Here is a 40459-nt window from a genome sequence, read left to right as displayed (position 1 = left end):
ACCTTCAATCACTCGGCTACGACACGCCGGTCACCAAATCGGTCCCCGACTCGTACACCACCTTGGCGGACGCAACCCGCCAGACCCCAACCGGGAACACGGACTCATTCCACTGTTCCCGATCAGGCAAAATATGGCCAACCGTCCTAATAGGAAACAGCCGTACGCCGTCCAGCCCAGACCCCGGATAAGCAGTGAAAGCGTGCCAACTGTCCACTGGCAGTCAACCCTTTGGGCAGGTAGCAGCAGCGTGCTGCAAGGCCGGAACGGACGGGCCATCGACAGGGAGTCCGTAGCCGCGCATCACCGCAATAAATTGCATGGCGTACTGACAATGAAACGCTGCGTTAGGCGGCATCCACAGTGCCGGCTGCTTGTCACCCTTATCTTGATTCGCCTGGCCCTGCACCGCAAGCAAATTGGCCGGGTCGTTCGCGAACCGAGTCCGCATTTCAGGAGTCCAATTCCATGCCCCTTGGTCCCAGCTATACGACAACGGCACTATATGGTCGATTTGAACTGCCTCGCCGGTATGCGCGCCGCGTGTGAACGCGATCACGTCATTGGTATACGGATCATGCAATGTCCCGGTGGCCACCGCGTCCGGACACCGCTTCACCGACACAAATGTTTTGTCCACGAGGTCACGGTTGAGGATGTCGTCGCGGGTGTCGCATCCGTTGTGCCCCATCGGGGCGTCGTTCTCGTCGTCCCACGCATCGCCGAACGCCGAGCGAAGGTAGTCGTAGCGGTGCTGACGCAGGGGCACGACGGCGACGCCGGCGAGCACATCGGTGCCGGGCAGCACGGTCGGAACGTCTGCGCGCGCGGCGTATTCGGCGGAATGCCGGGCGGTCGAGGACCCGACCGTCTGATAGGCCACCAGCAATGCCAGCGCCGCCGCCGCAGCCAGCCACAGCAGTACCTTCCGGTTCAACGGCGCCGCCCTCCCCCAAGCGGGTGGTACCCCCGCCTCATCGCTGCGCTCTGCATCGTCGCCGGCGGTCAAGACTTGTCCAGGTATTCGATGCGGTCGGTGTCGGTGAATCGCGCGGCCAGCAGCGACAATCCGGGGTTGGAGCGGTCGTCGGCGTAGGCCCGGACGCAGAAGTCGCGGGCGGCCTCGATGAACTCCAGATGGTCCGCCAACGACAGCAGGCGCAGCGTGATCGCCTTGCCGGATTGGTTGCGGCCCAACACATCTCCTTCCCGGCGTTCCTTGAGGTCGAGATCGGCCAGGGCGAAGCCGTCCAGCGTCTCGGCCACCGCGCGCAGCCGCCGCCCGGCCGGCGAGTCCGGCGCGGACCAGCTGGCGAACAGGCACAGACTCGGATGCCGGCCCCGGCCGATCCGGCCGCGCAGCTGATGCAACTGGCTGATCCCGAACCGGTCGGCGTCCATCACCAGCATCACGGTGGCGTTGGGTACGTCGACGCCCACCTCGATGACGGTGGTGCACACCAGCACATCGATCTCACCGGCCCGAAAGGCCGCCATGGCGGCGTCCTTCTCCTCGGCGGACAGCCGCCCGTGCATCAGACCCAGCCGCAGGTTCGCCAGCTCCCCGGAGCGCAGCCGGGCGTAAAGACCTTCGGCGGTCTCCGGCGCCTTGGCGTTCTGCTCATCACCCGGGTCGTCGCTCTCGTCGATGCGCGGCGCCACCACGTAGGCCTGGCGGCCCGAGGCGACCTCCTCGGTGATCCGCTGCCAGGCCCGGGCAAGCCATGCGGGCTTGTCCTTGACGAAGATGACATTGCTGGTGATCGGTTGGCGGCCGCGCGGAAGTTCGCGCAGCGTCGAGGTTTCCAGGTCCCCGTACACGGTAAGCGCGACGGTGCGCGGTATGGGCGTGGCCGTCATCACCAGTAGGTGTGGTGTCACACCGGGACGGGCCTTGGCGCGCAACTGATCTCGCTGCTCGACACCGAAGCGGTGTTGTTCGTCGACCACCACCATGCCCAGGTTGTCGAATTCGACCGCGTCCTGCAGCAGGGCGTGGGTGCCCACGACGATGCCTACCTGCCCACCGGCGATCTCGGCGCGGATCTGCTTTTTCTGCGCGGCGGTCATCGAACCGCTCAGCAGCGCCAGCCGGGTGCCGTTGTCGGCACCACCCAACTGGCCCGCCATCGCCAACGGGCCGAGTACGTCGCGAATCGATCGAAGGTGCTGGGCGGCAAGCACTTCCGTCGGCGCCAACAGCGCGCACTGATATCCGGCGTCGACCATCTGCAGCATCGCCAGCACCGAGACGATCGTCTTGCCCGAACCCACCTCACCCTGCAGCAGCCGATTCAACGGCCGGCTCGCCGCGAGCCCGTCGGACAACACGCCGAGCACTTCGCGCTGCCCGGCGGTCAACTCAAAGGGCAAGCGCCCCAAGAGTTCTGCGGCCAAACCGTCCGGGCGCGGCGGCGCCGACGGCCCCGACTCCGACAGCTCGCCGTGGCGGCGGTCCACCAGCGCCCACTGCAGACCGACGGCTTCGTCGAAGGTCAGGCGCTCGCGGGCCCGCTGCCGTCGCGGCTCGCTCTCGGCGAGGTGGATGTCGCGCAGCGCCTGGTCCTCGGAGACCAGGCCGAATTTCGCCCGCAGCTGCTCGGGTAGCGGATCCGGCACCGGATCGAGCACGTCGAGCACTTGCCGCACCGAGCCGAAGATGGTCCAGCTCTGCAGCCGGGCGCTGGCGGCATAGATCGGGAAGAAGTGGCGTTGGTAGGCGTCCGCGATGTCTTCACCGGTGGTCTTCGCGGCGTTGGCGATGCTCTTCAGGGACACGGTGCCGCGGTTGCGCCCGTCCGGCGTGTCGAGGAGCAGAAACGCGGGATGGGTGAGCTGCATGACGTTCCTGAAGAACCCGACCTCGCCGGACAGCATCACCTTGGTGCCCTTGGTCAGGTCCTTTTTGATGAAGTTCGCGTTGAAGAACGTCGCGGTCACCTTGTTTCGCCCGGCACCCAGGGTGATGCGGTGACACAGCTTCTTCCGGTTTTTCTTCATCGGAAAGGTCTCGGTGTCGACGATCGTGTCGACGATCGTGATGTGTTCACCGGCCGGCGGCCGTTCGTCGTCGGCGTCCCAGCGGCTCGCACCCTCGGTGTAGCTACGCGGGTAGTGGCGCAACAGGTCGTCGACGGTACGGATGCCGAACACCTCATCGAACAGCTCCGCAACCTTGCCACCCACGACGAAGTCCAGCCGGTCGGACAGCGACACCATCGCTACTCGACCCCGATCAGCAGCGCGTCGCCGTGATGGCCGGTGCGATAGGTGACCAGTTCCGTCCCGGGGTGGTGGTCGTGCACGTGGTCTTCCAGGATGTCGCCGACCGCGCCGGCATCGGCATCCGAGCCGTCGGAGTCGATACCGGCGCCCAGCAGCACCGTCACCAGGTCGCCGCCGGAGGCCAGCAGCAGATCGAGCAGGCCGATCGCCGCCCCCACCGCATCGGCGGCCACGATCAGCACCTCGTCCCCCGCGATGCCCAGGCCGTCGCCGGGCCGGCAGCGTCCCGCCCAGGTGAGCGCGCTCTCGGTCGCGATGCGCACCGAGCCGTGCCGCGCGGCACCGGCGGCGCGGGCCATGGTGTAGCCGTCGTCCACGGCCTGCCGGTCGGTTTCGTGCACGGCCAGCGCCGCCAGCCCCTGCACCATCGACCCGGTCGGGATCGGCACCACATCGATCCCCCAGCCGATGGCCGCGGTGCAGCCGGCCACCAACTCCTCGGCCGCCACGTAGCCGTTGGGCAACACCATCACCTGCGCGGCGCCGGTGTCGACGATGGCCCGCATCAGTTGGTGTGCGCTGATATTCGTGACGGGATCGTGCCCGGGATCGCGTTGCAGCACGTTGGCGCCCTCTCCGGCGAACAGCTCGGCGGCGCCGTCCCCGTCGACCACCGCCAGCACGGCGCGCTCGCGCGTCCAGCCGCCCGCGGGCAGGCCCGGTGCGCCCGAGCTCAACGCCGAGATGACGATGCGGCTGAGCCGCCCCGCCGCCAGGCCCGCTTCCACGGCGGCGCCGGCGTCGTCGGTGTGCACGTGGACCGAGTACGTGTGCTGCGCCGACGACGGCGCCGACGCGATGCCCACCGAATCGCCCAACTCCCCCAACCGATCCCGTAGCCGGTCCGCCGCCGCGGGGTGGCAGCCGTCCAACCGGTACATCACCTCGAAGTGGGGCGCCGGGCGCTGCGCGGGGGCCTCCGGTTGCCGCGCCCGCGGCGACAGCTCGTACACCGCGCGGGCCGGGGCCTGCCCGGTGATGGTGCACCGCAGCGCGTCCAGCAGGACCAGCAAACCACGCCCGCCGGCGTCCACGGCGCCGGCGTCGGCGAGCACGTCGAGTTGTTCGGGCGTCTTCTCCAGCGCGACCACCGCCGCGTCGCCGGCCGCGATGACCGCCGCTGCCAGGCCGTCCCCGGCCCGGGCGCACTGCGCGACGGCGTTGGCGGCCGCACGCAGTACCGAGACGATGGTCCCGGAGATCTCCTCACCACCCATCGAGCTGATCACCAGCTCCACACCGCGCTGCAGCGCCGCACCGAGGATGGCGGCGTCGATGTGGGGCAGCTCGCCCCCGGCATCGGCGGCCGCGCTCGCGGTGACGTCGGCGACGCCCCGCAGGATCTGCGACAGGATCACGCCGGAATTGCCGCGGGCGCCATTCAGCGCGCCGGCCGACAGCGCCGCCGCGGCGCGGGCCACGCAGCCCGATCCGCCCTCGGCGCCCGCGTTGGCCTCGGCCAGGGCAGAACGCATGGTGAACAGCATGTTGGCGCCGGTGTCGGAGTCGGCGACGGGAAAGACGTTGAGGCGGTTGATCTCGTCGATGTGCGTGATCAGGTCGCTGACGGCGGTGTGCGCCCAGTCGCGCAGGGTGATCGCGTCCAGCAGACCATCTTGCGACGTATCAGCAGTGCCCAGTGTGACCCACCTCCTCCGCACCAATTCCCCGGTGGGCGCCAGCGTAGCCCGGCGACGGCGCCGTTGCGCTCAGTTGCTCTGCGCCGTTGAGGAAAGCGAACAGCAGGCGAGGCTAATAGCCCTGCCGGATACCGGAATTGGCCTGCCCCACCAGCGTGCGCTCATTGCTGCCATCGCGACTGACGCCGTAGCGGCTCATCTGATAGTTGATCGACGCGCACGCGGCGGCCACGGGATCCCACGCCGAGTTCGACGTCCCGGGCTGGTGAAAGGCCGCGAAGGTATCCGGCATCACCTGCCACGGGCCCCGCGTGGCGTGCAGCGGGCCACCATCGAGCTGGGAAGGCCCGTACGCGTTGCTGTCAGACAGGTTGATGGCACCCGAATGAAACTGCGACTCGTGATCGGCGATGGTCATCATCCCCTCGATCCAGCGACCACGGGCCGACGCGTCGGTGACCCCGATCCGGGTCAGCGCCTCCTCGAGATAGCCGCGGATCGCCTCGGGTCCGTCGGGCCACACCCCCCGACCGTCGAAAGCGACCTGCCGCAGCGGGATGCCGCCGCGCACGGCGGCGGCCTCGTGTACCGCCGGTCGGGGGTCACCGGGCTGCCACCACCAGGTCGCACCGTCCGCAGTTGACCCCGACACGCTCGGACCCGGCCCGCCCTGGCCGATGTCGAACTGCCCGCCCACGGCGGTCGGACAGTTGAGCGACGTACTACCCATGGCGACGCTGCCCAGCGCCGCCACCACCAGGTAGGCCGCGGCCACCCGGCGCAACCTCAAGATCAACCGTCGTACGCCCACCGGAGAGCCCCGCCGGCTTTCGACGCGGGCTGGACCGGCGGTGTTTTCGGCGCGCGCAACCACCCCGCGCACTCCCCTCAAACCTGCCGATATTTGCTTCCCAGCCTCATCCGCAGCTCCGCGCGGGCCGGCACCGCCGGGAAGAAGACTTCAGCCAAATCAGCGCGCCGTCCGCGCCTGACACACGACCGCACCGACCATCGGCGGCGCTGCCATCCTAACGACCGGACGCCCCGGTGACCTCGCCGAAAGCCGGTACTGTGATCGACTGCATGACGACGGTGCGGGAGGGTTCCAGCGCACAACCACCCGGGGGCGACCGCACGTAACCGCAGGGTCAGCCGGTTCTGACCGTTTTGGTGGTTCCCACGACAGTCGGTATCCTCAGGTGTGCCCGGTTGAGCCCGGGCTGTCCCGGCCGGTTTGCCGGACCCCCGAGATTTGAGGAGCTTGAACAATGGCCGCTGTGTGCGACATCTGCGGGAAAGGCCCCGGCTTCGGTAAGTCGGTGTCGCACTCCCACCGCCGCACCAGCCGCCGGTGGAACCCCAACGTTCAGACCGTGCACGTCGTCACCCGCCCGGGCGGCAACAAGCAGCGGCTGAACGTTTGCACGTCCTGCATCAAAGCCGGCAAGGTCGTCCGGGGCTAGCGGCGATCGCGAAGCCGGGCGAGCGGGGTCGCCGCCATTGGGGCTAGCGGTCGTTCACATGACGACGTGGCCGGCGTCCACCGGTATCGCCACACCGGTGACGTAACGCGATCGCGGGCCGGCGAGCCAGAGCACCGCTTCGGTGACGTCCTGCGCCTCGACCAGCGGCACGTCGGGTAGCAGCGTCTGCGACAGGGCCGGGTTGGGGTTCTCCAGCATTCGGTTCACCACGAAATCGTTGAGGATCATCGGCGTCGCGACGCCGCTCGGGTGGATCGAATTGACCCGAATCTTGTGGGGCGCATAGGCATTCGCCGCCGAGCGCATCAACCCCACCACACCGTGTTTGGACGCGGCGTAGGCGAACATCGCCGCGCTGCCGTCGCCGCCGCGACCGGTGAGGCCCTGCGACGAGCTGACCAGCACCACCGACCCGCCCCGGCCCTTGCGCACGATCGATGGCACCGTCGCCAGCAGCGTGTGCCACACACCCTTGAGGTTGGTGTCGACGATCGTGTTGAACACCGGTTCGGACTCCGGTTCGGTGACCCCGATGGCCACCACCCCGGCGTTGGCGACGACGACGTCGATGTCGCCGAGTGTGTTCACGCCGGCCCGCACCCCGGCCCGCAGCCCCTGGAAGTCGCGGACGTCGGCGGCCACCGGAACCGCCTTGCGGCCGGTCGCCTCGACCAGGTGCACGGTCTCGGCAAGATCCGATTCGGTCCCCAGGGCGTAGGGAATCGCGTCGAGGTCGGCGCAGATGTCGACGGCGATGATGTTGGCGCCCTGCTCCGCCAGCGCCACCGCGTGGCTGCGGCCCTGGCCGCGCGCGGCGCCGGTGACAACGGCCACCATGTTGTCGAATTCGCCCATGACTACACCTCCAGTGTCGTGCCGGTCTCGCGTTCGGCGAAGGCCACCAGCCGCGCGGCCGTGTCGTAGTCGCAGGCCAGCGGGGTGCGGCCGATCAGCACCGGGCCGCCACGCAGCCCGAACCTGCCGCTGACCCCGACGTAGCTGCCCGGCGGAATCGGCTCGCTGATGCAGTACAGCGTGGGCGCCGCACCCTCGTCGATGTCGTTGGCCAACCGGTCGGCCACCACCTTGACCCCCTGGTGGGCCAGCTTCATCAACGGCGAGTTCCCGAGGTTTGACAGATTCGAGGCCACCCAGCCCGGGTGGGTGAGCTGCGTGACGATCGGCGATCCGGCCGCGCGCAGCCTGCGGTCCAGCTCCAGACCCCACAGCATGACCGCGAGCTTCGACTGCGCGTAGGCGCCCAGCCTCGTCCACTTGTGCCGGCGTAGGTGCGGGTCGTCGAGCCGCAGCGTCGCCGACCGGTGCGCATCGGAGCCGACGCAGATGATCTGCGAACGCACCCTGGGCAGCAACAGATTGGTCAGGGCGAACGGTCCGAGCAGGTTGGTGCCCAGGGTCATCTCGAAGCCGTCGACCGTCTCGGTGCGCCGGTCGGTCAGGGTGCCGGCGTTGTTGATCAGGATGTCCACCGGGCCGTCGATCAGGTCCGCGAAGGCGCGCACCGACGACAGATCGGCGAGGTCAAGCTTGACCACGGCGGTCGACCCACCCATCTCGGCCGCGCGTTGCTCGCCGAGCGCGGTGTTGCGCACCGCCAGGATCACGTGGGCGCCGGCTTTGGCGAGCGCACGCGAGGTGCCGAGCCCGACGCCGTTGGTCGCCCCGGTGACGATCACGCGTTTGCCCGTGAGATTGCCGAGCCTGCTCGGCGTCCACGGTAGGGTCACGGCGATCAAGAGTAGTAGTCGGTTCTATGTAAGTTGGACCGGTTCTGCCAACATTGTTCGCGGAACAGTGCGCGAGACTTTCGAGGCGGTTCGATATGACTGGCAGCGCCACCGAGATCACCAACCTCATCTACACCTATGCGCAGCTTCTCGACGGCGGCGACCTGGACGGGGTGGCCCGGCTGTTCGAGCACGGCCGCATCTGCGGGGTGGAGGACGGGCCGCCGGAGACGGTGTTCGCGGGCTCGGCGCGGGTGCGGGAGATGTACGAGATGGCCACGCACATCTACGACGACGGCACCCCGAAGACCAAACACAACACGACCAACGTGCAGCTCTATATCGACGAGGCGGCCGGCACCGCGCGGAGCACGTCCTACTACTGCGTCACGCAGGCCACCGATGACCTGCCGCTGCAGGTCATCGTCACCGGGCACTACCACGACACCTTTCACCGGGTGAACGGTGCCTGGTGTTTTGACAGCCGCACCATGTTCGTCGACCAGGTCGGCGACGTGAGCCGGCATCTGAAATTCTGACCCGCATGGCACCCCGCAGCGCCTTCGACCCGGCCGCCGTGATGGCCGACGCGCAACGCAACGAAGAGCTAAATGACTGCGCCCCGGGCGATTTCGACGGCGCGCTGTGCCGTGACGTGCTGAAGGCCATGCGCGACAAGCTTTGGTCGGCGTCGATCGGAGAGTGGCATGCCGTTACGAAGGACGTGAATTTCGCGGGCTCGTGATGCCCGTCGGTCCCGCACGATCAGCACCGTCTTGCCGGCGCGCCTGCCGTCGTCGCGGCTTTGGAACGCCTCCCGACCCGCGTCGAGCGGGAACGTCTGGGCGATCGAGACGTGCAATCGATCGCCATCGACCAGCGCGGCGAGCTCGTCGAGCCGCGCCCGATTCGGCGTGACGACGAAAAGGTTGCGGTGACGCCGAATTCCGCGGCACAGCCCTCCGGAGGCGGTGCCGACAGGGTGACCAGCCGGCCACCGCGGCGCAGCACGCCGAACGACCGCTCCAATGTCGGCCCGCCAACCGTATCGATGACGACGTCGTACCCGGCACCGGTTTCGTCGAACGCCTCGGTGCGCACGTCGATGACCCGCTGCGCGCCGCATCCGCGCAGCAGGTTGGCCGTGTCGCTGCGCACGGTGGCGGTCACCCGCGCGCCCAGCATCGCGGCCAGCTGAACCGCCACCAACACTTCCCCCGCGGCCAGCACCGGGCGCGGGGCCCGTTCGAGCACCAACTGCTCCGGGCCGCCCCGCCGGTGCGCCCGCAACGCCATCATCTCGGTCACGGCAGGCGCCAATCGATCGCATCGGCACCCATCCCGGTCAGCAGTTCGTTGGCACGGCTGAACGGGCGCGAACCGAAGAACCCGCGCGACGCCGACAGCGGGGACGGATGCGGCGACTCGATGGCCACGCAATTCCCTTGGGCGAGAATTGGTTTGAGGGTCGACGCGTCACGGCCCCACAGGATCGCCACCAGGGGACGCGACCGCTCGGTCAACGCCCGGATGGCGCATTCGGTCACCACCTCCCAGCCCTTGCCGCGGTGCGACGCCGGATTGCTGGGGCGCACCGTGAGCACCCTGTTCAGCAGGAGCACGCCGCGCTGCGCCCAGGGCGTCAGATCACCGCACGCTGGCGGCGGATGGCCCAGGTCGGCGGTGTACTCCTGAAAGATGTTGGCCAGACTGCGCGGCAGCGGCCGCACCTCGGGCGCCACCGAAAAGCTCAGGCCCACAGCGTGTCCGGGCGTCGGGTAGGGGTCCTGGCCGACGATCAACACCCTGACGTCGTCAAAGGGATAGGTGAAGGCACGCAACACATTCGGCCCCGCCGGCAGATACCTGCGCCCGGCCGCGATCTCGGCCCGCAGGAACTGCCCCATCTCGGCCACCTGCTCGGCCACCGGCTGCAGCGCACTCGCCCAGCCCGGCTCGACCAGTTCCCCCAACGGACGCGCGGTCGTCATCGGCTCTTCGCGATCGCGTAAACGGTCACCGCGTCACCCTAATACGACCGCCAGCCGGCGTAGCCGGTCCACTCCTGATCGTCGACGAGCACCCGCGCCGGCCCGTCGAGAACCCGACCGACGATGCGCCAGCCGACCGGCGCGGGACCGGCAAAACACGCCGCCAGGGCGTGATCCTCACCGCCGCCCAGCACCCAGTGCCACGGATCGGCGTCGACGGCGGCCCCGGCCGCGGCGAGCGCATCGCGGTCGGCGGCCAACGCCGCCATCGACAAATCCATGCCCACCCCGGACGCCTCGGCGACATGACGCAGGTCGGCGATCAGGCCGTCGGAGATGTCGATCATCGCCTGCGCACCGCCGGCCGCCGCCACCGCTCCCTGGCCGTAAGGCGGCTCCGGCACCACATGCCGGCGCCGCAGCTCGTCGAACTCCGTAATCCCCTTGCGCCACAATGAAAATCCCGCGGCAGAGCGGCCCAAGTCCCCGGCGATGGCGATCAGCGCACCGGGTTGCGCGCCAGATCGCCGCACCGGCGGACGCCCGTCCAGCCCGCCCAGCACCGTTACCGAGATGACCCACTGCGGGCTGTGCACCAGGTCACCGCCGGCGATGCCAGCGCCGAACCGTTGCGCCTCGTCCCACATCCCGTCGACCAGCGCTTCCACCTGCGCCGCCGGCGTATCCCCGGGCGCACCGAAGGCGACGACGAACGCCGTCGGCCGCCCGCCCATCGCCTCGATGTCCGCGGCGTTCTGGGCGATCGCCTTGCGGCCGATGTCGTGCGGCGTCGACCAGTCCAGCCGGAAGTGCCGATCCTGCACCAGCATGTCGGTCGACACCAGGACGCCCCCATCTCCGGACGACACCAGCGCGGCGTCGTCGCCCGGGCCGAGCACGACCGCGGCGGGCTGCTGCCGGCGCCGCGCCAGCCGATCGATCACGGCGAATTCACCGAGTTGCCGCAATGAGGGTGACTCGCCCGGTCCGTCTTGCACGCCATTCACGATAGGGCCCGCGTGCCCGACGGTCCGGGGGTTATCTGGAACCCAAGAATAAATTGGACTGCGGCTCAACGAAGGCGATAGTGGTGAGCAGAAAAGGAGGTGCGCGGCGGTGGCAACCGAAACGGACGCCGATGGCGGCCCGCCGCGTGCGCTGATCATCGCCGCGATCCTGCTGGCCGTAGCGACGATCGGGGTGATCCTGGCCATCGCGGCGACCCGCCAGGCGCCCCCGCGTGCGGTTGCCGTGCCCGCGGTACCGGCGCCGCAGGCAAGCGGGTCGGGCTGCCGCGCGCTGATGGGTGCGCTGCCGCAGCGGCTCGGCGATTACCATCGCGCGCCCCTCGAGCAGCCGGCCCCCCAGGGCGCCGCCGCGTGGCGCGCCGGGCCGGACAGCGACCCGGTGGTGCTGCGCTGCGGGCTGGACCGCCCGGCCGAGTTCGTCCTCGGCTCACCGATCCAGGTCGTCGACCGGGTGCAGTGGTTTCAGGTGAGTTCCGAACAGCAATCCGCCGGCGACGCGGGCAGATCGACCTGGTACGCGGTGGACCGCGGGGTCTACGTGGCGCTCACGCTGCCGACCGGATCGGGCCCGACGCCGATCCAACAGATTTCCGAGGTCATCGACCACAGCATGCCCGCGGCGCCCATCGATCCCGGCCAGCCCCGCTAAGTCCGATGGCGCCGACCCGCTTCGCCCGGCCACGCCGCGCTCGCGATCGCCGCAAGGCCCGATGGCGCCGACCCGCTAGCGCAAGCCGACGCCGCGGGCCAACGCGGTCTCGACCATCGTCGCCAGCAGGGTCGGGTAATCCACGCCGCTGGCCGCCCACATCCTCGGGTACATCGAGATCGTGGTGAACCCCGGCATCGTGTTGATCTCGTTGAGCACCGGCCCGTCCTCGGTGAGGAAGAAGTCCACCCGGGCCAGCCCCTGGCAATCGATGGCCTTGAACGCCCGGATCGCCAATTGCCGTATGGCGTCGGCGATTTCGTCGTCCACCTTGGCAGGCACATCCAGTTCGGCCGCGTCGTCAAGGTATTTGGTCGAGAAGTCGTAGAACGAGTCCTCGCGCCCCCGCACTCCGGCCACCCGGATCTCGCCCAGTGTGCTGGCTTCGACTGTGCCGCCGGGCATTTCGAGCACGCCGCACTCCAGCTCCCGGCCGACGATCGCCGCTTCGACGATGACTTTGGGGTCGTGGCGGCGGGCGGCGGCGACGGCGGCGTCCAGCTGATCCCAGCTCGACACCCGGCTCACACCGATCGACGACCCACCCCGCGCGGGTTTGACGAACACCGGCAGGCCCAGCCGCTCGCACTCCTCGGGGCGCAGCCTCGAGCGCGACGGGCGCAGCACCGCGTAGGCACCGACCGGCAAACCTTCGGCGGCGAACAGCTTCTTGGTGAATTCCTTGTCCATGCCGGCCGCGCTGGCCAGCACACCGGCCCCCACATAGGGCACTCCCGCGAGTTCGAGCAGGCCCTGGATCGTGCCGTCCTCGCCGTAGGGGCCGTGCAGCACCGGAAAGACCACATCGACCGACGCCAAGACCTCGCTGGCGCCGGGCGCCAGCGACACCAACTGGCCGCTGCGCCGGGGATCGGCCGGCAAAGCCAGTTCGGTCCCCGACGCGGCGGTCACCTCGGGCAGTCGCCGCTCGGTGATCGCCAGCGCGGCCGGGTCGCCGTCGGTGAGCACCCACGACCCCTCCGGGGTGATGCCGATCGCGACCACGTCGAACCGATCCGGATCCAGGTTGCGCAGGATGCTGCCCGCCGAGACGCACGAGATGGCGTGCTCGTTGCTGCGCCCGCCGAACACGACGGCGACGCACACCCGCTCGCCACCCCGCTCACCGGGGTGCGGCGCCGACCGCTCGCTGGCATTCACAATCTCAAGAGGCTACCGGGTGGCACCCGTCTCGGTCGGCCTGCGGCCCTTTGCCGGGCCCTTTATTCGGGCTTGGTGCTGCGGCCCAAGAGTAGGGCGATCGCCTCGTCGACCGACAGCCCCCTGTGGCACACGCGGTGCACGGCGTCGGTGAGGGGCATCTCAACGTCGTAACTGGCGGCCAGCGCCAGCACCGATTCGCAGGACGTCACACCCTCGACGACGTGCCCGTCGCCGCCGTCGGGAGTGCCCGCCAGCAGCGACTGGACGGTCGCTCCCCGGCCGAGCCGTTCGCCCAGGGAGCGATTGCGCGAACGCGGTGAGCTGCAGGTGGCCACCAGGTCGCCCACGCCGGCCAGCCCGGCCAGCGTCGCGCCCTTGGCGCCGAGCGCAATCCCCAGCCGCATGATCTCGGCCAGGCCGCGGGTGATGATCGCCGCCACGGTGTTCTGGCCGAGCCCGACACCGACCGCCATGCCGCACGCGAGCGCGATGACGTTCTTGCAGGCCCCGCCGACCTCGGTGCCCACCACATCGCTGTTGGTGTACGGGCGGAAGTATCCGCTGTTCAGCATGCGCTGCAGGGCGACGGCCCGGCCCGAGTCGCTGCAGGCGATCACGGTGGCGGCGGGCTGGGATGCGGCGATCTCGCTGGCCAGGTTCGGCCCCGAGATCACCGCTACCTGAGCCGGGTCGACGCCGGTGACCGACACGATCACCTGACTCATCCGCATCAGGGTGCCCAGCTCGATGCCCTTGGCCAGGCTCACCAGCGTGGCACCCTCGCGGACCAGCGGCGCCCAGCGCTCGAGGTTGCCGCGCATGGTCTGCGCCGGCACGCCGAGCAGCACCGTCGACGCGTCGCGCAGGGCCTCGGCCGGGTCGGCGGTGGCTCGGATGCCCGGGGGCAGCAACGTGCCGGGCAGGTAGTCGGGGTTGTAGCGGGTGGAGTTGATCTGCTCGGCGATCTCGGGTCTGCGGGCCCACAGCGTGACCCCCGCTTCCGGTCCGCCGGCCTCGACCAGCACCTTGGCCAGCGCCGTGCCCCACGCTCCGGCACCCATGACCGCCACGGCACCCGGTGATGTGCTGGTCATGTACCACCCCCTGTCCGTGGTCGGTGTAGCTCACGCGGCACTTGCAGCCGCTACACCCTAGATCAGCGACGGACAGGGCGTCACGCGAGCCAGCCTGCCCCGGCAGCGGGGTGTCGCTGGCAGGATGGCATCTCATGAGCGGCATACGAGCCGACGGTTCGGCCAATGGTGCGGGCGACGTCGCTTTGATCATCGCCGTCAAGCGGTTGGCCGCGGCCAAGACCCGACTGGCCCCGGTCTTCTCGGCGCGCACCCGGGAAAGCGTGGTACTGGCCATGTTGATGGACACCCTGACCGCCGCCGGGCGAATCCGGGCGTTGGGCTCGATCACCGTGATCACGCCCGACGACGCGGCGGCCGCCGCCGCCAGCAAGCTGGGCGCCGACGTGCTGGTCGACCCCACACCCGAGGATCACCCCGATCCGCTGAACAACGCGATCGCCACCGCGGAACGCGCCGTGGGCGGTTCCTTCGCTAATGTGGTTGCGCTGCAAGGGGATTTACCCGCGTTGCAAACTCAGGAGCTGAACGAGGCGATCGCCGCCGCACGCCAGCACCGGCGCAGCTTCGTCGCGGACCGGCTGGCGACCGGCACCGCGGCGCTGTTTGCGTTCGGAAGCCCGCTCGACCCGCGATTCGGCGCCGATTCCTCGGCGCGGCACCGCAGTTCGGGTGCGATCGAGCTGACCGGCGCCTGGCCCGGGCTGCGGTGTGATGTCGACACCCCCAACGACCTCGCCGCCGCCCGTCGCCTCGGGGTGGGGGCAGCGACCGCCCGGGCCATCGCGACGCACTGATTTCGATCACCGCGGATATATCTGTCCGACGGGTGAACGTCGGCCCAACGGCGAATGGATGTCCCGCGAGCGCTAGCAGCACCCACGCGTGATGAGCAATGATCGCAGGGTGACTGAAATCGAAGCTGAGGCGCGACCCGACGAGAACTTGTGGCATCCGGGCGACTCGGCCGTGGCAGCACCACCGGCTGCGACCCAGGCCGCAATGACCGACCTGCCGGACGACCGTTACCTGAACCGGGAACTGAGCTGGCTGGACTTCAACGCCCGCGTGCTGGCGCTGGCCGACGACAACTCGTTGCCGCTGCTGGAACGCGCCAAGTTCCTGGCGATCTTCGCTTCCAACCTCGACGAGTTCTATATGGTACGCGTCGCCGGCCTCAAACGTCGTGATGAGATGGGGTTGTCGGTCCGCTCGGCCGACGGTTTGACGCCGCGCAAGCAACTCGCCCTGATCGGAGAACAGACTCAGCGCATCGCCACCCGGCACGCGCGGGTGTTCCTCGATTCGGTGCGACCGGCGCTCGCCGAAGAGGGCATCCACATCGTCACGTGGGCCGACCTCGATCAGGCCGAGCGCGACGAATTGTCGAGCTATTTCACCGAACAGGTCTTCCCCGTCCTGACTCCGCTGGCCGTCGACCCCGCGCACCCGTTCCCGTTCGTCAGCGGGCTGAGCCTGAACTTGGCGGTGATGGTGCGTCAGCCCGAGGACGGCGGCCAGCACTTCGCCCGAGTCAAGGTGCCCAACAACGTCGATCGCTTCGTCGAGCTCGCCACCATCAACAGCACCGACGGCTCGGAGCGGGCCATCGTCCGCTACCTGCCGATGGAAGAACTGATCGCGGCCTTCCTTCCCCTTCTTTTCCCGGGCATGGAAATCGTGGAGCATCACGCCTTCCGCATCACCCGCAACGCCGACATGGAAGTCGAAGAAGACCGCGACGAAGATCTGCTGCAAGCGCTGGAACGGGAATTGGCGCGCCGGCGGTTCGGTCCGCCGGTGCGGCTCGAGATCGCCGATGACATGACCGAGGGCATGCTGGAACTGCTGCTGCGCGAGCTCGACGTGCATCCCGGTGACGTCATCGAAGTTCCAGGCCTGCTCGACCTTTCGTCGCTGTGGCAGATTTACGAACTCGACCGGCCCGCGCTCAAGGACCTGGCGTTCGTCCCGGATACCCACCCCGCCTTCGCCGATCGCGAATCTCCCAAGAGCATCTTCGCGACGCTGCGCGAGGGCGACGTCCTGGTACACCACCCGTACGACTCCTTCTCCACCAGCGTGCAGCGCTTCATTCAGCAGGCCGCCGCGGACCCCAACGTGCTGGCGATCAAACAGACGCTGTACCGCACCTCCGGTGATTCACCGATCGTGCGGGCGCTCATCGAAGCGGCCGAGGCCGGAAAGCAGGCCGTGGCGCTCGTCGAGATCAAGGCGCGCTTCGATGAACAGGCCAACATCCGTTGGGCGCGCGCACTCGAGCAGGCGGGGGTGCACGTGGTCTACGGCCTCGTCGGACTCAAGACGCACTGCAAGACGTGCCTGGTGGTGCGCCGCGAAGGTTCGGCGATTCGACGGTACTGCCACATCGGAACCGGCAACTACAACAGCAAGACCGCCCGCCTGTATGAGGATGTCGGCCTGCTGACGGCGAGCCCGGATATCGGTGCGGACCTCACCGATTTGTTCAATTCGCTTACCGGCTACTCGCGTAAGGTCTCCTACCGCAATCTGCTGGTGGCGCCGCACGGAATTCGCACCGGCATCATCGAACGCGTCGAACGCGAAATCGCCGCGCACCGCGAACGAGGTGACGGGCGAATTCGTCTCAAGATGAACGCGTTGGTGGACGAGCAGGTGATCGATGCGCTGTACCGAGCATCGCAGGCCGGAGTGCGGGTCGAGGTCGTGGTGCGCGGCATCTGCGCGTTGCGCCCGGGCGCCGAGGGCTACTCCGAAAACATCGCCGTGCGCTCCATTCTCGGCCGCTTCCTGGAGCATTCGCGAATCATCCATTTCCGCAACATCAACGAATTCTGGATCGGCAGCGCCGACATGATGCACCGCAACCTCGATCGGCGCGTGGAGGTGCTGGTCCAGGTGAAGGATCCCAAGCTCACCGGGCAGCTGGACGAATTGTTCGAGTCCGCACTGGATTCGTCCACCCGGTGCTGGGAATTGGGGCCCGACGGGCAGTGGACCCCGTCGCCACAAGAGGGCCATACCGTGCGCGACCACCAAGTATCGTTGATGGAGCGCCATCGCAGTCCCTAGACCCGTGCGGTGATTTCGGACTTGTTCCGGGCCACATCGCGATCGAGCGCGGCCCCGAGTGAATTGATCTGCAGGAGTTAAGGTGCCGACCCAGAACGCGTCCACCGCACGGCGCTCCGGAAGCCGGATAGTCTATGCCGCCGGCGCGGTGCTGTGGCGGCCGGGTGATGCCCACTCGACCGATTCCGACGTCGAGATCGCCGTCATTCACCGCCCCCGCTATGACGATTGGTCCCTGCCCAAAGGCAAGGTGGACCCCGGCGAGACGGCGCCGGTGGCCGCCGTGCGGGAGGTCCGCGAAGAGACGGGCCAGCGCGCCATCCTCGGCAGGCGGCTGGACCAGGTGAGCTATCCAATCGACCAAGGCGTCAAAAAGGTCTATTACTGGTCGGCACGCGCCACCGCCGGCGACTTCGTGCCGAACCATGAAGTCGATAGATTGCTGTGGCTTCCGATCGCCGAGGCGATGGCCAAACTCGACTACACACAAGACCGAAAAGTTCTGCGTCACTTCAATAAAAAGCCCGCCGACACCCACACGCTACTGGTGGTCCGGCACGGCACGGCCGGGCGCAAGTCGCGCTTCTCCGGCGATGACGCCAAGCGACCGCTGGACAAGCGCGGACGTGCGCAGGCCGAGGCGCTTATTCCGCAGCTGCTCGCATTCGGTGCGTCGCAGGTGTATGCGGCCGACCGCGTCCGCTGCCACCAGACCGTGGAACCGCTTGCCGAGGAATTGGGCCTGCCCGTGCACAACGAGCCGACCCTGACCGAAGAGGCCTACGCCAAGAACGCGAAACGCGGCCGCCGCCGAATGCTGGAGATCGCCGAGCAGGACGGCACGGCGGTTGTCTGCACTCAGGGCAAGGTGATTCCGGACCTGATCGCGTGGTGGTGTGAGCGCGACGGCGTGCGGCCCGACAAATCACGCAATCACAAGGGCAGCACGTGGGTGCTGTCGTTGTCAGGCGGGAGGTTGGTGGCCGCCGACCACATCGGCGGCGCGCTGGCCGCCAACGTCCGGGCTTAGTCTGATGGCGGCGGCCCGCCGCGCCCGGCTTCGCCGCGCTTGCGACCGCCGCTGGTCTGACGGCGGCGGCCCGCCGCGCCCGGCTTCGCCGCGCTTGCGACCGCCGCTGGTCTGACGGCGGCGGCCCGCAGCTAAGCGCACGAATACCCTTCGGGGGCACCGCTGCCGCCCGAAGGGTACTCGTGTCTAGATTTTGACTTCGCTTACTTGCGACCGCGGCGCGCGGTCGTCTTCTTGGCCGCGGCCTTCTTGGCCGGAGCCTTGCTCGCGGCCTTCTTGGCAGGAGCCTTGCTCGCGGCCTTCTTGGCAGGAGCCTTGCTCGCGGCCTTCTTGGCCGGGGCCTTGCTCGCCGCCTTGCGCGCCGGAGCCTTGGTCGCCGCCTTCTTGGCGGGAGCCTTGGTCGCGGCCTTGCGGGCCGGAGCCTTCTTGGCCGCAGCCTTCTTGGCCGCAGCCTTCTTGGCCGCAGCCTTTTTGGCGGGAGCCTTCTTCGCGGCGGTCTTCTTGGCCGCGCCACCACCGGCCACCACACCGCGCTTGACGGCCGGGCCCTCCGACGGGAGGCGCTGTGCGCCAGACACAACCGCTTTGAATTGGGCACCGGGGCGGAACGCCGGGACGGACGTCGGCTTCACCTTCACCGTCTCACCCGTCCGCGGGTTGCGGGCCACCCGCGCTGCGCGGCGCCGCTGCTCGAAAACGCCGAACCCGGTGATGGTGACGCTGTCGCCCTTGTGTACCGCACGCACAATGGTGTCGACAACGTTCTCGACCGCAGCGGTCGCCTGTCGACGGTCCGTGTTCAATTTAGTTGTGAGCACATCAATGAGCTCTGCCTTGTTCATCAATCCCTCCGACACTAGTGGTCCTCGATTTGAACCGACTAGTGGACACGGTAAACCCTCACCCAGCAAATTTCCAAGAGCCACGCGCAATTTCAACCCAACGCGTGCGGCGGTTTCGCAATCCGGTTGCCGCCCTTGATCGGTGGAGGGCCTTAAAAATCGGCTCGGTTTAGTTAGCCGATCAAGCAGAAAATCGGCCGCAGCCGACCGCTCACGAGGTGGGCGCGGTGCGCGGTTTCCAGTCCGGGTAGGCCATCTCGAAAGACTCGATCTTGTCGAGTTTCCGCAGCGTAAGGGCTATATCGTCAAGTCCTTCGAGCAATCGCCAAGCGGTGTGGTCGTCAATCTTGAACGGCAGCACCGTCGTTCCCGCGGTGATATTTCGATCTTGAAGATTGACAGTGATTTCCAACCCCGGGCTCTGCTCTATGAGCTTCCAGAGCAGCTCCACACCGTCCTGGGAAACTTCGGCCGCCAGCAGCCCGGCCTTGCCGGCGTTGCCGCGGAAAATGTCACCGAATCGAGACGAGATGACCACCCGGAATCCGTAGTCCATCAGCGCCCACACCGCGTGCTCGCGCGAGGACCCCGTCCCGAAATCGGGTCCGGCCACTAGCACTGACCCCCGGTCAAAGGGGCTGAGGTTTAGCACGAAAGACGGATCCGACCGCCAGCTGGCGAACAGGCCGTCCTCGAAACCGGTTCGGGTGACGCGCTTCAAATACACCGCCGGAATGATCTGATCGGTGTCGACATTGGAGCGCCGCAGCGGCACACCGATACCGGTGTGGGTGTGAAAAGCTTCCATGCTCATTCCCTTCGCAGTCGAATATGTCAGCTCAAATCGGCGGGAGCAGACAATGTGCCGCGAACCGCTGTCGCGGCGGCAACGGCCGGAGACACCAAGTGGGTGCGACCGCCTTTACCCTGGCGCCCTTCGAAGTTGCGGTTGGACGTCGCCGCGCACCGCTCCCCCGGCGCAAGCTGATCGGGATTCATCCCCAGGCACATCGAGCAGCCGGCTTGGCGCCATTGCGCGCCGGCAGCGGTGAAAACCTCGCCCAACCCTTCCGCTTCGGCCTGTGCACGCACCCGCATCGACCCCGGCACGACGAGCATCCGCACGCCTGGCGCGATTTTGCGACCGCGCAGCACATCGGCGACGACCCGCAAGTCTTCGATACGACCGTTTGTACAAGAGCCTACGAAGACCGTGTCGACGGCGATGTCGCGCATCGGCGTGCCGGGTCGAAGGTCCATATATGCCAACGCTTTCTCAGCCGCCTGGCGCTGTCCGTCGTCGTTCATCAGTTCGGGATCCGGCACCGCGTCGGCCAGCGGCACGCCCTGGCCGGGGTTCGTCCCCCACGTCACGAACGGGCTCAGCGAGGCGGCGTCGAGGTAGACCTCGGTGTCGAATTGCGCACCGGGGTCGGTGTGCAGCTGCTGCCAATAGCGCATCGCCGCATCCCATTGCGCCCCTTGCGGGGCGTGCGGGCGGTCGCGCAGAAAATCGAAGGTGGTTTTGTCCGGAGCCACCATTCCCGCCCGCGCACCGGCTTCGATGCTCATATTGCAGACGGTCATCCGGCCCTCCATCGACAGCGATTCGATGGCGCTGCCGCGATATTCGATGACATGCCCCTGGCCGCCGCCGGTACCGATCTTGGCGATCAGGGCCAAAATGATGTCCTTGGCCGTCACGCCGGCGGGCAGCTGCCCCTCGACATTGACCGCCATCGTCTTGAACGGCCGTAGCGGCAACGTCTGGGTCGCCAGCACATGCTCGACCTCCGAGGTGCCAATTCCCATGGCCAGTGCGCCGAATGCGCCGTGGGTCGAGGTGTGACTGTCCCCACAAACAATCGTCATTCCCGGCTGGGTGAGGCCGAGCTGCGGCCCGACCACGTGCACGATGCCCTGCTCGACGTTGCCCATCGGGTATAACCGCACACCGAATTCGGCACAATTTCGCCGCAATGTCTCGACCTGGGTCCGCGACACCGGATCGGCAATCGGTTTATCGATATCGATGGTCGGGACGTTGTGATCCTCAGTCGCCAGCGTCAAATCGGGACGGCGGACCGGCCGGCCGGCCAGGCGTAGACCGTCGAAGGCCTGCGGGCTGGTGACTTCGTGCACCAGGTGCAGATCGATGTAGATCACGTCGGGCTCGCTGGCACCACCGGACACCACCACGTGGTCATCCCAAACTTTTTCGGCCAAAGTGCGCGGTTTGGTGGTGGCCGCCGCCGGTCCTTGGTCGGTTCCCATATCGAACTCGCCTCAATTCGCCTCAGGTAGCGGCTCGCCGATCATCGGGCTGTTATCTCAGAATGCGAGACGCTAGTATCTTTCTATGAGACAGCATAGCGGTATCGGAGTCCTGGACAAAGCCGTGGGTCTCCTGCGCACGGTCTCCCAATCACCCTGTGGATTAGCGGAACTGTGTGAGCGCACCTCGTTGCCCCGCGCGACGGCATACCGCCTGGCGGCCGCCCTCGAAGTACATCGCCTGCTCGCGCGCGACGACGAAGGACGCTGGCTACTCGGCCCGGCCGTCACCGAACTCGCCGCCCACGTCAATGATCCGCTGCTGGCCGCCAGTACCGCGGTGCTGCCGCTGTTGCGCGAGACCACCGGCGAAAGCGTGCAGCTGTACCGCCGCGAGGGCACCGACCGGGTGTGCGTGGCCGCGCTGGAACCCGCTGCCGGCCTTCGCGATACGGTTCCGGTCGGGGCCCGACTGCCGATGACGGCCGGGTCGGGTGCCAAAGTGCTACTGGCCCATAGCGACGCGGCCACCCAGAAAGCGGTGCTCGCGACGGCGAAATTCACCGAACGAACGCTGGCCGAAGTGCGGCGGCGGGGCTGGGCCCAGAGTGTGGCCGAGCGCGAGCCGGGGGTGGCGAGTGTGTCGGCGCCAGTGCGCGATAGCCGCGGTGCCGTCGTCGCGGCCATCTCGGTGTCGGGACCCATCGACCGGATCGGCCGCCGCCCGGGGGCGCGGTGGGCGGCCGATCTGCTGTCCGCCGCCGATGCGCTCACCCGTCGCCTCTGAGCCACCAGCGCACACCGGATGGCACCCGGCCTGACAGACTGACCGCCATGGGAACCAATCAGCGCGCGAGCATCGTCATGTCCGAAGACGAGATCGCCGATTTCGTCGTCAACAGCCGCACCGGCACGCTGGCCACCATCGGCGCCGACGGCCAGCCTCACCTGACCGCCATGTGGTACGCCGTCGTCGACGGCGAGATCTGGCTGGAGACCAAGGCCAAGTCGCAGAAGGCCGTCAACCTCAAGCGCGATCCGCGGGTGAGCTTCCTGATCGAGGACGGCCACACCTACGACACCCTGCGCGGCGTGTCCTTCGAGGGCGTCGCCGAGATCGTCGACGATCCCGACGTCGCACACCGCGTGGGGGTCAGCGTCTGGGAGCGCTACACCGGCCCCTACACCGACGAGATGAAGCCGTTTGTCGAGCAGATGATGAACAAGCGGGTGTGCGTTCGCATCGTGGCCCGGCGGGCTCGCTCATGGGATCACCGCAAACTCGGCCTGCCGGCCATGCCGGTGGGTGGATCGACAGCACCGGCGGTTTTGGGGACCGACCAGTAACTGCGATATTTGTAGCCCCGATGGGATTCGAACCCACGCTACCGCCGTGAGAGGGCGGCGTCCTAGGCCGCTAGACGACGGGGCCATAAACGATCCAGAGACGATCCGGAGTGCCAGCATAGCTCACCCCGCTAAGCCCACCTAATCGCTTGGAGCGGAGGGGGTTTTGCTGGGGTACCAGGACTCGAACCTAGAATGGCTGAACCAGAATCAGCTGTGTTGCCAATTACACCATACCCCATTGGCTGCCTAAAACCGCTGGTCAGCGTCGATTACGGACTTCCCAAGCTCTTTGGAGTCCGCAGCCGCCAGCTGTTGTCGGCTTTCGGTAAACCGCAGTGCAGACTACCAAAGGTTGGCCGAGCACTGCGCACGCGTGGTCGCGGTCGCTCAGGGCGCGGGGTCCCGGCCGGCCGTCTCCCGCGCCGCCCGCAGCCGCGCCACGCTGCGGTCGCGGCCGAGCAGCTCCAGCGATTCGAACAACGGCGGGCTGATCGTCGTTCCCGTGGCACCCACCCTGATCGGACCGAACGCCTTGCGCGGTTTGAGCCCCAGTTCGTCGATGAGGGCCGCCTTGAGCGCGGCCTCAAGCTGGGGCGCCGTCCAGTCCGCCACGCCATCCAGGGCGGCCAGCGCCGCGTCCAGGACCGCGGCACCGTCGGGTCCCAGCTCTTTGGCGGCCGCCTTGGGGTCGATCGCGTACTCGTCGTCGTTCAGGAACTTCAGCAGGGCCCATGCGTCGCCGAACACCACGATCCGGGTCTGCACCAATGCGGCGGCGGTGGCAAAGCCCGCATCGTCCAGTTCGAGGCGATGACCGTGGCGGACGAAATAATCGCGCAGCCTGGCGGTGAAGTCGTCGACGGTCAAAAGCCGGATGTGCTCGGCGTTGAGCGCGTCGGCCTTCTTCTGATCGAAGCGGGCGGGATTGGAGTTGACGTTGACCACATCGAACGCCGCGACCATCTCCTCGAGGCTGAACACGTCGTGGTCGTCGGCGATGGCCCAGCCCAGCAGCGCGAGATAGTTGAGCAGGCCTTCGGGGATGAAACCCCGGTCGCGGTGGGCGAACAGGTTGGACTGCGGGTCGCGCTTGGAAAGTTTTTTTGTTCCCTCGCCCAATACCGTTGGCAGATGGGCAAACTGCGGGGTGCGCTCGGCCACGCCGATCCGAATCAGTGCCTGATACAGCGCCAGCTGGCGCGGGGTCGACGGCAGCAGGTCCTCGCCGCGCAGCACGTGGGTGATCTTCATCAGCGCGTCGTCGCACGGGTTGACCAAGGTGTACAACGGATCTCCGTTGGCGCGGGTCAGCGCGAAATCGGGGACGGACCCGGCCGCGAAGCTGGTGGTCCCGCGCACCAGGTCGTCCCACGCGAGATCTTCATCGGGCATCCGCAGCCGCACCACCGGTTTGCGGCCCTCCGCCAGGAACGCGGCGCGCTGGGAATCGGTCAGGTGGCGGTCGAAATTGTCGTAGCCCAGCTTGGGATTACGGCCCGCGGCGACATGGCGCGCCTCCACCTCCTCCGGCGTCGAAAACGCGTAGTAGGCCTCACCCGCTTCGAGCAGCTTGGCCACCACGTCGTGATAGATCTCACTGCGCAGCGATTGGCGGTAGGGACCGTAGGGTCCGCCCACCTCGGGCCCCTCGTCCCAGTCCAGGCCGAGCCAGCGCAGCGCGTCGAGCAGCGCCAGATAGCTTTCCTCGCTGTCGCGCTGCGCGTCGGTGTCCTCGATGCGAAAGACGAAGGTGCCCCCGGTGTGTCGGGCGTAGGCCCAGTTGAACAGCGCCGTGCGGACCATTCCGACGTGCGGGGTGCCGGTGGGCGAGGGACAGAAGCGAACCCGGACCAGGTCCGCTTGTGCGGGTGCAGTCACGATTTTCCTTTGCGGACCACGGGATTGGTGAGGGTGCCGATGCCCTCGATGGTGATCGAGACGGTGTCGCCGTCCTCGATAGGGCCGACACCGGCCGGCGTCCCGGTGAGGATGATGTCGCCGGGCAGCAGGGTCATCACGGCTGAGATCCACTCGACGATGGATCCGATGTCGTGGATCAGCAGCGAGGTACGGCTGTGCTGCTTGACCTCGCCGTTGACCTCGGTGCGCAATTCCAAATCGCCCGGGTCCAGCGGTTTGAGGTCGGTGACGATCCACGGCCCAACCGGGCAGAAGGTGTCGTGCCCCTTGGCCCGCGTCCACTGGCCATCGGACTTTTGTTGATCGCGCGCGGACACGTCGTTGCCAATGGTGTAGCCGAGGATGTTCTCCGCGGCCTGGGCCGCCGAGACGTCCTTGCAGGGCCGACCCATCACCACCGCCAGTTCGCCCTCGAAGTGCACCGGTGAAGCGCTGGCGGGCAACCGAATCGGCGCGTTGGCCCCGATGAGGGCGGTGTTGGGTTTGAGGAATATCACCGGATCCGCCGGCGCGGGGCCGGTCATCGCCGTCATCTCGGCGATGTGATCGGCGTAGTTCTTTCCGATGCACACCACCTTGCTGGCAAGTATCGGAGCGAGCAGCCGCACGTCGGCCAGCGGCCACGATCGGCCGGTGAAGTTGGGCTGGCCGAACGGATGTTCGGCGATCTCCCGCGCGATCATCTCGGCTGGGTCGTTGAGTTCACCCTCGATGCTGACGAAGGCGACACCGTCCGGGCTGGCGATTCGACCAAGGCGCATTCGGTTGAGCCTAGTGACGGTCGCGAGCGCGGCGCAGCCGGGCGTGGCGGGCCGTCACCATCGTGCCCCGTGACGGTCGCGAGCGCGGCGCAGCCGGGCGTGGCGGGCCGTCACCATCGAGCCCCGTGACGGTCGCGAGCGCGGCGCAGCCGGGCGTGGCGGGCCGTCACCATCGAGCCCCGTGACGGTCGCGAGCGCGGCGCAGCCGGGCGTGGCGGGCCGTCACCATCGAGCCCCGTGACGGTCGCGAGCGCGGCGCAGCCGGGCGTGGCGGGCCGTCACCATCGAGCCCCGTGACGGTCGCGAGCGCGGCGCGGCCGGGCGTGGCGGGCCGTCACCATCGAGCCCGTCACCGGGCAACGGCAGGAGTCCTACCCCTAAATTTCGCGCCGGTGTGCAAGCATGGGGAATGCAGACCGAGCCCGCCGCGACGCCCGAAATCGGCGTGGTCGCGCGCTGGTCGATCATGATCGTTTCGCTGCTGGCGACGGCGAGTTCGTTCCTCTTCATCAACGGCATCGCGTTCCTCATCCCGTCGTTGCAAAGCGCGCGCGGGATCCGGCTCGACGAAGCCGGCCTGCTGGCCTCGATGCCCAGCTGGGGCATGGTGGTCACGCTGGTGCTCTGGGGCTACGTGCTGGATCGGGTCGGCGAGCGGGCCGTGATGGCCACCGGGTCGGCGCTTACCGCAATAGCGGCCTATGCCGCCGCGTCGGCGCATTCGATGGTGCTGATCGCCGTCTATCTGTTTCTCGGTGGCATGGCCGCGGCCAGTTGCAACACGGCCGGCGGGCGGCTGGTGTCCGCGTGGTTCCCGCCACATCAGCGCGGGCTGGCAATGGGCATCCGCCAGACCGCCCAGCCGCTGGGAATCGCCGTGGGCGCGCTGGTAATTCCCGAGCTTGCGCAACACGGGCCGCAGGCCGGCCTTCGGTTTACCGCGCTGGCGTGCGTGCTCGGGGCGATCGTGAGCATGGTCGGAATCGTCGACCCGCCGCGCAAACCCCGTGCCAGCGCCAGCGATCAGGAACTGGCCAATCCCTACCGAGGGTCGTTGACGCTGTGGCGAATTCACGCGGTGGCGGGCCTGATGATGATGCCGCAAACGGTCACCGTGACGTTCATGCTGGTGTGGCTGATCAGGAATTTGCACTGGTCGGTCGCGGCCGCCGGCGGGTTGGTCACTCTTTCGCAGCTGCTCGGCGCGCTCGGCCGGGTGGCCGTGGGCCGGTGGTCGGATCGGCTGGGTTCGCGCATGCGGCCCGTGCGCTACATCGCGTCCGCCGCCGTGCTGACTCTGCTGCTGCTGGCGTGGGCCGATTACATGGACACCCGGTGGCAGTCGGTGCTGATGGTCGCCATCTCGGTGATCGCGGTCCTCGACAACGGGCTGGAAGCCACCGCCATCACCGAATTCGCCGGGCCGTATTGGAGCGGTCGGGCCCTGGGCATCCAGAACACCACCCAGCGGATGATGGCGGCCGCCGGTCCCCCGTTGTTCGGCGCGTTGATCTCGGCCGCGAAATATCCGCCGGCATGGATGCTGTGCGCGTTGTTCCCGCTGGCGGCAATGCCGTTGGTGCCGACGCGATTGCTGCCGCCCGGCTTGGAGACTAGAGCCCGGACGCAATCCTTTCGCCGACTTCGGCGGTGGATATCCTTCCGCTCGGGCGACTGGCCAGATGGGACGCCACGGCCCGGTCCACTTGCGCGGCGGCAGCGTCTTCGCCGACATGGGCGAGCAGCAGCGCCACCGACATGATGGCAGCGGTCGGATCGGCGATGCCCTGGCCGGCGATGTCCGGCGCGCTGCCGTGGACGGGCTCGAACATCGACGGGTTGGTTCGGGTGCCATCGATATTTCCGCTGGCGGCCAAGCCAATTCCGCCGCACACCGCCGCCGACAGGTCGGTGATGATGTCGCCGAACAGGTTGTCGGTGACGATCACGTCGAAGCGACCGGGGTCGGTGACCATGAAGATGGTCGCGGCGTCGATGTGTTGGTAGGCCACCTCGACGTCGGGATAGTCCCGGCCGACCTCGGCCACGACGCGCGACCAGAGCTTGCCGGCGAAGGTCAGCACGTTGGTTTTGTGCACCAGTGTCAAGTGCTTTCGGCGGCGCTGCGCGCGTTCGAACGCGTCGACAACCACCCGGCGCACACCGAATGCCGTGTTCTGGCTTACCTCGGTGGCGACTTCGTTGGGCGTTCCGACGCGGATGGCGCCGCCGGTGCCGGTGTAGGGACCTTCGGTTCCCTCGCGCACCACCACGAAGTCGATGTCGGGGTTGCCGGCCAGCGGGCTGTTCACGCCCGGGTACAGCCGGCCCGGACGCAGGTTAATGTGATGGTCCAGCTCGAAGCGCAGGCGCAGCAACAACCCTCGCTCCAGCACGCCGCTGGGTACCGAGGGGTCGCCGATGGCTCCGAGCAGGATGGCGTCGTGCGCGCGCAGCTCATCGACGACGGAGTCCGGCAATAGCTCGCCGGTGGCGTGGTATCGCCGCGCACCCAGGTCGTAGTTGGTCTTGTCCACTCCGGGCAGCACCGCGTCGAGGACCTTGACGGCCTCGGCGGTTACCTCTGGGCCGATGCCGTCACCTTCGATGATGGCGAGCTTCATCGGCGCCACTCCTCCTCATCGCTGCGCTCTGCATCGTCGCCGGCGCGCTTCACGAAAGATCAACCACCTCAAGCTTGTTCGCGCCCACGGCCGCGCCGATTTCGGCCCGCAGCTCGCCCGGCACGTCGCGGTCCAGGCGCAGCAGGATCGTCGCACTCGGGCCCTCGGCGTCCTCGGAAAGTTGCGCGGCCTGGATGTTCACCCCGGCCGAACCGAGCAGCGTGCCGATCTTGCCCAGCGCGCCGGGCTTGTCGACATAGTTGATCACCAGGTTGATACCGCGGGCACGCAGATCGAAGTTGCGGCCGTTGATCTGCACGATCTTCTCCACCAGCTGCGGCCCGGACAGGGTGCCCGCGACGTTGACGGCGGTGCCGTCGGGCGCAACAGCGCGCACGTCGACCACGCTGCGGTGGTTCGGGCTCTCCGAAGCAGTGCCGATTTCGGCGGTGATGCCGCGCTCTTCGGCCAGCGCCGGTGCGTTGACGAACGTCACCGGTCCCTCGACGACGGCCGAGAACAACCCGCGCAGGGCCGAAAGTTTAAGAACCTCAACATCTTCGGAGGCAAGCTCGCCGCGCACCTGGACCGACAGCGAAACCGGCGGGCCGTCGGACAGCGTGGCGGCCAGCACCCCGAGCTTGCGCACCAGGTCCAGCCAGGGCGCCACCTCCTCACTGACCACCCCGCCGCCAACGTTGACCGCGTCGGGGACGAATTCCCCGGCCAGAGCAAGCTTCACGCTCGCCGCGACGTCGGTGCCGGCCCGGTCTTGCGCCTCTTCGGTCGACGCCCCCAGATGCGGCGTGACCACCACCTGCGGCAGTTCGAACAGCGGGCTGTCGGTGCAGGGTTCCTTGGAGAAGACGTCGAGACCGGCCGCGCGCACGTGGCCGCTGCGCACCGCGTCGGCCAGCGCCGCTTCGTCGACCAGACCACCGCGGGCCGCGTTGACGATGATCACCCCCGGCTTGGTCTTGGCCAACGCGTCCTTGTCGATCAGGCCCGCGGTCTCGGGCGTCTTCGGCAGGTGCACCGAGATGAAATCGGCGCGGCCCAGCAGCTCGTCCAGCGTCAGCAGTTCGATGCCCAGCTGCGCGGCGCGCGCCGGCGACACGTAGGGGTCGTAGGCGATCAGATGGGTCCCGAACGCGATGAGCCGCTGGGCGACCAACTGCCCGATCCGGCCCAGCCCCACCACGCCGACCGTCTTGCCGAAGATCTCGGTGCCCGAGAACGACGACCGCTTCCAGGTGTGCTCGCGCAGCGAGGCATCGGCCGCGGGGATCTGACGGGCCGCGGACAGCAACAGCGCCAGCGCGTGCTCGGCGGCGCTGTGGATGTTCGACGTCGGCGCATTGACCACCAGCACACCGCGCTCGGTGGCGGCGTCGACATCGACGTTGTCCAGGCCCACCCCGGCCCGGGCGACGATCTTCAACTTGGGCGCTGTGGCCAGCACCTCGGCGTCGACCGTGGTGGCCGACCGCACCAGCAGCGCATCGGCCTCCGGCACGGCCGCCAGCAGCTTCTCCCGGTCGGGGCCGTCTACCCAACGCACCTCGACCCGGTCACCGAGGGCGGCGACGGTTGATTCGGCGAGCTTGTCGGCAATGAGTACAACAGGCAGATTCACCCGGCCAGCCTATCGGCTGTAATTGACGCGTGGACGTCACCATCGTCGGCAGCGGACCCAACGGGTTGACGGCTGCCGTAATCTGCGCCCGGGCCGGCCTGAAAGTGCAGGTCGTCGAAGCTCAACCGACGTTTGGCGGCGGTTCACGCACCGCGGCCGACCCAGATTTCGCCGGAGTCCTGCACGACATCTGCTCGGCGGTGCACCCGCTGGCGCTGGCGTCGCCGTTCTTCGCCGAATTCGACCTGCCCGGGCGCGGCGTGCGGCTGGCGGTGCCGGAGATCTCCTACGCCAACCCGCTGCCCGGGCGTCCGGCGGCCATCGCCTACCGCGACCTGGACCGCACCTGTGCCGAACTCGAGCACGGCGCGTCCTTCAGGCGCCTGCTGGGTCCGCTGGTCGAGCGTTCGGGCGACGTGGTGGCCCTGCTGCTGGGCGACAAACGGTCGATGCCGAACTCGCTGCCCTCGGCGCTGCGGCTCGGCCTGCGGATGCTGGCCCAGGGGACCCCGGCGTGGGGATCGTTGGCCGGCGAGGACGCCCGCGCGCTGTTCACCGGCGTTGCCGCCCATATCATTTCGCGGATGCCGTCGCTGACCGCGGCCGGTGCCGGGATGATGCTGGCCACCCTCGCGCATTCGGTCGGCTGGCCGATTCCGGTGGGCGGCAGCCAGGCGATCACCGACGCCCTGATCGCCGACCTGCGCGCACACGGCGGCGAGCTCACGGTGAGCACCGAAGTCACTTCTCCACCGGTGCCGCCCGGCTCTGTGGTCGCTTTCGACACCGCGCCGACCGCGCTGCTGCGGATTTACGGCGACGCCCTGCCTGCCCGCTACGCCAAAGCCTTGCGGCGCTACACGTTTGGGCCCGGCGTCGCGAAGGTGGACTTCGTGCTGAGCGACGAGATCCCGTGGTCGGACTCGCGGCTGCGGCAGGCCCCGACGCTGCACCTCGGCGGCAGCCGAGCCCAGATGGCGCGCGCCGAGGCCGACATCGCCGCCGGCCGCCACGCGCAGTGGCCCATGGTGCTGGCGGCGTCGCCGCACGTCGCCGACCCCGGCCGCATCGACGTTGCCGGCCGACGGCCGTTGTGGACCTATGCCCACGTGCCGTCGGGGTCCACCGTCGACGCGACCGAAGCGGTGACCGCGGCGGTCGAGCGCTTCGCACCCGGCTTCCGCGATGTGGTGGTGGCCGCGCGCGCGGTGCCGGCCGCACGGTTGTGCGAGCACAACGCGAACTACGTGGGCGGTGACATCGGGATGGGCGGCAATTCCGCCTGGCGGGCGATCGCCGGGCCTACACCGCGGTTAAACCCTTGGCGCACACCGATTCCCAAGGTGTATCTGTGTTCTGCGGCCACCCCGCCCGGCGGCGGTGTGCACGGCATGGCCGGCTACTACGCGGCGCGCACATTGTTGCGGCGGGAATTTGGAATCGACACGATGCCAAATTTGCGGCCTACGATGACGCGGTGACGAAACTCGCGATCATCTACTACTCGGCGGGTCATCTTCGGCTCACCTCTTAGCGCGAGCAGACGCAAAAAGTACCCGACACGCGGACAAATTGGGGACTTTTGCGTCTGCTCGGCGGAAGACTAGGCCGTCTCAGTGATCGGCCGGTCCACCCAGCTCATCAGGTCGCGCAGCTTCTTACCCGTGACCTCGATGGGGTGCTCGGCGTTCTCCTTGCGCAACTGCTCGAGTTGCTTGTTACCGCCCTCGACGTTGGCGACCAGCTTCTTGGTGAACTCGCCGCTTTGAATGTCGCGCAGGATCTCTCGCATCCGCTCCTTGGTGCCGGCGTCGATGACGCGCGGACCGGACAGGTAGCCGCCGAATTCCGCGGTGTCGGAGACCGAGTAGTTCATCCGGGCGATACCGCCCTCGTACATCAGGTCGACGATCAGCTTGAGCTCGTGCAGCACCTCGAAGTACGCCATTTCCGGCGGATAACCCGCCTCGACCATCACGTCGAACCCGGTCTTCACCAATTCCTCGGTGCCACCGCACAACACGGCCTGCTCACCGAACAGGTCGGTCTCGGTCTCGTCCTTGAAGGTGGTCTTGATGACGCCGGCCCGGGTGCCGCCGATGGCCTTGGCGTAGGACAGCGCCAGCGCCTCGCCCTTGCCGGTCGGGTCCTGGTCGACCGCGATCAGGCAGGGCACTCCCTTGCCGTCGACGAACTGGCGGCGCACCAGATGCCCCGGGCCCTTCGGTGCCACCATGGCGATGGTGACGTTGGCCGGCGGCTTGATCAGATCGAAGTGGATGTTGAGGCCGTGTCCGAAGAACAAGGCGTCCCCATCCTTGAGGTTGGGTTCGATGTCGTTCTTGAAGATGTCGGCCTGTGCGGTATCGGGCGCCAGCAGCATGATGACGTCCGCCCACTTGGCGACCTCGGCGGGGGTGTCGACGTCCAGGCCCTGCTCTTCGACCTTGGCCCGCGACTTCGACCCCTCCTTGAGGCCCACCTTCACCTGCACGCCGGAGTCGCGCAGGCTCAATGAGTGTGCATGTCCTTGGCTGCCGTATCCGATGACACCGACCTTGCGACCCTGGATGATGCTCAGGTCCGCATCGTCGTCGTAGAACATCGGCAATGTCTGCCCAGACGGGTTAGCCACTTCTCTATCTCCTTCTTGTTTGCGCTGAAACTTATCTGGCCGTGCCGATTCCGCGTGGACCGCGAGCCAGCGACACCACACCCGATTGGACGATTTCACGGATGCCGAACGGCTCCAGGATCCGCAGCAGCGCCTCGATCTTGCCGCGGTCACCCGTCGCCTCGATCGTCAGCGCCTCAGTGGAAACGTCAATCACCTTAGCGCGGAACAGGTTCACCGCTTCGATGACCTGACTGCGGGTGCCCGCGTCGGCGCGGACCTTGATCATCGCCAGTTCCCGCGACACGGAGTTGTCGTCGTCGAGCTCGACGATCTTGATGACATTGATCAGCTTGTTGAGCTGCTTGGTGATCTGCTCGAGCGGGGTCTCCTCGGCGGAGACCACGATCGTCATCCGCGACATGTCCTTCTGCTCGGTGGCACCTACCGCCAGCGATTCGATGTTGAATCCGCGCCGTGAGAACAGCGCGGCCACGCGGGCGAGCACACCGGGTTTGTCCTCGACCAGCACCGACAGGGTATGCGTTTGCGCACTCATCAGGCGTGCCCTTCGCTCTCGTCGTCGAACAGCGGGCGGATGCCGCGTGCCGCCTGGATCTCGTCGTTGCTGGTGCCGGCGGCCACCATCGGCCACACCTGCGCGTCGGCGCCGACGATGAAATCGATCACCACCGGCCGGTCGTTGATCGCACGCGCCGCATTGATCACGTCGTCAACGTCTTCCTCACGCTCGCAACGCAATCCGACGCAACCCAGCGCCTCGGCCAATTTGACGAAATCCGGGATGCGATGCGAATGCGTAGCCAGATCGGTCTGCGAGTAGCGCTCCCCGTAGAACAGCGTCTGCCACTGGCGCACCATGCCCAGGTTGCCGTTGTTGATCAGCGCCACCTTGATCGGCACGCCTTCGATCGCACAGGTGGCCAGCTCCTGGTTGGTCATCTGGAAACAGCCGTCGCCGTCGATGGCCCACACCTCGGCCTCCGGGCGCGCCATCTTGGCCCCCATGGCCGCCGGGATGGCGAAGCCCATGGTGCCCAGTCCGCCCGAGTTCAGCCAGGTGCGCGGCTTCTCATAGGAGATGAACTGGGCCGCCCACATCTGGTGCTGCCCCACACCCGCGACGTACAGGGCGTCCGGACCGGCGATCTGGCCGAGCTTTTCGATGACGTATTCCGGGCCGAGGCTGCCATCGCTCTGCGGCCCGTAGCTCAGCGGATAGGTGGACTGAACTTCGTTCAGGTAGGCCCACCACTCGGCGATCTCGAGCTTGGCGGGGATCCCGTCCTGGCGCAGCAACTCGAGCAGCTCGATGATGACGGCCTTGACGTCGCCGACGATCGGCACGTCGGCATGGCGGTTCTTGCCGATCTCGGCGGGGTCGATGTCGGCGTGAATGACCTTGGCATCCGGGGCGAAGGTGTCCAGCTTCCCGGTCACCCGGTCATCGAAGCGCGTTCCTAGCGCGATCAGCAGGTCGCTGCGCTGCAGGGCCGCCACCGCGGCGACGGTGCCGTGCATGCCGGGCATGCCCATGTGCTGGGGGTGGCTGTCCGGGAACGCGCCGCGCGCCATCAGCGTAGTCACGACGGGGATGCCGGTCAGGTCGGCCAGCTCGCGCAGCTGCTCGGTCGCTTCACCGCGAATGACACCGCCGCCCACGTAGAGCACCGGCTTGCGGGCGGCCGCGATCAGCTTGGCGGCCTCACGGATCTGCCGGCTGTGCGGTTTGGTGTTCGGCTTGTACCCCGGCAAGTCCAGGCGCGGCGGCCAGCTGAACGTGCACTGCCCCTGCAGGACGTCCTTGGGGATGTCGACCAGCACCGCGCCGGGGCGCCCCGAGGAGGCGATGTGGAAAGCCTCGGCCAGCACCTGCGGGATCTCGTTACCCGACCGGACCAGGAAGTTGTGCTTGGTGATCGGCATGGTGATGCCCGAGATGTCGGCTTCCTGGAAGGCGTCGGTGCCGATCAGCGAGCGTCCGACCTGGCCGGTGACGGCCACGACGGGTATCGAGTCCATCTGGGCGTCGGCCAGCGGGGTCACCAGGTTGGTGGCGCCGGGGCCCGACGTTGCCATGCAGACACCGACCTTGCCGGTGGCGTGCGCGTAGCCGCTGGCGGCGTGGCCGGCGCCCTGCTCGTGGCGGACTAGGACGTGACGCAGCTTTTGCGAGTCGAACAGCGGGTCATAGACCGGCAGCACCGCACCGCCGGGAATGCCGAAGATGACCTCTACGCCGAGTTCCTCCAGCGAACGGATCACCGATTGGGCGCCGGTAAGTTGTTCGGGCCCAATGCGTTTCGGCTTACCGGCCATGGACTTCGCGGCGGGCTTGGCCGCGTCCGTAGCGATGTCGGCAGCGTCCGATATCGCGGAGGCGTGCTGCCTGATGGGAGCGCTCACTGTCGTTCAGTCCTTATTCATTTCGGGGAATCTCTGGGGCAACAAAAAACCCCCGACAGCTATCTGCTGCACGAGGGTTGCGCGTTGGGGCTGGAATGCTTCAAATGCTCAAACGCAAGTCAGCCGCCAACGCGCCGACCAAGTACTACGAGCATTCCGGGCTTTCCGGCGGTATCCATAGCGTTCGACGGTAGCCTTCGCACAGCTCAGCAGTCAAATCCGTGACCCGTCACCAGGCGGGTTGCCCGCCGCCGCGCCGGGTGGACGGACGCGGCACCAGCCCCGGCTGCGGGGTGAAATGATGGCGGGGTGGCTAGTGGTTCGTCTCCCCAAACCCCGTCCCAAGCGCCCGTCGTGATCAGGGTGTCGCCCATGGCGCATCTGGCCGTCGGGTTCTTGACCCTGGGGTTGCTGATACCGGTGATGCTCTGGCCGCCGTCCCTGCCGCTGCTGATCCTGCCGATACTGCTGTCGGCGTTGATCGTCCGGTTACGCACCGCCGCCGACGACAGGGGCGTGACCGTTCGGACGCTGCTGGGCAGCCGGCAGGTGCGCTGGGACGACATCGACGGGTTGCGTTTCCACCGCGGTTCATGGGGTCGCGCGCGCCTCAAGAGCGGCGAGGAGCTGCGGTTGCCGGCGGTCACGTTCTCCACGCTGCCGCAGCTGACCGAGGCCAGCGCCGGGCGGGTCCCCAACCCCTACCAATGAATCAGCTGGTCAGCCGATCGGGTTCACGCCGTTGAGCGCCACCCACACGCCGACGCCGGCGGCGATGCCGGCCAGCAACGCTACAAAGGAGCCGATGAAGGGCCGATGGGCCCAACCGCGGCGCGCGTCCAGGCCGTAGCGGCCGGGTCCGCACAAGACCACCGCGGCGGCGAGGACGATCAGAGTGAGCTGGTATTCGTGGCCCTCGGGCAGGAAGAACGAGAAGTTGCGGGTGTGCGGCCGCACCGAGACGCTGGCCAGCAGGCCGTTGATCAAGAATGCCAACGCGCCCGCCGCGGCTACTGGCGTGAACAGGCCCAGTATCAGCAGCACACCCGCCACGGCCTCCCCGCCGGCGCTCACGTAGGCGAGGATGTCGGCGTGCTGGTAGCCGACATCGGACAGTGAGTTCTTGAAGCCCGTCACGCCCGAGCCGCCCCACCAGCCAAACAGCTTCTGCAGCCCGTGAGCGCCGAGCACCACGCCCAGCCCGACGCGCAGCAGCAGCAAACCGAGATGCTGCGTTCCGCGCCGGCCGAGATCGTGCAGTCGGTCGTGGTGTTCGTCGTCGTCAAGGTCGGCGCTCTCGGAAGCCGCATGCCGGGCCGCCGAATGCGGCTCGACGTAGGGCAGGGGCTCCTGCTGTTCCAGCAGGTTGTAACCCCCGGCTCCGGAGCCGGCGACCGCCGCGGCGCCGCCGTACGGAATGACGGTGGTGGTTCCGGTGGACGGGTTGAAGTCGCCGGGGTAGCCGACCGGCGTCAGATCATCTTCGGGATCGACCAGCCGCGCCGATGCGGGGCGTCCCGGGGTTGGCTCCGGGGATTCGCCGGGGCGTTGCCAATGTGCGTCATTCGGTTGACTGGTCACGGGTGTCAGGGTAAGGGCATTCCGCCCTGAATTGGGGATTTGAGCGGCGCTTTCGCCTGGCAATCGGTGGTTTGCCCGCCAAACCGGCCCGGATCGGCTCGAAATTGCCTTCCGGGCTCGTTTCGCGGCCCGCAGCGGGAGATCGCCCGGTGGGCCGGGGGTGGCGCGCGGGCGGCCCCAATCGGGGCTTCGGCGGCGGCACGAGGGACGTGTGTGGCGGCGCCGCGGGCACTGTCCGTAGCCTGACGGTCATGCGACTAGGGCGAGCGGGGCGGTCGGTTCGGCGCGGGTTCGCCGCGCTGTGCGCCCTCGTGCTGGTGATGAGCGGGTGCGCGCGCTTCAACGACGCTCAGTCACAGCCGTTCACCACCGCCCCCGAGCTCAAGCCGCAACCCAGCTCGACGCCACCCCCGCCGCCGCCGCTGCCGCCCACGCCGTTCCCCAAGGCGTGCCCCGCCCCTGGCGTGATGCAGGGCTGCCTGGAGAGCACCAGTGGCCTGATCATGGGCCCGGACAGCAAGACGGCGCTGGTCGCCGAGCGCACCACGGGCGCGGTCAAGGAGATCTCGGTCAACGCCGAGCCCAAAGTGAAGACGGTGATCCCGGTGGACCCGTCCGGCGACGGCGGCCTGATGGACATCGTGATGTCACCCACTTATCAGCAAGACCGGCTGATGTACGCCTACATCAGCACGCCCACCGATAATCGGGTGATCCGGGTGGCCGACGGTGACATCCCCAAGGACATCCTGACCGGGATCCCCAAGGGCGCCAGCGGAAACACCGGGGCGTTGATCTTCACCAGCCCCACCACGCTCGTGGTGATGACCGGCGACGCGGGCAACCCGGCGCTGGCGGCCGACCCCAAGTCGCTCGCCGGCAAGGTGCTGCGGATCGAGCAACCCACCACCGTGGGTCAGGCGCCGCCCACGACGGCGCTGTCCGGCGTGGGTGCCGGCGGCGGCCTGTGCACCGACCCGGTCGACGGTTCGCTGTATGTCGCCGACCGCACCCCCACGGCGGATCGGTTGCAGCGCATCACCAAAACGTCCGACGTCTCCACGGTGTGGACCTGGCCGGACAAGCCCGGGGTGGCCGGCTGCGCGGCGATGGACGGGACGGTGCTGGTCAACCTGATCAACACGAAGCTGACGGTCGCGGTGCGGTTGGCGCCGACCACCGGAGCGGTCACCGGTGAACCCGACGTCGTCCGCAAGGACACCCACGCCCACGCCTGGGCGCTGCGCATGTCGCCGGATGGAAACGTCTGGGGCGCAACCGTCAACAAGACGGCCGGGGATGCCGAGAAATTGGACGACGTGGTGTTCCCGCTCTTCCCGCAGGGCGGCGGATTCCCGCGCAACAGCGACGACAAGAGCTAACGGCTGGCGTGATCGGGCCGCAGTGATATCCACGACGCCGTATCGGCGTGCCGCGTCGTGGAAAGCACAGTCGGCAGCTGCGGGCGGCTAGCCCTGGCCGCAGGCGGCCAACACCAATTCACGCACCCGCGCGGCGTCGGCCTGGCCGCGGGTGGCCTTCATCACCGCGCCGACTATCGCGCCGGCCGCTGCCACCTTGCCCCCGCGAATCTTTTCTGCCACATCGGGATTGGCGGCCAGCGCCTCGTCGACGGCGGCCTGGGTCACCGAGTCGTCGCGCACCAGCGCCAGACCGCGAGCGGTCATCACCTCTTCGGGCTCGCCCTCCCCGGCCAGCACGCCCTCGACGACCTGACGGGCCAACTTTGTGGACAGCTTGCCCTCGTCGACCAGCGCCACGACGGCGGCGACCTGGGCGGGCGTGATGGCCAGCTCGTCCAGCGCCACGTTGGCCTCGTTGGCCTTCTGCATCAGGAAATTTCCCCACCAGGCGCGGGCCTGCTCGCTGGAGGCGCCGTGCGCGATGGTCGCGGTGACCAATTCGATCGCCCCGGCGTTGACCAGGTCGCGCATCACCTCGTCGGAGATGCCCCACTCGTCCTGAATGCGCTTGCGGCTCAACCACGGCAGCTCGGGGATGGTCGCGCGCAGCTGCTCGACCAGTTCGCGGCTGGGCGCGACGGGCTCCAGGTCCGGCTCGGGGAAATACCGGTAGTCCTCGGCTGTTTCCTTGGTGCGGCCCGGGCTCGTGTAGCCGCCGGCCTCGTGAAAGTGCCTGGTTTCCTGGATGATTCGACCGCCGGAGGCCAGAACGGCGGCCTGGCGCTGCATTTCGTAGCGCACGGCCACCTCGACGCTTTTCAGCGAGTTGACGTTCTTGGTCTCGGTGCGAGTGCCGAACTCGGTCGCACCGCTGGGTTTTAGCGACACATTGGCGTCACAACGCATGGAGCCCTGGTCCATGCGGACGTCGGATACGCCTAAGGCGCGCAACAGGTCTCGCAACGCCGTCACGTAGGCGCGGGCGATCTGCGGTGCGCGGGCTCCGGCGCCCTCGATGGGCTTGGTGACGATTTCGATCAGCGGCACACCGGCGCGGTTGTAGTCGATCAGCGACGTGGTCGCGCCGTGGATGCGGCCCGTCTCACTGCCGATGTGGGTGAGCTTGCCGGTGTCTTCCTCCATGTGCGCGCGCTCGATCTCGACCCGCCAGGTGGTGCCGTCCTCCAGCGGCGCGTTCAGGTAGCCGTTGATGGCGATCGGCTCGTCGTATTGCGAAATCTGATAGTTCTTCGGCTGGTCCGGGTAAAAGTAGTTCTTCCGGGCGAAGCGGCACCACGGCGCGATCTCGCAGTTCAGCGCCAGCCCGATGCGAATGGCCGACTCTACCGCGGTCTGATTGAGCACGGGCAGCGAGCCGGGCAGGCCGAGGCACACCGGGCACACCTGGGTGTTGGGTTCGGCGCCGAATGCGGTGGTGCACCCACAGAACATCTTGGTGACGGTGGACAGTTCCACATGCACCTCAAGGCCGAGTACCGGATCGAAACGCGCGATGGCGTCGTCGAAATCCATCAGGTCGGCGCTGGCGGCAACACTCATGCGCTCAATCCTAGTGGTGATCGCGAGCGCGGCGGAGCCGGGCGAAGCGGGTCACCACCGATCGGCCTAGTGGTGATCGCGAGCGCGGCGGAGCCGGGCGAAGCGGGTCACCACCGATCGGCCCAGTGGTGATCGCGAGCGCAGCGGAGCCGGGCGAAGCGGGTCACCACCGATCGGCCCAGTGGTGATCGCGAGCGCGCTCCCCTCCCCTGCCGGGGAACATTTCGGCCAGCAGGGCCGCCATCTGCAGGTAACTGCGCCGGCTCTCCTTGCTCAGCCGGTCCAGCGCGATCTTTCGTCCATCGTGCACGTGGCGATCGAACGGTAGCTCCACCGTGGCACCGACGCGGGCGGACAGTCGGTCGAGTTCGGTGACGGCCACGCCGTCGGCCTTGGCGGGCTCGACGTGGTTGACGGCCAGTACCGTCCACTGCATCAAGGATTGATACCCGTTGTGGCACAACCACTCCAGCGTCGCTCGGGTTTTGCGTACCGCGTCGATGGCGAGACTGGTGACCACCACCAGCGCACGCGATTCCGGCAGAACAGCGTCCATCACAGCGGAATTGAGCGTTTTCACACAGTCGACCAACACCAGCGAATACTGGTTTCGCAGCATCGAGAAGGCCCGCAGCATGTCGTGGCGCTCCAGGCGCCAGTCGCTGTCCGGCAGCCCGAGCACTTCCAGGCCGAAGCCGTTCATGTAGGTCAGCGCGCGGATGTCCTCGTACTGCGGCGCCGGTTTGCCGTGCAGCAGGTCGGCGATGCTGTGCGAATTGCGCTGGCCGTGGCGTTCCGCCAGGTCTCCGGCGTCGATGTCGAGGGCAAGCACCCGGTCGCCGCGCACCGCCGCGAACGTCGACCCCAGCGCCTCCACCACCGTGGTCTTACCGACCCCACCCTTGAGGTTGAGCACGGCGATCGGGAACGCGCCGCCGACGGTTGCGCGGATGCGCTGCCGCAGCTCGTTCTCATACGCCGTGTCCTTGCCCGGGCCAAGCTCGATGCCGGTCACGCGGTGCAGAAGCTGTCGCCAGTTGAACCTGTTGGCGCCGGTGTCGGGTATGTCGAAGCGGTCCAGCGCCGTCGCCCCCAGCATCGGTTCGGGGCGCGCCGACGACGGCCGGGGCGGTGGCTGCACGGGTGACGGTTGGGGCGGCCCGCTCGGGGGGCGATGGGGTCCGCGGGCCTGTGGCAC

At 67.9% G+C, this 40459-nt stretch carries 34 protein-coding genes, 2 tRNA genes and 3 pseudogenes; 13 read left to right on the top strand and 26 right to left on the bottom strand.

Going from position 1 to position 40459, the window contains the following annotated elements:
• Positions 1 to 223 precede the first annotated feature (223 nt).
• The 4 genes from BST14_RS16610 to BST14_RS16595 all read right to left on the bottom strand — a co-directional run bounded on the left by BST14_RS16610 (position 224) and on the right by BST14_RS16595 (position 5721).
• Positions 224 to 937, bottom strand: a complete 714-nt coding sequence (locus BST14_RS16610; protein WP_083065438.1) for an HNH endonuclease family protein — start codon at positions 935 to 937, stop codon at positions 224 to 226.
• Between the two features lie 68 nt (positions 938 to 1005).
• Entirely contained in the window at positions 1006 to 3219 is a 2214-nt protein-coding gene (gene recG / locus BST14_RS16605; protein ID WP_083065430.1) for an ATP-dependent DNA helicase RecG, read from the bottom strand.
• Positions 3220 to 3221: 2 nt separating this feature from the next.
• The gene (locus BST14_RS16600; RefSeq protein ID WP_438502174.1) at positions 3222 to 4925 is read right to left on the bottom strand and encodes a DAK2 domain-containing protein; all 1704 of its coding nucleotides are present in this window, start codon (positions 4923 to 4925) and stop codon (positions 3222 to 3224) included.
• 112 nt (positions 4926 to 5037) lie between these two features.
• Positions 5038 to 5721, bottom strand: a complete 684-nt coding sequence (locus tag BST14_RS16595; protein ID WP_306460719.1) for a lysozyme family protein — start codon at positions 5719 to 5721, stop codon at positions 5038 to 5040.
• A gap of 472 nt (positions 5722 to 6193) precedes the next feature.
• On the opposite strand from BST14_RS16595, the gene rpmB reads away from it, so the two are divergent.
• Positions 6194 to 6388: a 50S ribosomal protein L28 gene (gene rpmB, locus BST14_RS16590; protein ID WP_067931976.1), complete on the top strand. Its 195-nt coding sequence runs from the start codon at positions 6194 to 6196 to the stop codon at positions 6386 to 6388.
• A gap of 54 nt (positions 6389 to 6442) precedes the next feature.
• On the opposite strand, the gene BST14_RS16585 is transcribed toward rpmB, so the two are convergent.
• Positions 6443 to 7264 (bottom strand): mycofactocin-coupled SDR family oxidoreductase, encoded by an 822-nt coding sequence (locus tag BST14_RS16585; protein WP_083065429.1) that lies wholly within the window; start codon positions 7262 to 7264, stop codon positions 6443 to 6445.
• 2 nt (positions 7265 to 7266) lie between these two features.
• The gene (locus tag BST14_RS16580; RefSeq protein WP_083065435.1) at positions 7267 to 8157 is read right to left on the bottom strand and encodes an SDR family NAD(P)-dependent oxidoreductase; all 891 of its coding nucleotides are present in this window, start codon (positions 8155 to 8157) and stop codon (positions 7267 to 7269) included.
• A gap of 95 nt (positions 8158 to 8252) precedes the next feature.
• On the opposite strand from BST14_RS16580, the gene BST14_RS16575 reads away from it, so the two are divergent.
• Both BST14_RS16575 and BST14_RS29580 read left to right on the top strand, forming a co-directional pair.
• The gene (locus BST14_RS16575) at positions 8253 to 8696 is read left to right on the top strand and encodes a nuclear transport factor 2 family protein (protein ID WP_083065428.1); all 444 of its coding nucleotides are present in this window, start codon (positions 8253 to 8255) and stop codon (positions 8694 to 8696) included.
• Positions 8697 to 8800: 104 nt separating this feature from the next.
• A pseudogene (locus BST14_RS29580) lies at positions 8801 to 8902 on the top strand (short-chain dehydrogenase/reductase); the annotation flags it as partial.
• Positions 8903 to 8911: 9 nt separating this feature from the next.
• Here BST14_RS29580 and BST14_RS32655 read toward each other — a convergent pair.
• The 3 genes and pseudogenes from BST14_RS32655 to BST14_RS16560 form a co-directional block, all read right to left on the bottom strand.
• A pseudogene (locus tag BST14_RS32655) lies at positions 8912 to 9465 on the bottom strand (zinc-binding dehydrogenase); the annotation flags it as partial.
• The gene (locus tag BST14_RS16565; protein WP_083065427.1) at positions 9462 to 10148 is read right to left on the bottom strand and encodes a uracil-DNA glycosylase; all 687 of its coding nucleotides are present in this window, start codon (positions 10146 to 10148) and stop codon (positions 9462 to 9464) included. The pseudogene BST14_RS32655 and the gene BST14_RS16565, both read right to left, overlap by 4 nt.
• Positions 10149 to 10186: 38 nt before the next feature.
• Complete coding sequence (locus BST14_RS16560; protein WP_083065426.1) at positions 10187 to 11155, bottom strand: thiamine-phosphate kinase; 969 nt, start codon at positions 11153 to 11155, stop codon at positions 10187 to 10189.
• 109 nt (positions 11156 to 11264) lie between these two features.
• On the opposite strand from BST14_RS16560, the gene BST14_RS16555 reads away from it, so the two are divergent.
• Entirely contained in the window at positions 11265 to 11825 is a 561-nt protein-coding gene (locus BST14_RS16555) for a DUF3515 domain-containing protein (protein ID WP_083065425.1), read from the top strand.
• A gap of 75 nt (positions 11826 to 11900) precedes the next feature.
• On the opposite strand, the gene BST14_RS16550 is transcribed toward BST14_RS16555, so the two are convergent.
• Both BST14_RS16550 and BST14_RS16545 read right to left on the bottom strand, forming a co-directional pair.
• On the bottom strand, positions 11901 to 13046 hold the full coding sequence (locus BST14_RS16550; protein WP_083065424.1) for a D-alanine--D-alanine ligase family protein: 1146 nt from the start codon (positions 13044 to 13046) through the stop codon (positions 11901 to 11903).
• 62 nt (positions 13047 to 13108) lie between these two features.
• Complete coding sequence (locus tag BST14_RS16545; RefSeq protein WP_083065423.1) at positions 13109 to 14143, bottom strand: NAD(P)H-dependent glycerol-3-phosphate dehydrogenase; 1035 nt, start codon at positions 14141 to 14143, stop codon at positions 13109 to 13111.
• A 134-nt stretch (positions 14144 to 14277) separates the two neighbouring features.
• Between BST14_RS16545 and cofC the strand changes: the two genes are divergently transcribed.
• From cofC to mutT1, 3 genes are all read left to right on the top strand, one after another.
• Positions 14278 to 14940, top strand: a complete 663-nt coding sequence (gene cofC / locus BST14_RS16540; protein ID WP_083065422.1) for a 2-phospho-L-lactate guanylyltransferase — start codon at positions 14278 to 14280, stop codon at positions 14938 to 14940.
• Positions 14941 to 15028: 88 nt separating this feature from the next.
• Complete coding sequence (locus BST14_RS16535; RefSeq protein ID WP_083065421.1) at positions 15029 to 17218, top strand: RNA degradosome polyphosphate kinase; 2190 nt, start codon at positions 15029 to 15031, stop codon at positions 17216 to 17218.
• An 82-nt stretch (positions 17219 to 17300) separates the two neighbouring features.
• Positions 17301 to 18248, top strand: coding sequence for an 8-oxo-(d)GTP phosphatase MutT1 (gene mutT1 / locus BST14_RS16530; protein WP_083065420.1), 948 nt, complete (start codon positions 17301 to 17303; stop codon positions 18246 to 18248).
• A 203-nt stretch (positions 18249 to 18451) separates the two neighbouring features.
• Here mutT1 and BST14_RS16525 read toward each other — a convergent pair whose 3' ends face one another.
• From BST14_RS16525 to leuC, 3 genes are all read right to left on the bottom strand, one after another.
• Entirely contained in the window at positions 18452 to 19090 is a 639-nt protein-coding gene (locus BST14_RS16525) for an HU family DNA-binding protein (RefSeq protein WP_083065419.1), read from the bottom strand.
• Between the two features lie 211 nt (positions 19091 to 19301).
• Positions 19302 to 19898: a 3-isopropylmalate dehydratase small subunit gene (gene leuD / locus BST14_RS16520; protein WP_083065434.1), complete on the bottom strand. Its 597-nt coding sequence runs from the start codon at positions 19896 to 19898 to the stop codon at positions 19302 to 19304.
• A 26-nt stretch (positions 19899 to 19924) separates the two neighbouring features.
• Entirely contained in the window at positions 19925 to 21364 is a 1440-nt protein-coding gene (gene leuC, locus BST14_RS16515) for a 3-isopropylmalate dehydratase large subunit (RefSeq protein ID WP_083065418.1), read from the bottom strand.
• Between the two features lie 85 nt (positions 21365 to 21449).
• Between leuC and BST14_RS16510 the strand changes: the two genes are divergently transcribed.
• Together BST14_RS16510 and BST14_RS16505 are read left to right on the top strand one after the other, a co-directional pair.
• Positions 21450 to 22151 (top strand): IclR family transcriptional regulator, encoded by a 702-nt coding sequence (locus BST14_RS16510; protein WP_083065417.1) that lies wholly within the window; start codon positions 21450 to 21452, stop codon positions 22149 to 22151.
• A gap of 47 nt (positions 22152 to 22198) precedes the next feature.
• A complete protein-coding gene (locus tag BST14_RS16505) occupies positions 22199 to 22711 on the top strand; it encodes a pyridoxamine 5'-phosphate oxidase family protein (protein WP_083065416.1) in 513 nt (170 codons plus the stop codon).
• Positions 22712 to 22723: 12 nt separating this feature from the next.
• On the opposite strand, the gene BST14_RS16500 is transcribed toward BST14_RS16505, so the two are convergent.
• From BST14_RS16500 to BST14_RS16485, 4 genes are all read right to left on the bottom strand, one after another.
• A tRNA-Glu gene (locus BST14_RS16500) sits at positions 22724 to 22796 on the bottom strand.
• 84 nt (positions 22797 to 22880) lie between these two features.
• Positions 22881 to 22952 (bottom strand) — tRNA-Gln (locus BST14_RS16495).
• Between the two features lie 149 nt (positions 22953 to 23101).
• Complete coding sequence (gene gltX / locus BST14_RS16490; RefSeq protein ID WP_211280736.1) at positions 23102 to 24592, bottom strand: glutamate--tRNA ligase; 1491 nt, start codon at positions 24590 to 24592, stop codon at positions 23102 to 23104.
• On the bottom strand, positions 24589 to 25395 hold the full coding sequence (locus BST14_RS16485; protein ID WP_083065415.1) for a fumarylacetoacetate hydrolase family protein: 807 nt from the start codon (positions 25393 to 25395) through the stop codon (positions 24589 to 24591). The genes gltX and BST14_RS16485 overlap by 4 nt, the downstream gene beginning before the upstream one ends.
• A gap of 409 nt (positions 25396 to 25804) precedes the next feature.
• Between BST14_RS16485 and BST14_RS16470 the strand changes: the two are divergent.
• Positions 25805 to 26875, top strand: a pseudogene (locus BST14_RS16470) (MFS transporter); the annotation flags it as partial.
• 133 nt (positions 26876 to 27008) lie between these two features.
• Here BST14_RS16470 and BST14_RS31015 read toward each other — a convergent pair.
• Together BST14_RS31015 and serA are read right to left on the bottom strand one after the other, a co-directional pair.
• Positions 27009 to 28019 carry a 3-isopropylmalate dehydrogenase gene (locus BST14_RS31015; protein WP_083065414.1) on the bottom strand — a complete coding sequence of 337 codons (1011 nt, stop codon included), beginning with the start codon at positions 28017 to 28019 and terminating at the stop codon, positions 27009 to 27011.
• Positions 28020 to 28068: 49 nt separating this feature from the next.
• The gene (gene serA, locus BST14_RS16460) at positions 28069 to 29655 is read right to left on the bottom strand and encodes a phosphoglycerate dehydrogenase (RefSeq protein WP_083065413.1); all 1587 of its coding nucleotides are present in this window, start codon (positions 29653 to 29655) and stop codon (positions 28069 to 28071) included.
• 29 nt (positions 29656 to 29684) lie between these two features.
• Between serA and BST14_RS16455 the strand changes: the two genes are divergently transcribed.
• Positions 29685 to 31136: a phytoene desaturase family protein gene (locus BST14_RS16455; protein ID WP_083065412.1), complete on the top strand. Its 1452-nt coding sequence runs from the start codon at positions 29685 to 29687 to the stop codon at positions 31134 to 31136.
• 122 nt (positions 31137 to 31258) lie between these two features.
• On the opposite strand, the gene ilvC is transcribed toward BST14_RS16455, so the two are convergent.
• From ilvC to BST14_RS16440, 3 genes are all read right to left on the bottom strand, one after another.
• Positions 31259 to 32260 carry a ketol-acid reductoisomerase gene (gene ilvC, locus BST14_RS16450; RefSeq protein WP_083065411.1) on the bottom strand — a complete coding sequence of 334 codons (1002 nt, stop codon included), beginning with the start codon at positions 32258 to 32260 and terminating at the stop codon, positions 31259 to 31261.
• Between the two features lie 61 nt (positions 32261 to 32321).
• Positions 32322 to 32828, bottom strand: a complete 507-nt coding sequence (ilvN, locus tag BST14_RS16445; protein WP_083065410.1) for an acetolactate synthase small subunit — start codon at positions 32826 to 32828, stop codon at positions 32322 to 32324.
• The gene (locus BST14_RS16440; RefSeq protein ID WP_083065409.1) at positions 32828 to 34696 is read right to left on the bottom strand and encodes an acetolactate synthase large subunit; all 1869 of its coding nucleotides are present in this window, start codon (positions 34694 to 34696) and stop codon (positions 32828 to 32830) included. The genes ilvN and BST14_RS16440 overlap by 1 nt, the downstream gene beginning before the upstream one ends.
• A gap of 372 nt (positions 34697 to 35068) precedes the next feature.
• Between BST14_RS16440 and BST14_RS16435 the strand changes: the two genes are divergently transcribed.
• Positions 35069 to 35407: a PH domain-containing protein gene (locus tag BST14_RS16435; protein WP_083065432.1), complete on the top strand. Its 339-nt coding sequence runs from the start codon at positions 35069 to 35071 to the stop codon at positions 35405 to 35407.
• A gap of 9 nt (positions 35408 to 35416) precedes the next feature.
• On the opposite strand, the gene BST14_RS16430 is transcribed toward BST14_RS16435, so the two are convergent.
• Complete coding sequence (locus BST14_RS16430; RefSeq protein WP_083065408.1) at positions 35417 to 36277, bottom strand: DoxX family protein; 861 nt, start codon at positions 36275 to 36277, stop codon at positions 35417 to 35419.
• 251 nt (positions 36278 to 36528) lie between these two features.
• Between BST14_RS16430 and BST14_RS16425 the strand changes: the two genes are divergently transcribed.
• On the top strand, positions 36529 to 37659 hold the full coding sequence (locus tag BST14_RS16425) for a PQQ-dependent sugar dehydrogenase (protein WP_083065431.1): 1131 nt from the start codon (positions 36529 to 36531) through the stop codon (positions 37657 to 37659).
• Between the two features lie 87 nt (positions 37660 to 37746).
• Here the strand turns inward: BST14_RS16425 and gatB are convergent, their stop codons facing one another.
• The gene (gatB, locus tag BST14_RS16420) at positions 37747 to 39261 is read right to left on the bottom strand and encodes an Asp-tRNA(Asn)/Glu-tRNA(Gln) amidotransferase subunit GatB (protein ID WP_083065407.1); all 1515 of its coding nucleotides are present in this window, start codon (positions 39259 to 39261) and stop codon (positions 37747 to 37749) included.
• A 163-nt stretch (positions 39262 to 39424) separates the two neighbouring features.
• Positions 39425 to 40459 (bottom strand): MinD/ParA family ATP-binding protein (locus BST14_RS16415; protein WP_438502173.1); only part of this gene is annotated, 1035 nt, incomplete at its 5' end.

The organism is Mycobacterium arosiense ATCC BAA-1401 = DSM 45069 (assembly GCF_002086125.1).
GTDB classification, from domain to species: Bacteria; Actinomycetota; Actinomycetes; order Mycobacteriales; family Mycobacteriaceae; genus Mycobacterium; species Mycobacterium arosiense.
This window is presented reverse-complemented; position numbering and strand designations above follow the sequence as displayed.

What these genes read in the sequence shown, in the direction of transcription:
- recG (WP_083065430.1), bottom strand. Translation starts at nt 3,219, where the DNA reads ATGGTGTCGCTGTCCGACCGGCTGGACTTCGTCGTGGGTGGCAAGGTT.
- rpmB (WP_067931976.1), top strand. Translation starts at nt 6,194, where the DNA reads ATGGCCGCTGTGTGCGACATCTGCGGGAAAGGCCCCGGCTTCGGTAAG.
- BST14_RS16585 (WP_083065429.1), bottom strand. Translation starts at nt 7,264, where the DNA reads ATGGGCGAATTCGACAACATGGTGGCCGTTGTCACCGGCGCCGCGCGC.
- BST14_RS16575 (WP_083065428.1), top strand. Translation starts at nt 8,253, where the DNA reads ATGACTGGCAGCGCCACCGAGATCACCAACCTCATCTACACCTATGCG.
- BST14_RS16565 (WP_083065427.1), bottom strand. Translation starts at nt 10,148, where the DNA reads ATGACGACCGCGCGTCCGTTGGGGGAACTGGTCGAGCCGGGCTGGGCG.
- BST14_RS16545 (WP_083065423.1), bottom strand. Translation starts at nt 14,143, where the DNA reads ATGACCAGCACATCACCGGGTGCCGTGGCGGTCATGGGTGCCGGAGCG.
- cofC (WP_083065422.1), top strand. Translation starts at nt 14,278, where the DNA reads ATGAGCGGCATACGAGCCGACGGTTCGGCCAATGGTGCGGGCGACGTC.
- BST14_RS16525 (WP_083065419.1), bottom strand. Translation starts at nt 19,090, where the DNA reads ATGAACAAGGCAGAGCTCATTGATGTGCTCACAACTAAATTGAACACG.
- leuD (WP_083065434.1), bottom strand. Translation starts at nt 19,898, where the DNA reads ATGGAAGCTTTTCACACCCACACCGGTATCGGTGTGCCGCTGCGGCGC.
- leuC (WP_083065418.1), bottom strand. Translation starts at nt 21,364, where the DNA reads ATGGGAACCGACCAAGGACCGGCGGCGGCCACCACCAAACCGCGCACT.
- BST14_RS16510 (WP_083065417.1), top strand. Translation starts at nt 21,450, where the DNA reads ATGAGACAGCATAGCGGTATCGGAGTCCTGGACAAAGCCGTGGGTCTC.
- BST14_RS16505 (WP_083065416.1), top strand. Translation starts at nt 22,199, where the DNA reads ATGGGAACCAATCAGCGCGCGAGCATCGTCATGTCCGAAGACGAGATC.
- BST14_RS16485 (WP_083065415.1), bottom strand. Translation starts at nt 25,395, where the DNA reads ATGCGCCTTGGTCGAATCGCCAGCCCGGACGGTGTCGCCTTCGTCAGC.
- BST14_RS31015 (WP_083065414.1), bottom strand. Translation starts at nt 28,019, where the DNA reads ATGAAGCTCGCCATCATCGAAGGTGACGGCATCGGCCCAGAGGTAACC.
- ilvC (WP_083065411.1), bottom strand. Translation starts at nt 32,260, where the DNA reads ATGTTCTACGACGACGATGCGGACCTGAGCATCATCCAGGGTCGCAAG.
- ilvN (WP_083065410.1), bottom strand. Translation starts at nt 32,828, where the DNA reads ATGAGTGCGCAAACGCATACCCTGTCGGTGCTGGTCGAGGACAAACCC.
- BST14_RS16435 (WP_083065432.1), top strand. Translation starts at nt 35,069, where the DNA reads ATGGCGCATCTGGCCGTCGGGTTCTTGACCCTGGGGTTGCTGATACCG.
- BST14_RS16425 (WP_083065431.1), top strand. Translation starts at nt 36,529, where the DNA reads ATGCGACTAGGGCGAGCGGGGCGGTCGGTTCGGCGCGGGTTCGCCGCG.
- gatB (WP_083065407.1), bottom strand. Translation starts at nt 39,261, where the DNA reads ATGAGTGTTGCCGCCAGCGCCGACCTGATGGATTTCGACGACGCCATC.